Below are 57,199 nucleotides of genomic sequence, written 5' to 3' on the forward strand. Positions count from 1 at the left end.
CGAAACTGGGCAAGACCGACATGGGCTGGGAGATCTACCCGGACGGCCTGACCGAGCTGCTGCTCAAGCTCCACGACGAATACGAACTGCCGCCGATCTACATCACCGAGAACGGCATGGCCAATCCGGACACCGTCGTTGACGGCGAAGTGCCGGACGAAGCGCGCATCGACTTCGTGCAACGCCACCTGAAGGCGCTCAACGACGCCCGCCTGCAAGGCGTGAACGTGCAAGGCTACTTCCTTTGGAGTTTGCTGGATAACTTCGAATGGAACTCGGGCTACGCCAAGCGTTTCGGCATCGTCCATGTCGACTACGCGACGCAGAAGCGCACCTTGAAGCACAGCGCCCTGTGGTACCGCGATTACCTGGTGCAGCAGCGCGCACCGCAGGCCGCCCACGCCGCCTGATCACGTAGGGCGGATTAGGCGGAACGCCGTAATCGGCCATGTGAGAGCCGACGACGGCTCATGCATGGCCGATTACGCTGCGCTAATCCGCCCTACGTAATACAAGCATCCCAGACTGGCATTACCTATTGGCCGCAGAGCCAAGTGCTACACTCCACAGAGAACAACGAGGACGACATCATGCAGACCGCACCTTCCGCCACGCCGCAAGAGCACCAGAAGCCGGCGCCCGCCGCCCCCGGCGAGCAGCAATCGCTGTTCCGCGCCATGTTCGCGCGCGGCACGCCGATGCTCTGGGTCCCCACCGGCTACTTTTCGATGGCGCTGACGTACATGATGCTTACCAGCGTCACGTCCATCATGTTCAAGAACCTCGGCATGAGCAACGGCGAGGCGGCGCAATACGCCAGCTATCTGATCCTGGCCTACACCATCAAGCCGCTGTTCGCCCCCTTCGTTGAAATGTACCGCACCAAGAAGTTCTTCGTGCTGTGCGCGCAGCTGATCGTCGGCATCGGCTTCGGCGCCGTCGCGCTGTCAATGTCGCTGCCAAACTACCTGCACATCATGGTGTTCCTGTTCGGCATACTGTCGCTGGTCGGCGCCACCCAGGACATCGCCTCCGACGGCGTCTATGTCACCTCGCTCGACTCGAAGACGCAGTCGCTGTTCTGCGGCATCCAGAGCTTGAGCTGGAACGTCGGTCCCATCGTCGCCTCCGGCGGCATGGTGTACCTGAGCGGCTGGCTGCACACCAATTACTTCCACCACGAGGCCGGCGTGTTCGGGCCGGCGTGGATCGACTCGTGGCGCATCATCTTCTTCATCGCCGCCGCCATCACCGTGGTCACCGCGCTGTGGCACCTGCGCGTGATGCCGGACGGCGCCAAGGCCGAAAACGCGCCCAAGTCGGTGGGCGAGGCGGCCTTCATCCTGCGCGACTCCTTCGTCACCTTCTTCCAGAAGCGCGACGTCTGGCTGATGGTCGGCTTCGCTTTCGTGTTCCGCCTCAGTATCGGCCTGCTGGAAAAGATCGGTCCGTTCTTCATGGTCGATCCCGTTTCCAAGGGCGGCCTGGGCTTGTCCAACGAGATGCTGGGCCTGATCTACGGCACCTACGGCCTGATCGCCGTGCTGCTTGGTTCCTTGCTGGGCGGCATCTTTGTCGCTCGGCGCGGCCTGCCTGCCACCTTGTTCATTCTGTGCTGCGCGGTCAACATTCCCAATGTTACGTTCTTGCTGATGGGTATCTACCAGCCGGAAAACCTGTGGCTGATCAGCGCCGGCGTGGCGATCGAGAAGTTCTTCTTCGGCTTCGGCTCGGTCGGCTTCATGATCTACCTGATGCAGCAACTGGCGCCGGGCAAATACACGACCACCCACTACGCCTTCGGCACCGGCCTGATGGGCCTGTGCATGCTGGTCACCGGCGTCGTCAGCGGCCACCTGCAACAGGCGCTCGGTTATGTACATTACTTCTGGCTGGTGATGGCGGCGACGATTCCATCTTTCCTGGTGACGTGGTTCGCGCCGTTCCACAACAAGGAATAGTCCTCAGAATTCGCCCTGCGGCCGCCATGGCCCGCAGGGTGCCCACGCCCCTCCATCCCACGCCCCTCCATCCCGCGCCGCTTTTTTCTCGAGGCAAATTGGTATACCATATATAAGATACCAACCACCCAAGAGCGCCCCATGCATACGCGCAGGAGTCTTCTCACCCGTCTGGCGGCTGCGGTTCCGGCGCTGGCATTGCTCCGCTATGGCATCGCCGCCGACGACAACCCCGCCCGGTCCCCCGGCAAAGCGGGCGGTTCGAATGCGGTAGCCGGATGGAAGCAAACCGGGGCGGGGATCGAAGGTACGATCGGACAAACGCTATTGCGCATCGACTTCGTCACAGACCAGATCGTGCGCGTGACCGCAACCCGCAATCCCGGCTGGTCGAAGGCAACGAGCCTGATGCGCGTCGACACCGCCGCCAAACCGGGTCCGATCAAGACGCACGAAGACGCTGGCACACTCACCCTGCAATCGGCCCGCCTGTCGGTGAAACTCGATCAGGCCACCGGTGCCATTTCTTTCCGGCGGCCGGATGGCACGTTGCTGCTGGAGGAGTCCAGCGGGAACCCGAGGGCGTTCGAACCAGTGGAGGTGACCAAGTCCGTGCCCGACCCCGCCACGGTGAAGACCGTCAAAACGGTCGACGGCGAGCGCCAGGTGGTGGGCACCTATGTGCGCAAAAAGGACCGCGATGCCTGGAAAGTGACCGCGCGGTTCAGATTCGGCGACCACGAAGCGCTCTACGGGCTCGGTTTCGATGAAACCGACGACCTGAACCTGCGTGGCAAGAGCAAGCGCCTGTACCAGCACAACCTGCGCATCGTCGTGCCCTTCCTCGTTTCCACGCGGGGCTACGGCCTGCTGTTCGATACCTATAGCCTGCTCACCTTCGCCGATGGCAAGGATGGGGCATCGGTGGGCAGCGACGTCGCGGACGAGCTGGATTACTACTTCGTACTTGGCCCCTCCATGGACGGCGCGATCGCAGGGTATCGTCAACTGACGGGCGCCGCCGCCATGCTGCCCAAATGGGCCTTCGGCTACATGCAATCGAAGGAGCGCTATGTTACCCAGCAGGAATTGATCGCTACGGCCAAGCAGTTCCGCGACCGCAAGATCCCGATGGACGTCATGGTCCAGGACTGGAACTACTGGCTCGATGGCCGCTGGGGCAGCTTGGTGCCGGATGCGGCGCGCTATCCGGATATCGGGGCGATGACGAAGGCCGTCCACGACATGAACGCGAAGGTGATGATCTCGATCTGGCCGAATCCGAGCCCGCTCGACCCGCCCGGCCAGGCATTGAAGGAGCGCGGTTACACCCTCGCCGGCACCGAATACGTCGATTTCTTCCAGCGCAAGGCGGGCGATCTGTATTTCGATAATGTCTGGAAGTATCTCGGCCGCCACGGCATCGATGCCTGGTGGTGCGATTCGACCGAGCCGACCACGGCCGACTGGGGCGGCGCCAAGCGCAACAAGGATGCCGACGACGCCAACATCCGCGTCCTGGCCGATACCGTCGGCGCGCAGTTCATGAACGCCTACGCGCTGGTCGATTCGCAAAGTTTTTTCCGCAACTGGCGCAAAACCGTGCCGAACCAGCGGCTGGTGAACCTGACGCGGTCGGGGTATGCGGGAAGCCAGGCGGTGGGCGCCGTGGTGTGGACCGGCGATATTTCGGCGAAGTGGCCGGTGCTCGCGCAGCAGATGGCCGCGCTCCAGAACGGCAGCGCGTCGGGCACGCCCTATGTCACCTTCGACATCGGCGGTTTTTTTGTCGATCGCAAGGAGCAATGGTTCTGGGATGGCGACTACAAGGGCGGCGTGGCCGACCTGGGCTACCGCGAGCTGTACACGCGCTGGCTGCAACTGGGAGTGTTTCTTCCCATGTTCCGCAGCCACGGGACCGACACCCCGCGCGAGCCCTGGCAGTTCGGCGAGCCGGGCACGCCGTTCTACGATGCCATCCTGCGGTTTATTGAACTGCGGTACCGGTTGCTGCCGCATATCTATTCGCAGGCCGGACTTGTGCATCTGCGGGACGCCTCCTTCATCCGCCCCGTGGCGTTCGCCTTCCCGGACGACCGGCGCACCCACGACCTGAAGTCGCAAATGCTGTTCGGCGAGGGCATGATGGTCAGCCCCGTGCTCGAACCGATGTATTACGGCGTGGGGTCGGCGCCGCTGGCAGGGCGGGACAAAACGCGCGAGGTCTATTTGCCGAAGGGCACATGGATCGACTTCTGGACCGGGCGCCGGCTCACGGGCGGCAAGAGCGTCGTGGTCGATGCGCCGATCGAACGCATGCCGCTGCATGTGCGCGCCGGCAGCGTGATTCCCCTGGGACCGGCGATGCAATATTCATCGGAGGACACGGACCCGGTGATCGAGTTGCGAGTCTATCCCGGCGCGGACGGCGAGTACACCTATTACGAAGATGCCGGCGACGGCTGGGGGTATGAGCGTGGCGAGTACGCGCTCACGGCCATGCGCTGGGACGACGCGGCGCGAAGACTGACGTTGCTCCGGCGCCAGGGCCGCTATCCGGGAATGAAGGAAACACGCCGGTTCAAGGTCGTCGTCGTCGGCCGCGCGGATGGCCGCGGCGCCGCACCGGCAGGCAAGGCGGCGAAACTGGTCGTCTACGAGGGCCGGACGGTCGTCGTCGATGCCCTGACGCGCTAGCCGTGTTGGCAGCCCGGTTGCCGCCTGCGGCAGGCGCTCGCTTATGTACACTACTTCCGGCTGGTCATGGCGGCCACGATTCCATCTTTCCTGGTCACGTGGTGCGCGCCCTCCCATAACAAGGAGCAGGCTGTCCAAAAACTGAACCGCTTTTAAGTGTGCGCTGGCACGCGCACGATTGACTGAAGTCCTGCTTGTTGAACTTTGCGTCGGTATGATGACCCGCAAGGGATTTCATTAGTCAATCGTCAAAGGACTTGCGCATGGTTACGGAAACACTGCGGTTCAACGGCATCAAGCGGGAGCTGCTAGGGGACCCGTCGGAAACCGAGATCGATGACCTGCGCCGCGAGCTTGAGGAGCGCATCCGTCACTTTTTGCCCGACAGCGGCGGCGACCCGCTGACCGAAGCCATGCGTTCGGCGGCGCTGAGTACCGGCAAGCGCATGCGCCCTTTGTTGCTGATGCTGGTCGCGCGCGACCTCGGCTGCTCGTCGCCCGCGCTGCTCGACGCTGCCTGCGCGGTAGAACTGGTCCACGCGGCCTCCCTGATCCTTGACGACATGCCTTGCATGGACGACGCCCAGCTGCGGCGCGGCAAGCCCACCGTGCATATCCAGTTCGGCGAAAACGTCGCCATCCTGGCGTCGGTCGCCCTGCTCAGCCGCGCCTTCCATATTCTTTCCCAGACGCAAGATATCTCGCCATTGATCCGCACGCGGCTGGTGAGCGCGCTGGCCGAAACGGTCGGCGCGCAGGGACTGGTCCGGGGACAATTCGAGGATTTGCACGGCGGCCACAAACGCTCGGTCGACGACATCGCCACCACCAATGAACTCAAAACCGGCGTGCTGCTCGGCCTGTCCGTGGAGATGGCCGGCATCATCGCCCAGGCCGACGAACGGGTGCTGCAATCGCTGCGCTCCTTCGCCATGGCCGCAGGCCACGCGTTCCAGATCAAGGACGACCTGCTGGATGTCCCCGGCAACGACTGCGCGCTGACCGGCAAGGATGTCGGCAAGGACGCCGGCAAGGCGACCATCACCGCCACCCTCGGCATGGAAAAAACCCAGCGCCGCCTGGCCGCGCATCTGCGCGACGCCGACGACTACCTGACAGACGCCGTCGGCAGCAAGCAACGCACACGCCTTCTGGTCGGGAACCTGTTCCGCAAGGCCGGCCCGGTCGCCGATCTGCACGCGCCGTAGCGCGCGTCGAGAGGACATCGCATGGCCCATTTCGGCGTGGTCGCCCCGGCCTTCTACAGCCATTTCAACGCTTTGTCGGCGCTGGCGCTGGCGTTGATCGAGCGCGGACACCAGGTCACCTTCCTGCACCGGCCCGACGCCGCCGGCTGGATACCGGACGCCCGCATCGGCTTCCATGCGCTTGGCGCGGGGCGCTATCCGCCAGGCTCGCTGGCCGCCTCGCTGCGGCTCGCGGCCAATCCGGGCAGCCCTTTGGGACTGCGCAAGGTCATCGTCGATATGGCCGACACCACCGACATGCTGTGCCGCGAACTACCCGCCGCGATCGAAGCGCTGCGCATCGACGCCCTGCTCGGCGACCAGATGGAGGCGGCGGCCGGACTGGTGGCCGAGGCGCTGGAGCTGCCATTCGTATCGGTCGCGTGCGCGCTGCCGGTCAACCGCGAAGCGGGTGTCCCGCTGCCGGTGATGCCGTTCGCGTTCGGCACCGACGAGCGCTCGTTGAAGATGGTCGAAGGCAGCACCCGCGTCTACGACTGGCTCATGGCGCCGCACCGCAAGGTGATCGAGCGTCAAGCGCGCGCCCTGGGCATTCCGGCGCGCGGCATGCTGCACGAGTGCCTGTCGCCGCTGGCGCAGATCAGCCAGACGGTGGCGGCCTTCGACTTTCCGCGCCATCATTTGCCAGCGAATTTCCACCACGTCGGCCCTTTGCGGCATGTCGCCACCGGTATTCCGTCGCCGTCAGGCCCGCGCATCGATCCCATGCCGGCCATCGCCGATGAGCGCCCTTTCATCTTCGCCTCGCTGGGCACACTGCAAGGCCAGCGCTTTGCGCTGTTCAAGCGCATCGCGCGCGCGTGCCGGGATCTGAATGTCCAACTGCTGGTCGCCCATTGTGGAGGGCTGAACCCGCAACAGGCGCTGGCCGTCGAACGCGCCGGGCCCACGGGAGCGACGACTGTCTGCGCGTTCGCACCCCAGCAGGCGGTGCTGGCACGCGCGGACGCCGTGGTCTCCCACGCGGGGCTGAACACGGCGATGGACGCGGTCGCCGCACGCACGCCGATACTGGCGCTGCCGATCGCCTTCGACCAGCCGGGCGTGGCGGCGCGCATCTGCCATGCGGGCATCGGCCTGCGCGCGTCGCCGCGCCTCGCCGGCGCGGCCCAACTGGGCAGGCACTTGCGGCGGCTGCTCGATGAACCGGAATACGGGCGGCGGCTTGCCGCACTGTCGGACCAGCTGGTGCAAGCCGGCGGCACGCCACGCGCCGCCGACATCGTCGAAACGGCGCTGAACCTGAACCGGCACGATGACAGCGATGCCCGCCGGGTAGCGAGCGGCCTCGCATGAGTACCGCGCCGTACGACGTGATCCTGGCCGGCGGCGGCCTGGCCAACGCGCTGATCGCGTGGCGGCTGCGGACCGCGCGCCCATCGCTGCGCATCCTGCTGCTCGAGCAGGACGACCGGATAGGCGGCAACCATACCTGGTCGTTTCATGACAGCGACCTCGATGCGTCGCAACGGCAGTGGCTCGCGCCGCTGGTATCGGCGCGCTGGCCGGATTACGACGTCATCTTCCCCGAACACGCCAGGACGCTCGACGGCGGCTACACCAGCATCGCCTCGGACGATTTCGCGCGCGTCATCGAAGCCGCGTTGGATGGCGCGCTGCGGCTCGGTGCCCGGATAGAAGAGCTGACGCCAACCACGGTGCGCCTGGACGGCGGGGAGATGCTGCATGCGGGGGCCGTCATCGATGGCCGGGGTCCACGCTCGTCCGACCGGCTGGCGCTGGGCTACCAAACCTTCCTCGGACAGGAAGTACGCCTCGCCGCGCCGCACGGACTGACCTCACCCATCATCATGGACGCCAGCGTCGCGCAGCAAGGCGGCTACCGTTTCGTCTACGTGCTGCCTTTCGCGCCCGATCGCCTGCTGATCGAAGACACGCACTACGTCGACACCGGCGTGTGGGAGCCGGAACGGCTGAGCGCCAACATCTCCGCCTACGCCGCCTCACGCAACTGGCACATCGAAGAGGTCATCCGCGAGGAACACGGCTCGCTGCCGATCGTGCTGGCCGGCGACATCGATCGATTCTGGTCGGATCTGAACGGACAACCCACTTCCGGCCTGCGGGCGGGCCTGTTCCACCCGACGACCGGCTATTCGCTGCCCCACGCGGTGCGGCTGGCCGAAAAGATCGCCGCGCTCGACGACTTGCGCGCGCCCCCATTGTTCGACGCCATACGCGAGACCGCGCTGCACGAATGGCGCGGACAGCGCTTTTTCCGGCTGCTCAATCGCATGCTGTTCCTGGCCGGCGACGCCGACAGCCGCTGGCGCGTGATGCAGCGTTTTTACCATTTGCCGGCGCCGTTGATCGCGCGCTTTTACGCCGGCCGTCCGACCCTGGGCGACAAGGCCCGCCTGCTGTCGGGAAAACCGCCGGTGCCGGTCGGCCAGGCCATATCGGCCGCACGCAAAATCCATCCCCACCAAATCAGGAAAACCGAATGAACGAAACAAAACAGGCAGTGGTTGTCGGCGCCGGCTTTGGCGGCCTGGCGCTGGCCATCCGTCTGCAAGCGAGCGGGATTCAAACCACCTTGCTCGAAAAACGCGACAAGCCGGGCGGCCGCGCCTACGTCTACCAGGACCAGGGATTCACCTTCGACGCCGGGCCCACCGTCATCACAGATCCGTCGGCGATCGAGGAGCTGTTCACCGTCGCCGGCAAGCGACTGTCGGACTACGTGGAGATGCTGCCGGTGGCGCCGTTCTACCGCCTGTGCTGGGAGGACGGCAGCCACTTCGATTACGCCAACGACCAGGAGTCGCTGGACCGCCAGATCCACGCGCTCAACCCGGCCGACGTGCAGGGCTACCAGCGATTCCTGGCTTATTCCAAGGCGGTGTTCGACGAGGGCTACCTGAAGCTCGGAGCCGTGCCCTTCCTGTCGTTCCGCGACATGATCGCGGCCGGCCCGCAACTGGCGAAGCTGCAGGCATGGCGCAGCGTCTACAGCATCGTCTCGAAGTTCATTCAGAACGAACATCTGCGGCAGGCGTTTTCCTTCCACTCGCTGCTGGTCGGCGGCAATCCGTTCGCCACCTCGTCGATCTACACCCTGATCCACGCGCTGGAACGGCGCTGGGGCGTGTGGTTCCCGCGCGGCGGCACCGGCGCGCTGGTGAACGGCATGGTGCGCCTGTTCCAGGATATCGGCGGCCGCATCGAACTGAATGCGGACGTGGCGGCGATCGAAGCGAGCGGTGCGCGCGTCAACGGCGTGCGTCTGAAGGATGGCCGCCACTTCCCCGCGCAAGCGGTGGCGTCCAACGCGGACGTCGTCCATACCTACGCGGATTTGCTGTCGCAGCATCCGCGCGGCCCGTCGGAGGCCGGCGCGCTGCGCAAAAAACGCTTCAGCAACTCGCTGTTCGTGCTGTACTTCGGGCTCGATCACCATCACAGCCAGCTGCAGCACCACACGGTCTGTTTCGGGCCGCGCTACAAGGAACTGATCACCGAGATCTTCGGCGGCAAAGCGTTGGCCGACGACTTCTCGCTCTATTTGCACGCGCCGTGCATCACCGACCCATCGCTGGCGCCGCCCGGCTGCGGCAGCCACTACGTGCTGGCGCCGGTGCCGCACCTGGGCAAGGCGGATATCGACTGGACCGTCGAAGGCCCGCGCTACCGCGACCGCATCTTCGAGTACCTGGAGCGCCGCTACATGCCCGGCCTGCGCAAGCAACTGGTCACCAGCCGCATCTTCACGCCGCTCGACTTCCGCGACGAGCTCAATGCGCACGTCGGCTCGGCGTTTTCGCTTGAACCGATCCTGACGCAGAGCGCCTGGTTCCGCCCCCACAACCGCGATAGCGAGCTGGCGAATCTGTACCTGGTCGGCGCCGGCACCCATCCCGGCGCCGGCGTGCCCGGCGTGATCGGCTCCGCCAAGGCGACGGCCGGTTTGATGATCGAGGAGTTCGGGCGATGAGCGAGGCTTTGCTGGACCACGCGACCCAGACCATCAAGGTCGGATCGAAAAGCTTCGCCGCCGCCGCGAAGCTGTTTCCGGCCGACGTACGGCGCAGCGTGTTGATGCTGTACGCGTGGTGCCGCCACTGCGACGACGTGGTCGACGGCCAGGAGCTGGGCTTCGGCGCGGTGGAACTGGCGCCGGACGACGCCGCCGAAAAACTGGCGGAACTCGAAGACCGGACCCGGCGCGCCTACGCCGGCGAAAAGATGTCCGATCCCGCCTTCGCCGCCTTCCAGGAGGTGGCGCTGCGCCACAAGATCGAACCGCATTTCGCCTTCGACCACCTGGCCGGTTTCGCCATGGACGTCGAACAGGCGCGCTACGAGACCATCGACGACACGCTGCGCTACTGCTATCACGTGGCCGGCGTGGTCGGCCTGATGATGGCATCGATCATGGGCGCCAGCAAGGCGACGGTGCTGGACCGCGCCTGCGACCTGGGCCTGGCTTTTCAGCTGACCAATATCGCCCGCGACATCGTCGAGGATGCGCGCATGGGCCGCTGCTACGTGCCCGCCGCGTGGCTGCGCGAGGCGGGCATTCCGGTGGACGAAGTGGGGTTGCCGAAGCACCGCGCGGCCCTGGCCCGTGTGGCGACGCGGCTGGTCGATTACGCCGAGCCGTATTACGCCTCCGCCAACCAGGGCATCATCGCCCTGCCGCTGCGCTGCGCGTGGGCCATCGCCACCGCGCGTAATGTCTACCGGCAGATCGGCGTCAAAGTGAAAGCTCGTGGCGCGCACGCCTGGGATGAACGGGTGGGCACGTCGCGCGCGACCAAACTGTGGCTGCTGGCGAAGGGCGGCGCCAGCGCGCTTACTTCGCGTCTTCGGCGGATGTCGCCGCGTCCGCAGGGGTTGTGGCAGCGTCCCGACCACGTTGGCGCAGAGGACCATCGTGCAGCACGCGCAGTTGACGCTTGAGTTCATCGACCGGCGGCGCGTACAGGAATCCGAACGAGACCGCGCCCTCTTTGCCTTCGACGGCGTGGTGCATGCGGTGCGCCTGGTAGAGCCGCTTCAGATAGCCGCTGCGGGGCGTGTATTGAAACGGCCAACGGCGGTGAACCAGGCCGTCGTGCGCGACGAAGTACAGGAAACCGTAGGCGGTCATGCCGGCGCCTATCCATTCGAGGGGATGGTAGCCTTCGGTACCGAAGTAAATCAGCGCGATCGCCAATCCGGCGAAAACGACGGCGTACAGATCGTTCTTTTCGAACCATCCGGTGCGCGGTTCGTGGTGCGAGCGGTGCCATCCCCAACCGAAACCATGCATCACATATTTGTGCGCGACAATAGAAAATAATTCCATCAACACAATGGTGATCAGGACGATGAGCGTGTTCAATATCATGGGTCGGAACGATCCGTCAGGTGTAAGCGGCGCCGATGAAAACGGCGATGAAGACAGCCTACCATAGGCGCTATTTCCGCAGCGCCAGCAACTCGCCTTTGCCATTCAACGTAGCCAAGAAAAGGAAACCCATGCAATCACTGATCAAGCCATCGTTGCTCATCTCTACCATGCTGCTGGCCGCCACGGCATCGGCCGCGACAATCGAGGTGAAGGTATCGTCGGTCGTCGGCGGCAGAGGCAAGGTCAATGTCGCCGTGTGCGACAAGGAACGTTTTTTGAAGGATTGCCTCTACAGCGGCTCGGCGCCGGCGCAGGCCGGCGACACCGTCGTCACCATACAGAACGTGCCGAAGGGCACCTGGGCGGTGCTGGCCTATCAGGACGAGAACCAGAACGACAAACTGGACCGCAACCTGATCGGCATCCCCAGCGAAAACTACGGCTTCAGCCGCAACGCGCGCGGCAAGTTCGGGCCGCCGGACTTCAGCGACGCCGCCCTCGACGTGCGCGACGAGGCGATGGCCGTCACGATCAAGCTGCGCTAGCACACCAGCAACTCCAGGGTCAGTTCCTAATGCCGCTAAGTTAAGGAGATTTTTGTAGGGCGGATTAGGCGGAACGCTGTAATCCGCCATGAGCCGCCGACGGAGCTTGGCGGATTACGCTGCGCTAATCCGCCCTACGTGGTTCAGATAGGAGCTTAACTTAACGGCATTAGGACCTGACCCCGGATAAAAAAAAGCCCCTCGACTTGAAAGGCGAGGAGCCATAAGACCACAGACAACACTGGACTACATGAAACGCTTACATACAGCTCAAAGATGACTTGAAAACGATTTCAAAAATACTGAAATCGTTTTCCTTAATCTTGAAATCGATTTCATAATACCGAGTTACCAATCGGGATGTCAAACTAAAAATCACATTATCGTTGTTTTTCTTGATAGCTCGCCAAGCTGGGGCGGCTCGGACCGTCAGGCGCGCGCGGCGCCCAGTCTGGCGCTGGCCGCGATCACCAGCATCGCACCGCCCAAGCCGGCGAACGCCAGATTCAGACTGACCGCGTGCGCGACAAAGCCGATCACCGCCGGTCCGGCCAGAATGCCCGCATACCCGAGCGTGGTGATGGCGCCAATCGCCAGCCCGGCCGGCATCGCGCTCTGGTTGCCGGCGGCGGTGAACAGGATAGGCACCACGTTCGACGCGCCCAGCCCCACCAGCAAAAAGCCCACCAGCGCCAGCGGCGCGGACGGCGCCAGCACGGCGACGAAAAAGCCCGCCGCGCTGCACAAGCCGCCGAGCAGCAGCACGCGCTTGCCACCGAGCCGGCTCACCACACGGTCGCCGGTCAGTCGTCCCACCGTCATCGCCGCAGCGAACGCGGCGTAGCCCAAGCCAGCGCGGGTGGCGTCCATGCCCTGCTCCGACGTCAGCAACAAGGCGCTCCAGTCGAGGATCGCCCCCTCGGCCAGGAAGCACAGGAAGCACAACACGCCGATGAAGATCACCGCGCCGTGCGGCACGACGAACATCGACCCATGACCCTCACCCGCATCCGGCTCGCGCAGCAGATGCGGCGCGCCGGCCAGCAGCGACAGCGCCACCAGCAACGACACCGCGACGCTGGCGCCGACCGGGGTCATGCCCGCCCACAGCATCAGCGCCATCAAGCCGGCGCCGATAAAGCCGCCGACACTGAACAGCCCATGGAAGCCGGACATCAGCGCGCCGCCGCTTTCGCGTTCGACGATCACCGCCTGCACATTCATCGCCACATCGAGCGTGCCGAGCGCCGCGCCGAACGCGAACAGCGTGGCCCCCAGCAGCATCGGCGTGGGCGCCATCGCCAATCCTGGCAGCACCAGGCACACAAAGGCGCCCGACACCAGCACCACGACCCGGCAGCCGAAGCGTGACGCCAGCAAGCCGGTGACGGGCATCGCCATCAGCGAGCCGGCGCCCAGGCACAACAGCAGCAGGCCCAGGTCCGCCTCGCCCAGCGCCAAACGCGCCTTGGCGAACGGCACCAACGGCGCCCAGGCCGACATGGCCAGGCCGGCGGCAAGAAAGGCAAGACGAGTGGACAGGCGCTGTTTGGGGCCGACTGAATTCATGGGGGATTTTCCGGGGGTGGTAAAGACGATCTCAGCCTTTAAGTATACGGCAAGTCACAAGGCGAGGAACAAGGTGGTCACAAAATCCGCACGAAAACAGTGCATCAGTGCGAGCGCTCACATTGCTCCCGAGCCTGTTGGCGCATGATCGATCCCGTGTTGTTCAACAATCATAAGGAAAAATCATGCAGACTCAACCATTCACTCCTGGCGCGGTGGTCAGCCGCGACGGCGACGACGGCTACGCCTCCGGCGTCTCCTGGGGCGCCATCTTCGCCGGCGCGGCCGCCGCCGCCGCGCTCTCCTTCCTGCTGCTGATGCTCGGCATGGGCCTCGGCCTGTCGTCGGTCTCGCCGTACGAGTACAACGCGGCGCCGCTGGGCGTCGCCGCGATCGTATGGATCGCCTTCACGCAATTGGCGGCGTCGGGCATCGGCGGCTACGTGGCCGGCCGGCTGCGCGTCAAATGGGCCAGCATCCACGGCGACGAAGTGCACTTCCGCGACACCGCGCACGGCCTGCTGGCATGGGCGGTAGCGACCTTGATCACGGTGGCGGTGCTGGCCGGCGGCGCGCGCGCGGTCCTGAGCGGCAGCATCGACGCCGGCGCGGCCGCCGCACCGGCGCTGGCGACCGGCGCATCGGCGGTGGCCGACAACCCGCGCTCGAACGATTACTTCGCCGACATGCTGCTGCGTTCGCCGAACGGCCAGGGCGCTACGGCATCCGAGCGTGAGGAAATCACCCGCATCCTGGTCGCCGATCTGGCGGCCGGCAAGATCAGCGCCGACGACCGCAACTACATGGCCCAGCTGGTGGCCAAGCGCAGCGGCCTGTCGCAAGCGGAGGCGGAACAGCGTGTCGACGCGATTTACGCCCAGGCCAAGCAGGCGGCGGCCGAAGTGAAAGCCAAGGCCATGGCGGCGGCTGAAGCGGCACGCAAGGCGGCGGCCCGTTCGGCACTGTGGATGACCTTCGCGCTGCTGCTGGGCGCCTTCGTCGCCAGCCTGTGCGCCACCATCGGCGGCCGCAACCGCGATCACGCGCGTGTCGTCACGCGCACCGTCATCTAATCCAAGGAGAATACTATGCGCTCGATACTGCTACTGCTGCTCGGCATCCCACTGCCCATCATCATCCTGATCGCGATACTGACGTAATACGCGTTGATGTGATTTGACGGCAAGGCCGGCCCATCTGTGGCCGGCCTTGTTTCGTTTAAGATGACTTCAGACAACTTCTCTCTCGTTCAATAATTACTGCGTTCACGTAACGTGAACGAATAAATATGTTGAACAAAACGCCTTTATCGTTCATTATTGATGCATGTTCACGTTTCGTGAAAAGGTAAAAATTATGAACGATGCGGCACATTCCAGCTTTGGCCACACTGAGGCGGCAATTATTGGGGAAGCACTAGTCGGCCTATTCTCATCAACCGGCATCACCGGCGAGTTGATCCGCAAGGATGCAACGGACGACGATGACGTTGCGCTAAGCGTGGCCGGCACCCGGTTGCGCTATGCATGCGAAGTAAAACGAAATATCGACCGTTCGGCCATGCTGGACGACATCAAAGCGCGTTCACCTTCCAATCGCGATACGCTGCTTGTCTGCCCGGCACTCACCAACACCATGGCAACGCGCTGCCGCGAACTCGATCTACAATTCATCGATACCGCCGGAAACGCTTATCTCACGAACAGGGAAGGCATCCTGATCAACATCATCGGGCGAAAGCCGGACAAAGCCTTGGCAATTGATTCGGACATGAGCATCACCCCTGCCGCGCTACGCATGATGTTCGCTTTTCTGGCTCAACCGTCGATGCTCAACGCGTCGTATCGGGAGATATCATCTGCCGTTCAAGTGTCCACCGGAGCCATCGGCAAGGCGTTGGAGGCAATGGAAAGCCGTGGCTTCATCGGCACGACACCGCAGGGCACACGTATCGTCAATTCGGCCGAACTCATGTTGAGTGAGTGGGCCACCGGCTACGTCAGCCGACTCAAGCCGAAACTTAAAAAGTTCCGTTTCACGGCGGCCAACCAGACCGTCCTTATCCACACATGGGCGCCGGAACTTCGCCGCTCGGCGTGGAGCGGCGAAGTGGCTGCGGAAAAAATTACCAATCATTTGAATCCGTCCACCATCACCATCTACATGGACATCGAGAATGGCGGGGAGTTTCAGGACATGGTAAAGCGCCTCAGACTACGCGGCGACCCGAACGGACCGATCGAAGTCGTGCAAGCATTCTGGAACATGGACTTCTTCTTTGAGAACTTTCCAACTGTCCCACTGCATCTGATCTATGCCGACCTGCTGGGGACCAACGACTCCCGAAATCTGCTGGTTGCCAAGCAGATCTACAAACAGGTGATCGAACATGTACACCATTCAGGGAAATAGGCCTCTCAATCCGGTCACCTTTATCGTCCTCAAAACGTTGCACGAGATCGCGGCAAGAGAGGCGATCGGGACGGCATACCCGCTCGACCTTATTCCCTTCGGAAAAATCGCCAGCTCAAAAAACACAATTGCCTGGCCGCCCGATATGGCGACGGTCATGAACGTGGCCGGTTACACGGAGGCGCTGGAGCACGCGATACAAGTCGATGTTGGAGGCCGCTTGGTCGTGAACGTGGTGTCGATACCGGCGTTGGCCGCGCTGAAGATCCTGGCGTGGAACGACAGAGGCTTGGAAGACAACAAGGATGCGCAGGACTTCCTCTTCCTGCTCCGACACTACCATGACGCCGGGAACATTGATCGCGTCTACGATGACGCGTTGTCAGTGATGGAAAGCTGCGGCTACCAGATAGAGCTGGCGGGCGCGGCATTGCTCGGCTACGACACAGGGTTAATTCTGGAGCAGGATGCGCGGCAGGCTGTCCTGGCGGTGCTGGAATCCGCCGCCAAACGGGATCGTTTGGTGGTCCATATGGGCAGGGCGTTGAATATTGATTCGAGCGTTCCTGCTGGATTCGTCGATCAGTTTGAACGCGGACTGCGACTCGTCGTAAAGTAAGAAGCCGCTGGCGCACTTGATTGCTGGAGCGGGTGAAGGGAATCGAACCCTCGTCGTAAGCTTGGGAAGCTTCTGCTCTACCATTGAGCTACACCCGCGTGCAACGCATTCTACGCGGGATTACACAGGATTGACAACACCGAGTGGGAAACATCCCCGATGTCTGGCAGGATCAGGGCGTGTAGACTAGAACGGCATCAACATGCATCAATCCAAGCGGGGTTAACGATGAAATTAGGCCTCATCCCATCAACTCATAGCTTGCTTCAGAGCTTGCCACTTAAAGACGAGCCTTTAAGTGAGGTATGCAGCAGTAGCGACGTTATAGAGTTCGTCGAATACTACTCCGTTAGCTATGCAGAGGACGAACTAGAACTATTCACTGAATATGTGCACAGACTTGGTATCGTAGACATCGTGGGAAACGATTTTACCGGCCAAGTCGCGCAAAGCAGGTCCATACCCGGTTTAGGTGGCGCGCTTAAGCATGCCTTTGCATTTGACCGGATGCTTACGGTCATGACAGGATTTGACAACGTAAATGCCTTAGGTCTACCGTACTTACTCGAGGCCTGTATGGACCTAAACTCAGCCATAGAATTGCTAGTAAAGGGACGCCTCAAATTATCAGCTCAAGCGCTGAGAAGTTCACTTGAGGCTGCGGTGGCTCACGCCTACTTTTCAACCACCGGCCTTACCTATGACACTTTGGAAAATCTGCAACCAAAGCTTCCATCAATGAATGACAATAAACGTGGGATGTTGTCTCACCTAGCGAAATTCAAGGTTTTGAACCAACCCGAGGTACATAAAATAGCATCGGTATATAGAAGGCTAAGTGCCGCGGTCCATTCACAATTTCAATATTTGGATATGAAATTTGAAGATGATTCGTATGAAAACTCAGTTTTCCGTACGATAAAAGATATCGAAGAAGTCGCTATTCTCTGCTTAGTTGTGATCCTGAACATGCAGCGTATGTGGATACATGGTCCAGTGGATATCGCCCCCCTCTTCGCAGCAGGTGCCTATGAGGTTTCGTGAGGCCACGACGAAACATCAACCTCCATCTACCTCCGTATAACTCTTGACCGAATCGTACGCGTGCTGGGAGATCGTATTGAGGACCTGCCGATTTCCCTTATATTTCTCCGTCAAAAGTCGAAGCTGCCGCTTAACAGGCGCGCAGTACTTTTTTATTGCCCGCGTTATCTCCTTTTGCCGACTTTTGGGCAGCTCCCCATCCCACTCCCCCGCCATGTGCTCGCAAGTCTCTGCGTTTTCCACGAAGATCCGCACGTCTTTGGGCAGCGGGCCAGCCGCTGAAACACCCTGTACGGCGACTAACAAGAGCAACAAAATAGCCTGCTTAATCATGTGCCGCTCCTCGTCTAACGCCCGTTGATTGACCAGTGAGGCTTGTCCTTTGCCCCACCAACAAATTTCTTTACGCCGTAGCTCGCACCAATCGCTTTTAGCTGACTATTCATACCTGAGCGCGGAAGGGTTTTCACCTCGATTAGCTTACCGCTGCCATCCTTAACGCTGACAGTCCCCCTCCAAGAGATCGACATATCAATCGCCTGTCCCTCGTTGTGCAGAGAGCGCAGGGCTGGCGCTGTGTTCAGCGCATTCATGTCGAAGGCTTGTACCATTTGTTTGGCAGCTTCCAGCGAAGCAGCGGGCGTGGGATGGACCCAATTGATATCGACGCCGGCCATTGGCGGAACATCTTCAGGCTGAACGTACTTGTACTTGATCTGCCAGCACCAGTGCATCAAGTACGAACGCTTCAGTGGCCGATAGGTGGACGAGATTCGAACTTGGATGCCGGCCTTCGTCATCGCCTCGACAAACGCGTCAACGGCTTTGCGAAATGTGCAGGCCAAGTCCTTTGTGTCCTTACTACCTTTGAACCGTTGCGCCCACTGCGCGCCACTTGGTTCGGTATCGCTCTGATCGGTGCGGCGTGTCGCAACAGTGTGTAATACATGCGGTCTTATGATTGTGGTCGTCATCTCTGTGAGCCTCCAAGATTGAGGATTTTCAAGAGTACGTCTGACCGCAAAGCGCATCATTGATCTAGCACTAGGCGAGTGTCCGACCGGATACAATCAAGCAAACGAGGAGGCCGAATTTTTCACTACTCCGGCTTTTGCACCACATACCCCTTCGCCTCCAGCGCCGCGACAAACCCTTTCGGGTCCAGCAAGTCCTTCACCGGCAACGTCGCGAAGGTGGAAGCATTGGCCGCCAGCGATTTCTCGGCGGCCGCCACCCAGCTATCCTGTATCCTCTGCTGCACCGACTTCAACCCCGGCCGGCTCTGGATCAACGCCATGTTGAGCACCGCCGAATTGCAGGCGCCGTCGCGGTCGGCGTAGCTGATCTTCTGGATCGTCTCCAGATCGCCCTTGGCCCAGGCGTTGGCGCGCACGCGCATGGCGTCGATGTCGTCCTCCAGCCGCGCCATCGTGTTGGAAAAACAGGTGACGTCGTCCAGCGGCGACTTCTTGAACTCCCTGAGCATCTTGACCGGATCGTCGATCTCCAGCACGGCCTCGGTCGACGTCATCTTGATCTTGCTTTTCTTGACCAGCTTTTCGATCGTCTCGCGCAGCTCGCGTCCGCCCGAACCCAGGCCGGCCTGCTCCAAACCCTTGCGGAACAAGGTCTCGGCGGCGAAGATCGGCCGTTCCCGTTCGATGCCGTCGTCGTCGCCGATGTACTTTTTCTTCAGCACCAGCCAGCGCGCGTAGACCGGCTCCGGCAGCAAATCCTTGAGCTCGGCGCCATCCGGGTTCTTCTTGAAGCCTATCGCGAACGGCAACAAAGTCATCTGGCGCAGAAATCCCACGTCGGTCGTCGCGCCCGGCGGCCGCAGATATTCCTGCGACTGCGCCAGAATGGCTTCCACTTCCTTGGAGCGCCATTCCATTTTTTTCGGCAGCGGCGAGTAGGTGCCGAACACCCACAGCACGTGGTCGCCCTTCGACACCTTCCACAAGCCCGGACCGGGGCGCTGCCCCGCCACCAGGATGGTTTCCGCAATGACGTCTTCCGCAGGCGCCACAGCCTCGGCCTGCTCGGCCGGCGGTGGTGGCGGCTCGCTTTGCGACCAAGCCGGCACCGCGCTCAGCGCACACAGCGACAACACGACCAGACTACGGCCTAAGGTGAACCGTAACGAAGGGCTGTTCATGACTATCCTGATGTGGGGAAATTGTTATCGATTATATATATCGCATGCGGCCGGCGGTGCGCCGCCAAGGCACCGCAACGAAAGTATCGCGTGGCGCCCCAAGGGGCACAGCGGGACGCGCCGCGTTAAACATGCGCGTTATCCCGGCTAAACAATCGCCCAAAAACCTGTCCTGGTTGAAATGCTCCCGTGGCCCGGCTACATTGTGGGCTGACCGCTCAACCAACAGGAACGCCAATGCCACCTCTCGCCCTAGCGGCTATCAAACTGCTCGCCCTGTCGGCGATGCTGACGTTGCCGGGCGCAGCAGCGGCAACAACACCCGCAGCGGAAAGCTGCACGGTCAACGGCAAATCCTGGCCCCTGTGCGGCAACGACAACGGCCGCTGGTCGTTTGAGAACGGCCGGTACTGCGTGGCGCGCAATTTCTGTCCGGAGAACCGCACCAGCGCGCCCACCGTCGCCACCCGGGAGGCGCCCGTCGATGCGGACGCCAACGCCAAAACCCGCGCGACCTTCACCTGGCTGCGCGGCATCTGGGGCAAAAAGATGATCGCCGGCCAGACCGACCTGTCCTGGAACGATTCCATCGACATGGCCGAGCGCGTCCATGCCGACACCGGCAAATACCCGGCGCTGATGGGTTTTGACTTCATGGACTACGGCATGACCGCCCCGCATGCGGGCCAGCGCCAGACCGAGGAGGCGATCGCCTTCGCCAACAAGGGCGGCCTGGTCACCTTCCATTGGCACTGGCGCGATCCATCGCTGTTGAAGACCGCGCAGGTCGACAAGGCGGGTTTCTATGTGCGCGAGCCGGACACGAACAAGAACACCACATTCACCATCCCCGTCGCCAACGGCGCGCTGGACACCGCCAGCCCGGCCTACCGGCAGATCAACGACGGCATCGACCTGGTGGCGGTGCAACTCAAGCGCCTGTCGGACGCCAACGTGACGGTGCTGTGGCGCCCGCTGCACGAAGCCTCGGGCAACAACGGCGACGGCTGGTTCTGGTGGGGACGCGCGCGCGCCGACGGCGTACCGCAGGCCTACGCCAACATCCTGCTCTGGCGCCACATGTACGAGCGCCTGGTCAAGGTGCACGGCATCCACAATCTGATCTGGGTATGGAACGGCCAGGACCCGGCCTGGTATCCCGGCGACGACGTGGTCGACATCGCCAGCTTCGATATCTACGACGACACCGACAACAAGACCTACGGCTCGCAGATCACGAAGTACCGGCAAACCGCGCAAGTCTCGGCCGAGAAAAAACCCATCGCGCTGACCGAGAACAGCTACATCCCGGACCCGGACAAGATGCGGGCGGATGGCGCCTGGTGGCTGTGGTTCATGACCTGGAACGACGGCGCAGGCGCCGCCGGCGTGAGCTCGCCCAACAATTTCTGGACCGGCGAGCACTTCAACACCAACGCCCACAAGCGCAAGGTGTACAACCATCCGGACGTGATCACCCTGGACAAGCTGCCCCGGTTCTAAAGAGAGATAACTTCTCAAATCCTGCGGTGTGATGCAGAATGGCAGAGCTTATTGAACCTGCCGAGAGGAAATCCATGAAACCAGTTATAGCGTTGAGCATGGCGCTGGCCTGCGCCGGGTGCGCCGCCCAAGCCCAGGCTCCGGCCCCCTCCCAGACGGCCGCCGCCGATCCGATTTCCTCCCTGGTGGGCCAGTTAGACCTGGAAAAATACAAGGCCACCATCAAGAGCCTGACCCGCTTCGGCGACCGTCGCCAGGGAACGGAACGCAACCGCCAGGCGCTGGACTGGATCGAGGCGCAACTGAAGTCCTACGGCTGCGCCAACACTGAACGCCTGCAATACCAGTACACGCAAGCGGCGCCCGGCGATCCCGTGCCCAAGCGCGCGCCCGGCATTCCCAGCGGCGGCGCCGGCGGCCCGCCGGGCCAGGGCGGCAGCACCTTGTTCGGCAACCGCATCGCGACCGGCGTCAACAACGACCCGATGGCCCAGCCCGACGAAAAGCTGCGCGCGCTGAACTCGGAGCTCACGCCGGTCGGCACCTCGCAGCGCGAGAACGTCTACTGCACCAAAGTCGGCAGCAAGCACCCGGAAGAGATGTACATCGTCAGCGCGCATATGGACGGCATCGGCTTCGGCGAGGCGGCCAACGACGACGGCTCCGGCACCGCGCTGGTGATGGAACTGGCGCGCATCTTCAGCGCGCCGGGCGTCGAGACCGACCGCTCGATCCGCTTCATCCTGTTCAACAACGAGGAAAGCGGATTGAACGGCGCGACTGCCTACGTCAACCAGCGCAAGGATTTGCAGGGGATCGAATCGCCCAAGGGATCGGGCAAATACCCGGAGCCTAAATGGCTGGGCATGATCCAGCACGACATGATGCTGTTCGATCACGGCATGCCGTTCCAGCGGATCGACGGCTACGGCAAGCCGGTGGTCGACGAGCATGGCAAGCCGGTGTTCGTGGCGCCACCCGAGCAGCGCCTGGAGGCGGACGTCAATATCGAATACCAGGCGGTGTCCAAGCAGGCCGACGCCTCGGCCAAGCTGGCCTGGGCCTTCCGCGCCGCCAACGACAAGTACGCGACCAACTATCCGGCCGCCGTCGGCTTCCACATGACCAACACGGATTCGACCCCGTTCATGGATCTGGTGCCGTCGATTTCGCTGCGCGAGAACGAGCGCGGCCAGCAGATCGGCTCCGGCTGGGATCCGCACTGGCACCAGCCGACCGACCTGTACGCCAACTTCTCGGACAAGGACTTTCTGCTGGGCTTGAACGCGGCGCAGACCACCTTGGCCGGCGTGGGCCAATTGGCCGGGGTGCGGATCAAGAAGTAAACGTCAGGTCGCCAGCGCCGGGGCCACCGCTTCCAGCACGATCTCGCGCAGCCTTTGCGCCACCGGCTTGAGCTGCGCTTCCGATTGCAGCAGGCTCAAGCCGATGTGCGGCAAAGTCGGCAGCATGGCCGGATCGAGCAGGCGCAGGCCGGCCGGCATGCCGACCGACGTCCTGACCGTCACGCCCAAGCCAGCCGCGACGGCCGCCCACACACCCGACAGGCTGGTGCTGGTAAAGACGATGCGCCAGGCGATGCCGGCCCGGTCCAGCGCGTCGATCGCCGCCGAGCGCATCAGGCAAGGCGCGTCGAGCATCACCAGCGGCAGCGGCGTGCTGCGGTCGAACGCCGGCAGCTCGGCGTGTGCGCCCGCCAGCCAGCGCATCGGCAGCTGGCCCAGACGATGCGCGTACGGCCAGTCGCCGGTCCTGTCCCACGCCAGCGCCAGATCGAGCTGGCCCGCCCCCACCTGTTCGATCAATTGCGCGTTGCGCCCCACCCGCGCCTCGATGCTGACTTGCGCGTGGGCGCGGGCGAAGCGGCCCAACACCTCGGTCAGCAGATGCTCGCCGAAATCCTGCTGCATGCCGAGGCGCACGGTGCCCGCCAGATCGGCGCCGCGCAACGCCGTCACCGCTTCGTCGTTCAATTCCAGCAGGCGGCGCGCGTAGGCCAGCAAGGTCTCGCCCGCTGGCGTGGGCTCCATGCCGCGTCCGGCCTTGCGCAGCACCGGCGCCTCTAGCTGGTCCTCCAGTTTTTTCAACTGGGCGCTGACGGCGGAGGTGGACCGCCCCAACCTGTCTGCCGCCTTGGCGAAGCTGCCCAACTCCACGCCGGTGACGAAGGTGCGCAGCACATCGAGGTCGAACGTAATCTTCCGCATAACCATCCTGATTTATCGAACCATTAATCAAAATATTCCTGATTTTCAGTATTAATTTAGTCCTGTATCGTGAGGCTGTCAATCAAACAAACGGAGGACATCATGCCCATGAGCCGCATATCCCTGCTAAAAGGAAAATCGCCCGACTATTTGCGCGCGTTGAGCGACGGCCTGCACGCCGCCATGGTGGAGGCCTTCAACGTGCCGCCCACGGACCGCTTCCAGGTCATCCACCAGCACGAGCCGAACGAACTGATTTTCGACCGCGACTACGAAAGCGAAGGCGGCCCGCGCTCCGACGACTTTGTGCTGATCGCGATCACGGCCGGCAAGCCACGCGGCACCGAGGTCAAGCAGGCGTTCTATCGCCGGCTGGTGGAGCGCCTGGCCGAGGCGCCGGGGATCAACCCGAGGGATGTGATGGTGGTCATCACCACCACGCTCGGCGACGAGTGGTCGTTCAGTGGCGGCGCGCCGGCGGCGCCGCTGCTGCGGGGAGTTGGATCATGATCGCGATGCAGTACAGCTTTGTGCTGCCGGCCGACTACGACATGGCCATCGTGCGCGAACGGATCGCCACCAAGGGGCCGCTATTGGATGATTTGCCGGGACTGGTGTTCAAGGCCTACCTGTACGCGGACGGCGAGTCCCCCGAGAACCTGTACGCGCCGTTCTACCTGTGGCGCGATGAAGAGTCGATGCATGGTTTTCTTAACGGTCCGGGATTCGCCGGCGTGGCCCGGGCTTTCGGGTGGCCGTCGGTGCGAACCTGGACGCCGTGGCACGCCAATGTGGGCGCCGAGGTGCGCGCGGCGCGCCATGCCACGCGCGTCGCGGCGTCGATCGCGCCGCATAGCGACCTGGCGGCGTTGCGCGTCAACGAGCAGGAATATGCGCGCCAGGCGTTGGAGCGCGGCGCGCTGGCGGTGGTGATCGGCTTCGAACCGGTGACATGGAGCGCGGTGCGCCTGTGCCTGTGGCGCGACGCGCCGCCGGCGGACGGCGACGCGCTGCACTACCGCGTCGGCCACGTGTCGGCGCCGGGGCGGTAGCGGTCCGGGAGCAGCTTACTGTTTCATAGTGAACGGCGTGGCGTTGTCGCGCATCTGCCGGTTGGCGTCGGCGGCATCGGTCGCCGAGACCGGCGCGCTGCGCACGCCGGGAATACGGCTGCCGGTGACCACCGACTGGTCGCGCAGCTTGACCGGGCCGGCCTCGGCGGTGGCGACGGCCGGCGTTTCCTCGGCCCGGTCCGTCGCGGCGCATCCCGCCAGGCCGAACATCGTCATCATTGCTGCGGCTAAGACTATCTTGTTCATAAACTCTCCCGACTAGTGGTTTTTAACTTATGAAGTTGGCAACCAATAATAACAAGTAAACGTCCATCCCACATGCCTTTTTTTGAGGCTGCTATAAGCCGCAGCAGGCCTTGTATTTTTTCCCGCTACCGCAAGGGCAAGGCTCGTTGCGGCCAACCTTTTCATTGCCGATGCGTTGTTTGACGGTCGCCGGCAACGGGCTTGCTTCTTCCTTTGCGTTGTTGTTTTGGATTTGAGACAACGATATTGCCGATATAGCGTTAGTGACGAAATCGCGCATACGCGTTTCGCGGTTCGGACACGGCCGGCCCTGTTCGTCGAACAAGAGGCGCGTCAACGCGAAACTCTCAAGCTGTGCAGCGGAGAGCTTGCCGCGTGACGCCATGAGTCTGTTGATCAACGCCGGCGCCATCTGAAGCGCTTGATTGGACGTCGCCTCGTCGTGGTCGCCGACGGCATTCTCGAAAGCTTTCTGCACCAGGGCGAGCGCTTCGATCCATTTCCCCGGTTCTTCCCGCGACATATAAAGGTCGGCAAGGTCCAGGTGGGCCTGATTGACTCTCAGCATAGCGCGTTGGAGGAGCTCTTCTGCTTTAGATAATCCTCCGGGCAATGAGCCATTGCGAATGAGGACGCCAACCGCGCGCTGGGCGATGTGAAGGCCCGCATCACTTGCCCGTTGTAGCCAGGTGAGCGCCGCTGCTTCGTTCGCCGCCACCCCTTCGCCGTGATACAAAGCCTGGCCCGCCTGATATTGGCCGATGGGGTAGCCGGCTTCCGCAGCGCGCAATGTCAAATCGAACGCCGTTTTGGCGTTGGCCGCCACGCCCTGCCCTTCCCGATAGATCGTCGAAAGGAGAACCAATGCAAGCGGATGGTCTTCAGCGGCCGCGCGCTCCAGATAATCCCTGGCCCGATCATGGTCAATTGGTCCCTCATGCAGGCCCAACAGTGCCGAGCGACCGCACCATGCGAGGGCATCGATGTCGCCATCCTGGCAGGCCATCTCAATGAGATCGACGCCTCGGCCGATATTCTCTTGCCCGCGTTTTCCCTCTGACAACGCGAGCCCATATTGGTAGCGTGCCCGGGTGTAGCCCGCATCGCTGGCGTAGCGGAGCAGGTCAAGCGCCCGTTCCGTCATCGCGAAGTTGGACGCCGACTGCTTCAGCAGCAGCATCGCGGCCCGGTACTGGTCCGTGGGACGGCTTTCAAACAACGCCCGGTAGCACACCGCACTCAGTTCGTCCGGGCTTTCATCGACCATGAGGTAGTCGGGTACTTGAGCCCCATGATTTTTCTGACGAAAGACAACTTCAATCAGCGCCATCACGTCGACGAGCGCCTGCCTGGCCATGGCTTGCAGTTGTTCCTCACTCCGCAGACTTTCCTCCGGATGCGCTGCCCAATTCCCCCAACGCCGCAACTTATGCAGAAGTTCTTGAATGTCCGCGTTGATCAAATGCGACTTGACGAGCGCATTGATCTTTCCCTCCAGGCCCAACTTCCACTCGCTGTCGTACGGATAGAGCATGTCGCAGCATAGACTGGCAAGCGCGCGGGTCTGAATGAGCGCGTGTGCGGGGAATTGATGCTGGCTGCGTTTGGCGACGCCGTAGACCGATGCGATTCGGGTGGAGACCAGCTCGGCGAATTCGAGATCGTTCATGGTCGCAAGGTTAGGTGAGGTGCGGCGCCTGCAGCCGCTGGCGCGCCTGCGCCAACTGTTCGCCGTCCATGCGCGACGCAGCCGTTTTCAGATACCGCTCGGCGGCGCCGAAGCCGCCGCGTTCCGCCATCGCCAGCCATAACCACGCCTGCGTCACGTCGGCCCGCACGCCCTGCCCCACAAGATACATCAATCCAAGATTGAACTGCGCGCGCAAGTGCCCCTGCCCGGCCGCCTGCAAATACCAGTGGTGGGCCTGCGCATAATCCTGCGGCATGCCCTGGCCGTTGTCATAGCGCAGACCGAGCGCGAACTGCGCCAGCGTATGCCCCTGCGCCGCCGCCTTGGCATACCAGCCGTTGGCCTGCGCGCTATCGGGCTGCGGTCCCTCGTCGCTATCGAACAGCAGCGCGAGGTTGTACTGCGCGGCCGCGTAATCCTGTTCGGCCGCGCGCCGGTACCACAGCATCGCCTTGCGCAAATCCTTCGGCACGCCGCGACCCGTCTCGTAGCGCAGGCCCAGATCGAACTGCGCCCGCAGGTGGCCCTGGTCGGCCGCCTTGCGATACCAGAAAATCGCTTCCTGGTGATCCATCGGCACGCCGTGGCCGGCGTCGTACAGAAGGCCGAGATGGTATTGCGCGCCGGGATAGCCCTGCTCCGCCGCCTTGCGGTACCAGAGCTGCGCCTGGCCATAATCCTGCGGCACGCCCTGGCCGTGATCGTAGCGCAGCCCCAGATTGTTCTGCGCCCCCGCGTGACCCTGCTCGGCCGCCTTGCGGTACCAGTCCAGCGCCTTCTGCTCGTCGCGCGGCACGCCCTGGCCGTTGTCGTAGATCAGACCCAGATTGAACTGCGAGCTGGCGTGATCCTGCTCCGCTGCGCGGCGATACCACAGGATGGCCTTCTGGCTGTCCTGCGCGATGCCGTCGCCCTTGTCGAAGCGCAGCGCCAGATTGAACTGCGCCGGCGCGTAACCCTGGTCGGCCGCCTTGCGGTACCACGACATCGCCTGCCCCACATCCTGCGGCACGCCCTGGCCGTTGTCGTAGCGCAGACCGAGGTTGAACTGCGCGCGCGCGTAGCCCTGCTCCGCCGCCTTGCGGTACCAGGCGATCGCCTGCTTGAAGTCCTGCGGCACGCCCTTGCCGGTGTCGTACATCATGCCCAGATTGTTCTGCGCGCCGGCGTCGCCCTGCTCGGCGGCCTTGCTGAACCAGTACATGGCTTTCTGCGTGTCCGCTTCCAGCCCCTGGCCCTTGGCGTACAACCAGCCAAGGTTGTACTGGGCGGCGGCGTAGCCCTGCTCGGCGGCCAGCTTGTACCAGGCCGCCGCTTCCTCGTAATTCTGCTCGACGCCCTGGCCCTTCTGGAACATCACGCCCAGGTTGTACTGCGCGTGCTCCAGCCCCTGCATCGCGGCCTGGCGATACCAGACAACCGCCAGCTCAAAGCTTTGCGCCACGCCCTGGCCGTTGAAGTACATAAAGCCCAGGCTATGCTGGGCGTTGGCGATACCACGTTCGGCTTGCTGCTTGACACGCAGGAACTCGGCTGTGTAGGTGCCGCCTTTATTGGCATCGGGTCCGTCAGGCGTGTATTTCGTCATGCTGCTTCACTGATTGTTCAAGCCTGGATTGCGACCATGGCCGGTTGGGTGTCTGTAGTCGGCGTCTTCGCCGCGTTGGGTGTCGTCGCGGAGGAAGCCGACAAGCGGTTCTGGTCCATCAGCACGTCGATAAAACTGAGCAGAGAGATCGGGCGGTGGTAGAAATAGCCCTGCATCGTGGTGCAGCCGTTGGCCTGCAGGTAGCGCGCCTGCACGTCGGTCTCCACGCCTTCCGCCACCAGGTGCAGGCCAAGGCCGCGCGCGATCGAGATGATCGCCAGGATCACCGGGTAGTGGCCGTTCTCGTCGTGGATCTCCTTGACGAAGGACTGGTCGATCTTGATGGTGTGGATGGGGAAGCGGTGCAGATACGACAGCGACGAATAGCCGGTGCCGAAATCGTCGATCGCCACCGACACGCCCAGCTGGCAAAGCTTGTTCAACTGTTCGATCGCGTACTGCGGATTGCGGATGCAGATGTTCTCGGTGATCTCGACTTCGATCTGCGCCGGCGAGATGCCGTAGCGCGTCAGCGCGCCGCGCATCTTCTCGAAGAAGTCGCCCCGGTCCAGGTATTGCGGCGACAGGTTCAGCGACAGGCGTATCGCCTCGCCGCCGGCGGCGTTCCACTGCAGCAGATCGCGGCACAGGGCGCCCAGCATCCAGTCCGAGATCGGCAGCATCAAGCCGTTTTCCTCGGCGAACGGCAGGAACTCGCCGGCCGACAGCAGCCCGCGCTGCGGGTGGTTCCAGCGCATCAAGCCTTCGGCGCCGATGATGCGGCCGGTGGCGACGTCGAGCTGCGGCTGGTAGTACATTTCCAGTTCGTTGAGCTCCAGCGCCTTGCGCAGGCTTTGTTCCAGCGCGATCTTCTGGTGCGACACGTCGAGCATCGAGTCGTGATAGAAGCTGTGGCCATTCTTGCCAAGCGCCTTGACCTGGTACATGGCGATGTCCGCGTGGCGCAGCAGCTCGTCGATGGTCTCGCCGTCGTTCGGATAGATGGCGATGCCGATCGAGGCGGAGATGTGCACCTGGTGGCCATCGAGGTCGAACGGCTCGTGCAGGCTTTCGAGGAACTTGTCGGCGATGGCCTTGGCATCCTGGCGGTCGCGCAGCTCGGGCAGCACGATGGTGAATTCGTCGCCGCCCTGGCGCGCCAGGGTGTCGCCCCGGCGCAGGCATTCCTTGAGCCGCTGCGACACCTGCTGCAGCAGTTCGTCGCCCTTGACGTGGCCCAGCGTATCGTTGACCAGCTTGAAGCGGTCAAGGTCGATGAACATCACCGCCAGCTCGGTCAGTTTGCGCTTGGCCTGGATCACGGCCAGGCCGAGACGGTCCTTGAACAGCATGCGGTTCGGCAGGTCGGTCAGGATATCGTGGTAGGCCTGGTAGGAGATCACTTCCTCGGCGCGCTTGCGGTCCGTGATGTCGCGGGCGACGCCGTAGGTGCCGAAGAATTCGTGCTTCTTGACGCTGTGGTCGGGGACGTGCATGCCGATGGCGTTGAGCGAAATCGTCATCAAGGTGTTGTTGAAGGTGCGCTCGATGCCGCCGCCGGTGTTGCACTTGAGGCGCAGCTCGACGTTGCGCGAGGCCCGTTCGTCGACGCGGCGTTCGTTGAAGGCGTAGCGGGCGCGCTCCTGGTCCTCGTCGTGCACCAGGATCGAATAGTGCTTGCCGATCAGCTCTTCGCGGGTGAAGCCGAGCAGCTGCTGCACGCGGTCGTTGATGAAGGTGAATTTGCCTTCGTGGTTCAGCGTGTAGATGATGTCCGGCGAGCTGTCGACCAGGTAGCGGTACATCTTCTCCGAGTTTTCCAGCTTGGAGGCGATGCGCTCGTTGTCGACGGCCAGGCGGCGCTTTTGCAGCGCGTTCTCCACGGTCTTGAGCAGCTCTTCGCGGCTGTAAGGCTTGCGCAGGTAATCGTAGGCGCCGCGTTTGAGCGCGCCGATGGCGGCGTCGATGCCGACCTCCCCGCTCATGACGATGACGTCGCCGTCGATGCCCTTGGCGTTGATGAAGTCCATGATCTCGTGACCGCTCATGTCGGGCAGGCGCAGGTCGAGCAGAATCAGATCGAATTTCAGTTTGGTCAGCTGGGCCAGCGCCTCGCTGCCGCAAGTCGCGGTCACCAGATGGTAGTCGCGGTCGCGCAGCAGTTCGTACAACGACGACAGCAGGCGCGGTTCGTCGTCCACCAGCAGGATGCGGGGCCAATTATCGGCGGCGTGGGCGACGGGGGTTGGGTCGTCCGAACTCGTTTCTGGGGCGGCGTGGCCGGCGGGAGTCAGGTTCATAATGGCCTTAAACTGAATCCATCAACCGCGTTTGCACGCCGCCGACGGGACTGGAACTGCTACGCGCGGGCAGCAAAATTTCGAAAGTGGTTCCCGCCTTGCCGGAACGGCAAGTGATCAGGCCCTGCATCTTCTTCACCAGGCCGTGGACGATCGACAGGCCCAAGCCATGGTGCGGGCCTTCCTTGGTGCTGCGCACCTGGGAGAACAGATTGGCCAGCACGTCGGCCGACAGCCCCGGGCCGGTGTCGCCGATGACCAGCTCCAGATACAGCTTGCGCTCGCGGTTCACGTGGCCGCGGTTGGCGATTTCGATCTTGCCGCCGTCGGGCATGGCCTCGACCGCGTTCTTGATCAGGTTGACCAGGATCTGCTTGAGCAGGTCGGCGTCGCCCTCGATGTCGGCCGGCTCCTCCTGCATGCGCACCACGATCTGCACCGACGCCGGCACGAAGTCGGTGGCGCGGAACAGGCGCAGCACGTCGTCGACCACGCGCGCGACATCGGTGGCGCGCGTGGTCTCGGTCGGCTGCAGATCGGCCAGGCCGTTGATCAATTGTCCGACGCGGTCGATCTCCTCGTTCAGGATCGACATCTCGCCGACCACGGGCTCGCGCCTGGCCAGCTTGCTGTCGAGGACCGACAGATAGTTCTTGATGATCGACAGCGGATTGTTCACCTCGTGCACCACGCGGCGCGACGCTTCACGGTACTCCTCGGCGACATGGGCGATCTGGCGCTTGGCGTGACCGCGCTCGCTGATCGCCGTCTCCAGCGCGGCGGCGGCCTGGGTGCCGAACGACTGCAGGAAGCGCGCGCGCTTCTGGTAGCTGGCCATCTGCCAGGCCGGCGCGCCGCCGATCAGCACACCGAGGCAGCGCTGGTTGGCCACCAGCGGCAGGCAGACCATGCTCTCGCTGCCGAGGATGCGGAACAACTGGTCCTCGGCCACGCTCAATGGTGGTTGTAGTTGGCCGTCGCGGCTGATGATGGCCAGCTTGCGTTCCAGCGCGCACGCCGCCACCACACCGCCTTTGTTGAGCGGGATGATGAATTCGGAAAAACGCAGTTGCTGGTCGCCGGTGGCGGTGCCGTGCAGCGCGTGGCCGGTCGGGTTCTCCAGCAGCACCAGCGCGTTCTCGAAGTCGAACAGGATGCGCGCCGAACGCGTCATCGATTCGAGCAGGCCGGCCTCGCCGTTCTGGCGCGCGAAGGACTGGCCCATCTCGGACACCAGCACCATGTTGCGCACTTCCTCGGACAGGCGCTGCTGCACCGGATCGACCACCGGCGGCGCGTAGGCGGCCGGCACCGGCACGTCGTCGACGCCGGTCAGGTCGATGCCCAGGTAATCGGCCGACTTTTCCACCTGGCGCGCGGCGTTGTTGACGATCTGCTCCAGCACCTCGCCATCGAGCCCGCACAAATAGGCGCCGCTCTCGATCGCCTCCTGCTGGTCGTCGTGGCAGCACAACAGGTGCGCCAGGCGCACGATACGGATCAAGGGATGCGAAGACTCCAGGCGCGCCAGCGGCTCGTGGTGATACAGCACGCTGTCGGCCAGGAAGGAGTCCAGGTGCCAGCGCTCGATCAGCCAGGCGCCCGCCTCCGAGTGCGTGATCTGCAAGGTGCGCTGTTCGACGGCGCACAGGTCCTCGTCGTCGCGCGCCATGAAGTTGAAGCCGTATTCCTTGGGCGCGGTCGCCAGCAGCGCCAGGCGGCCGACGTTGTGCAGCAGGCCGGCCAGATAGGCCTCCTCGACGTGCGGGTACTCCATCTTGCGGGCGATGTCGCGCGCGATGACGGCGGTCGTCAGCGAGCCTTTCCAGAAACCGCGCAAGTCGGTGCTGCCGGAATGGGGGAAGCTGTTAAAGGTCTGGAACACCGATTCGCTGATCACCAGGGTCTTAATCATGTCGGTGCCGAGCGACACCAGCGACTGCTCCAGGCCGACCGTACGGGCGTTGCGGTGGAAGGCCGAGCTGTTGGCGACGGTGAGGATCTTGCTGGTCATCGCCGCATCCTTGGCGATCAATGCGGCGAGCTCCGGCATGCCGGCGTCATCCGCCTGCAAGTGCTCGATCAACTTAATGAGTATCTGCGGCATGGCCGGCAGACGGGCAATCAGCAATCGATTGCGAATGTCATGGTCAGGTTGATGCATCGTATCCAGCTTTGCCGCCAGTGGTCGTCGAATAAGGGAGGTACTCAACGGCTCAGTACCGCAAAAAGTTATTTTTCCATCAGTGTTTCAGGCAGGTTTTAGGCTTGAAATTACGTTTGGAAAAGTTATATTAGCATAAAGTATCATGATAACTTGGCAGCTATCAAGCAGATATCTATCTTTCATTCTAAACTATTTACATTTCCATACGTAAACAAGTGTTAACCTGGATGGCGTAGAAGCATGCGCCGGTAATGGCGCGACGTCAACCATAAAAGGAGAGCAGAGGCACTAAAGGCCAGCTGTCCTGCGGCTAACCACAGCACGGAATGTGCTAAAAACGGCGCGATCACGCCCGCCACAAGCGCGCCCAGCATGGTGAGCGCGAACGATTGGCACGAGGCCACGGTGCCCCGGATGTGCGGGAACAGGTCCATCGCCAGCAGGGTGGCGGCGGGCGCCACGACCGACATGCCGAAGTTGTAGAAAAGCAGAGGCGCGACCGACCAGGGCAGCGCTGGCGGGAACAGCAGATGGTACAAAACGTTCAGCACCGGGGCCGCGATCAGGAAACAGAAGCCGATGCCGATCTGTCGCGAAAATGTCATTTTCCCGGCCATGCGGTTGGCCGCCAGCGCGCCCAGGAAGATCCCGGACACCGCCGGGATGAACAGCCAGCCGAATTGCGACGGTCCCAGTCCGAGGTGCTGGGGCAGGAATTCCGGCGCCGCCGCGATGTACACGAACAGGCCCGCGAAGTTGAGCGCCACCACGCCGGACTTCATGAGGAACAGCGGCGAGCGCAGGATGTCGCCGTAGTTGCGCGCCAGGTAGCGCGGGTTGAACGGCTGGCGCTTGTGCGGCGGCAGCGTCTCCGGCAGGCGGCGGTAGCAGTAGATGAACAGCAGGATCGTGTAGGCCAGCAGCGACAGGAAGATCGCGCGCCAGTCGAACAAGGTGACGATCCAGCCGCCGAGGATGGGCGCGATGGCCGGCGCGATCGAGAAGATCATCGTCACCAGCGACAGCAGGCGGGCGGCGGCGGCGTCATCGTACAGGTCGCGGATGATGGCGCGCCCCACCACCACGCCGGCGCCGGCCGACACGCCCTGCATGATGCGGAACACCCACAGGTAATGCACCGTGTGCGCGGAGGCGCAGCCCAAGGTGCCGATGGCGAACATCACCAGCGATACCAGCACCACGTTGCGGCGTCCGAAGGCGTCCGCCAGGGCGCCGTGCCACAACACCATCGCGGCGAAGGCCAGCATGTAGAACGTCAGGCTTTGCTGCACTTCGAGCGGAGTGGCGTTCAGCGAGGCCTGGATGTTGGGGAAGGCCGGCAGGTAGGCGTCGATCGAGAATGGCCCGAGCATCGACATCGCCGCCAGCATGGTCGCCAGCCCCGCCGCGCTGAGCACTTTCATGTGCGACGGCGGCGGCGGGGGGATGTCCTCGACAGGATCGGGCGGGAGATTGGCGGGAGGTGTCGGGAACATCGGCGGGGCCTTTTTTAGACTTCTTTGGGCTTGGCCGCTTCGCGGCGGTTGAAGCCCGCCACCATATCGAAGCGGAACAGACGGCATTCGAGCGCGCCGTTAAAGAACGGCGTCTTGCGCGATTCCTTCAGGCGCAGCATCTTCGGCAGCCCCAGGTCGGCGGTGAACAGGAACACCGTCCAGCCGGCGAAGCGCTGCTTGAGCGTGGTGCTCAGCGCGGAATAGAAGCCGCTGGCCAGTTCGTCCTCCGGCAGCGAGCTGTCGCCGCGCACGCCGATACGCTCGCCGTACGGAGGATTGGTCAGCAGGATGCCCGGCTGCTCGGTCGGCGCCTTCACTTCCTGCGCCTCGATCTGCTTGAGCGGCACGTCGAACATGATGCCGGCGCACTTCAGGTTATGGCGGGTCATCGCCACCATGTCGCCCGAGATGTCGGAGCCAAAGATGGTCGGCGATTCCGGCAGCGGATTGGCCTTGATCGAATTCTTCATCTCGTTCCACGGCGCCGGATCGAAGTCGTTGAACGCTTCGAAGGCGAAACGGCGGCGCGCGCCCGGCGGGATGCCCTGCACCATTTGCGCCGCTTCGCACAGGATGGTGCCGGAGCCGCACATCGGGTCGAACAGCGGCATGCCAGGCTTCCAGCCCGACACGCGCAGCAGGCCGGCGGCCAGGTTCTCGCGCAGCGGCGCGTCGCCGGTTTCCTCGCGCCAGCCGCGCTTGAACAGCGCCTCGCCCGAGGTGTCCAGGTAGATGATGAACTGGCGCGCGTCGAGGAAGCCGACGATGCGCATGTCCGGTTCCTTGGTGTTGACCGACGGACGCTTGTCGAACTGGTCGCGGAAACGGTCGCAGATCGCGTCCTTGATCTTCAGCGTGGTGAACTCCAGGCTTTTCAGCGGGGATTTGACGGCGGTGACGTCGACACGGATCGTGTGGTCGTAGGTGAACCAGTCTTCCCACTGCTGCGCCAGCACCAGGTCGTAGATGTCGTTCTCGTTCTGGTAGCCGGTGACGGCCATGCGCATCAGCACGCGCGAGGCGATCCGCGAGTGCAGGTTGATGCGGTAGGAGTCCAGCAGGTCGCCGGAGCAGTGCACGCCGCCGGGAACCTGGTTGTGCACCTTCATGGTGGTGCTCAGGAGGGCGATTTCGCCCAGTTCTTCGGCCAGTGCCGCTTCCATGCCGCGCGGGCATGGGCAAAAATAGGATGCCATAGGTGTACCTTTTGTCCGTTGAAAAACCAAAAACCGTTACTTCGTTTGCTACGGTGCTGCTTTACTTCTGCATTGCGCGTTCCAGGAAGTCCAGGCGGTCCTGGCCCCAGAAGCTTTCCCCATCGAGCACATACCACGGCGAGCCGAATACATTGGCGGCGGTGGCGTCCTCGGTGTTGCGGTCGTACTCGGCCTGCACGCTGGCCGTCTCCGACGATTTGATCAGCGAGCGGCCATCGAGGTCGCAGCCGCCGGCGATCTGCGCCAGGGTGTCCTCGTCGCCGATGTTCTTCTCTTCGGCCCACAGGCCGCGCATGATGGCGCCGGCCAGTTCCAGCGCGACGTCGACGCCGTGGGTCAGGCGCGCGGCGATCACCATGCGGTTGGCCAGGTCGGGCGACACCGGGAAAAACTTCGGCTGCACGTTCATCGGCACGCCGAGGAACTCCGACCAGCGGGTCAGTTCGACCAGCCGGTAGGCCTGGCGCTGCGGCGCGCGCTTGGCCAGCGGCAGGCCGCCGGAGACGCCGAACACCTTGCCCAGGTCGAAAGGACGCACCTCGACTTGCACCGCGTGCTGGCGCGCCATCGCGATAAAGCGCTCATGTCCCAGATAGGTCCACGGCGAGTGAATGGCGAAAAAATACTGACAGACTTTGCTCATGATGCTCCGATCAGAACGGTTTGACGACAACCAGGATCACGATGGCCAACAACATGAACACCGGTACTTCATTAAAGACGCGGAACCACTTGTGGCTGCGCGTGCTGACGCCCTTCTCGAACTTCTTCAGGAGCGAACCGCAGGCATGGTGATAGCCGACCACCAGCGCCACCAGCAGCAGCTTGGCGTGCATCCAACCCGGCATTTTCGCGCCGTACTGCATGTAGACCAAAATCGCGCCGAACACCACGGCGAACACCGACAACCACATCGAAAACCGGTACAACTTGCGCGCCATGAGCGTCAGGCGCTCGGTGGTGGCGGCGTTGGTTTCCATCGCCAGGTTGACGAAGATGCGCGGCAGGTAGAACACGCCGGCCATCCAGCAGATGACGAAGAAAATGTGCAGCGCCTTTATCCAGAGCATAGCTATCCTTTATTGACGAACTTCACCGTGACCGAATACCACGTATTTCAACGACGTTAAACCTTCCAGCCCGACCGGGCCGCGCGCGTGCAGCTTGTCGTTCGAGATGCCGATTTCGGCGCCCAGGCCATATTCGAAGCCGTCGGCGAAGCGCGTCGAGGCGTTGATCATCACCGACGCCGAATCGACCTCGCGCAGGAAGCGCATGGCGTCGCTGTGGTCCTCGGTGATGATGGATTCCGTGTGCTTGGACGAGTACCGGTTGATGTGCTCCATCGCCTCGTCGATGCCGTCGACGATCTTCACCGACAGGATCGCGGCCAGGTACTCGGTCGACCAGTCCTCCTCGGTGGCGGCCGCCAGATGCGGGTAGCCGGCCGCCGACAGGATCGCCAGCGCTTCGGCATCGGCGCGCAACTCGACTTCCTTGGTGGCGTACAGTGAGGCCAGTTGCGGCAGCACCGTCGGCGCGATCGCGCGCGCCACCAGCAGTGTTTCCATCGTGTTGCAGGTGCCGTAGCGGTGGCACTTGGCGTTGAAGCCGATGTCCACCGCCTTTTTCAGATCCGCCTTGGCGTCGATGTAGACGTGGCAGATGCCGTCCAGGTGTTTGATCATCGGCACGGTCGCCTCTTCCATCAGGCGCGCGATCAGGCCCTTGCCGCCGCGCGGCACGATCACGTCCACATACTCCGGCATGGTGATCAGCGCACCCACGGCGGCGCGGTCGGTGGTATCGACCACTTGCACGCCGTCTTCGGGCAGGCCGGCGCCGGCCAGGCCTTCCTTGACCAGTTTTGCCAGGGCGCGGTTGCAATGGATCGCTTCCGAGCCGCCGCGCAGGATGGTGGCGTTGCCGCTCTTGATGCACAGCCCCGCCGCGTCGACGGTAACATTGGGACGCGATTCGTAGATGATGCCGATCACGCCCAGCGGCACGCGCATCTGGCCGACCTGGATGCCCGACGGGCGGAATTTCAAACCGGAGATCTCGCCGATGGGATCGGACAGCGCGACGATCTGGCGCAGTCCCTCGACCATTGTGGCGATGGCTTTGTCCGACAGCGCCAGGCGGTCCAGCATCGCCGGGGCCAGGCCGTTGGCGGCCGCCGCGTCCATGTCGAGCTGATTGGCAGCGCGCAGCTGGTCGGCGTCGCGTTCGATGGCGTCGGCGATCAGGGTCAGCGCGCGGTTGCGCGTGGCGCTGTCGGCACGGGCAATCGCGCGCGATGCCTTGCGCGCCTGCTGGCCCAGTTGTTCCATGTAGTGCTTGATATCCATGTTCATCCCACGATGTTCACTGCGTTCTTAAACTTTAGCCGCGCGCCACTTTCAACGCCAACTGCAGCATGGCGTCCCAGGCGTCGCCGTTGTACGCCTTGGCGCGCAGGCCCTTGATCATCTTGTCCACCTGCGCCGCTTCCTTCATCGCCGCCTCCAGCGTCGGCAGCGAGATGCGCCGCAGCGCCGGGTCCATCATGCGCTCTTTCGGCCCCCAGATGCGGTATTCCTTGAGCAGCGCGCCGAGCGGCCTGCCCTGCGCCATGCCCGACTTCAGTTTCAATAGCGTGCGGATCTCCTCGGACACCGCCCACAGCACCAACGGCAGCGCCTCGCCCTCGCCTTTCAGGCCTTCGAGCATGCGCACCAGCCGCGCCGGATCGCCCGACAGCATCGCCTCACTGAGCTTGAACACGTCGTAGCGCGCCACGTTGAGCACCGCGTCGTGCACCTGCTCGTAGGTCAGCTTGCCCGGCTCGTGCAGCAAGGCCAGTTTCTGGATCTCCTGGTGCGCCGCCAGCAGGTTGCCCTCGACGCGGTCGGCGATGAAGTCGACGCTTTGCCGGTCCGCGCTTTGCCCTTGCGCGGCCAGGCGCTGGCCTATCCAGTTGGGCAACTGCGCCCGTTCGATCTGCGCGATGTCGATATACACCGCCGCCTGCTGCAGCGCCGCCACCCAGGCCGCCTTCTGCGTCTGCCAATCCAGCTTGGGCAGGGTGATCAGTGTCAGGTTGTCCGGACTCAGATCCTTCACATAGTTCTGCAGCGCCGCGCCGCCGTCCTTGCCGGGTTTTCCGGTCGGGATGCGCAGCTCGATGAGCTTCTTATCGCCGAACAGCGACAGCGCCTGGTTGGCCGCCAGCAGCTCGCCCCACTTGAAGCTGCGCTCGACGGTCAGCACGTCGCGCTCCGAATAGCCCTGCGCGCGCGCGGCGCGGCGGATCTTGTCGGCAGCCTCCAGCGCCAGCAGATGCTCGTCGCTGGTGATGACGTACAACTGGGACAACGACTTCGTCAAATGGCCGTCCAGCGCTTCCAACCGCAATTGCATAAACGCGCCCTTACAGGATCGGCACGGCAGGTGCCGATTGGGTCGGCGCCGGACTCGGAGTAGAAGCGGGAACCGACATGCGCGTCAATTTGATGGCGGCGATACGGCGCATCATCTGCTGTACCAGGTCGGTCTGCATGTCCTTGTACAGCAAGGCCTCTTCCTGCTCCTTGGCCAGCAACTGGGTTTCGTTGAAGTCGATCGGGCGGCTCAGCGAGATCGCCGTCGGCGGCAGCAGCACGGCGCCCTGCTTATCCAGCACGCGGAACACGATGCTGTACTGAAGCAGGTACTGGCGCACGCGGCCATTGCTGTTCAGCGACAGGATGGTCTTGCTCTTGGTGTGCTCCGGATTGGAAATCACCTCGACGATGCCGTCGGCTTCTTGCGCCGTCTTGACGACGGTGGTGCTGCCGTTGGCGTTGATGTTGCGCTTCAAATCGACCGCCAGCGGCGACGACTCGGGCAGTCCCACATACATTGTCGGGAACGGCAGTGTGTAATGGCCGCCGTCGCCGCGCAGGTGGAAGCCGCACGCCGACACCGTCAGCGACAACGCCAGCACGAGGGAGCAAACGCGCGCGTGGGAGCGCGCGCGCTGGAACAACCGGGACCTGCTTGCCATGTTAGTCATCCGAAATCCGCCCGTTAATCCGTTAAACAACGATGTTGACCAATTTGCCCGGCACGACGATGATCTTCTTCGGCGTGCCCTCGATGAATTTCTGTACCGCTTCGCTGGCCAGCGCCGCCGCCTCGATGGTGGCCTTGTCGGCGCCCTTGGCGACGACCACGCTGCCGCGCAGCTTGCCGTTCACCTGGATCATCATCTCGATTTCTGCCTGCTCCAGCGCGGCCGGGTCGACCTGCGGCCACTGCGCGTTGAGGATGTCGCCGTGCGCCTTGGCGTAGCCCAGTTCCTCCCACAGCACGTGGGTGATGTGGGGGGCGACAGGGTTCAGCAAACGCAGGAAGATCGAGAAGCCCTCGGCCACCAGCGCGTTCGATTCGGCGCTGTCGTCCAGCTTTGCCGATTCGATCGTGTTGAGCATCTTCATGCATGCCGAAACGACGGTGTTGTACTGGATGCGCTTGAGGTCATAGTCGGCCTGCTGCAGGATCTTGTGCAGTTCGCGGCGCAGGGTTTTCTGCGGCTCGGTGGCGACAGGTGCTGCGGGACCGTTCAACGCCGCTTCAATGCGCGACGCCTGTGCGTAGCCGAACGCCCACACGCGGCGCAGGAAGCGGTTGGCGCCTTCGACGCCGCTGCCCGACCATTCCAGCGTTTGTTCCGGCGGCGAGGCGAACATCGTGAACAGGCGCGCGGTGTCGGCGCCGTACTGGCCGATCTGCGCGGCCGGGTCGATGCCGTTGTTCTTCGACTTAGACATCTTCTCGGTGCCGCCGATCTGCACCGGCTGGCCGTCGTCCTTCGACACGGCGCCTTGCGGACGGCCCTTGTCGTCCAGGGTCACTTCGACGTCGGCCGGATTGAACCAGGTCTTCTTGCCCGCTTCGTCCTCGCGGAAGTAGGTTTCGTTCAGCACCATGCCCTGCGTGAGCAGGTTGGTGAACGGCTCGTCGAACTTGACGATGCCGAAGTCGCGCATCACCTTGGTCCAGAAGCGCGCGTACAACAGGTGCAGCACGGCGTGCTCGATGCCGCCGATGTACTGGTCCATCGGCATCCAGTAATCGTTGCGCTCATCGACCATGGATTCGTTGGCGCCCGGCGACGTATAGCGCATGTAGTACCACGACGAGTCGACGAAGGTGTCCATCGTATCGGTCTCGCGGCGCGCAGGCTTGCCGCACTGCGGGCAGTCGCATTTGAGGAAGGCTTCGTATTTGTTCAGCGGATTGCCGCTGCCGTCCGGCACGCAGTCTTCCGGCAGCACCACCGGCAGGTCTTTTTCCGGCACCGGCACCGAGCCGCAATCGGCGCAGTTGATCATCGGGATAGGCGTGCCCCAGTAGCGCTGGCGCGAGATACCCCAGTCGCGCAGGCGGAAGGTGATCTTCTTCTCGCCCAGGCCCTTGGCGGCCATGTCGGCGGCCACCGCCTCGACCGCGTCGGCGTAGGACAAGCCGTCGTACTTGCCCGAGTTGGTCACGATGGAGACGGTCTTGTCGCCGTACCACTCCTGCCAGGCCTCGGTCGAGAATTCCTGGCCTTCGGCCTGAATCACCTGCTTGATCGGCAGGTTGTACTTTTTGGCGAAGGCGAAATCGCGCTCGTCGTGCGCCGGCACGCCCATGACGGCGCCGTCGCCGTAGGTGATCAACACGTAGTTGCCGACCCAGACCTCGACCTGCTCGCCGGTCAGCGGATGGGTGACGAACAGGCCGGTCGGCATGCCCTTCTTCTCCATCGTCGCCATGTCGGCCTCGATCACGGAACCCAGTTTGCACTCGGCGTTGAAGGCCGCCAGTTCAGGATTGGTCTGCGCGGCGTGGATTGCCAGCGGATGCTCGGCCGCCACGGCGCAGAAGGTCACGCCCATGATGGTGTCCGGGCGGGTGGTGAAGACATACATTTTGCCGTCGCCGATCAGGGCGCCCGAGGCGTCCTTGATCTCGTGCGGGAAGGCGAAGCGAACGCCGGTCGACTTGCCGATCCAGTTGGCCTGCATGGTGCGCACGCGCTCCGGCCAGCCCGGCAGCTTGTTGTCGACGTGTTCCAGCAGCTCGTCGGCGTAGTCGGTGATGCGGGCGTAGTACATCGGGATCTCGCGCTTTTCGATCAGCGCGCCCGAACGCCAGCCGCGGCCGTCGATGACCTGCTCGTTGGCCAGCACGGTCTGGTCGATCGGGTCCCAGTTCACGGTGCCGGTCTTTTTGTAGATGATGCCTTTTTCGAGCATCTTCAGGAACATCCACTGGTTCCACTTGTAGTATTCCGGTTTGCAGGCGGTCATTTCGCGCGACCAGTCGATCGCTAGGCCCATGGACTCCATCTGCTCGCGCATGTGGGCGATGTTCGAATAGGTCCACTGCGCCGGCGGCACGTTATTGGCCATCGCCGCGTTTTCCGCCGGCATGCCGAACGCGTCCCAGCCCATCGGCATCAGCACGTTGTAGCCGTTCATGCGCAGGTAGCGGTACATCACGTCGTTGATCGTATAGTTGCGGACGTGGCCCATGTGCAGCTTGCCCGATGGGTAAGGCAGCATCGAACAGGCGTAGTACTTCCCTTTCGGGAAACGCGGGTCGTGCTCGACGGCTTTATAGGCGTCGATGGCCTTCCAGTGGGATTGCGCGGCTGATTCTACGTCGGCGGGACTATATTTATCTTGCATGATGGTGTGCGGCCAAAAAGGAATATGAACCGGACATTATACTGGCTCAACCGCCTCCAGCGCACGAGAGTGGCCCCTTGGCCCCGTCCGGACGGTAAGATAACCGCATGCTTTACCGCGAATACCCTCCCCACCCGGCTTTAAGCGCCCATGTCGACTGCATGTGGACCGCGCGCGTGCCCTCCGTCGCGCCCGGGCGCGCGCATACGCACCGGGTGCTGCCCGACAACTGCATCGACATCCTGTGGCAGGACGGCGGCCGGCCGGCTTTCGCCGTTGGCATGATGAGCAGCGCCATTCTGGTGGCGAGCGCCGGGCCGGTGGGCACGGTGGCGGTGCGCTTCAAGCCGGGGGCCGCCGGGGCGTTTCTGGCGACGCCGCTGCACGCGCTGACCGATCAGCGGGCCGATATCGACCTGCTGTGGGTGCGCAGCGATGCCGACCGGCTGGCCGACGCGCTGTGGACCAAAGAGTTGACCGACCGCGAACGCATTGCATTAATTGAAACGCAGTTATTGCGGCGGCTGCGCCAGGCCGATTCGGCCGCCTCCACCGGCGAGGCGCTGATTCTGCGCGCGGTCAGCGCCATCGACACCAGCGGTGGCGGTGTGCGGATCGACGATCTGGCGGCGCGCTTGGGCGTCTCGCGCCAGCACCTGGGCGCGCAGTTCCGCACGCGGGTCGGGCTGTCGCCCAAGCTGTACGCGCGCATTTGCCGCTTCCGCCGGGCCACGGCGGCACTCAAGGCGGCGCCGTCGCCGGATTGGGCGCGGCTGGCGCTCGATTGCGGCTACTTCGACCAGTCGCACCTGATCCACGATTTCCAGGAATTCGCCGGCAGCGCGCCGGAACGCTTTTTAAGCACCGCCTAGGCTCCAGCTTCCATTTTTACAATCGCCGGCGCCGCATCTATGCCAAGATGGTGTTTTCGACATCGTTACGGAGACTATCATCATGATCAAGGGACTGCGCACGCTGGTTTATCCGGTGGCCGACCTGGCCGCCGCCAAGGAGTGGTACGCGAAGGTGTTCGATACCGCGCCCTACTTCGACCAGCCTTTTTATGTCGGCTTCAGCGTCGGTGGCTTTGAACTGGGATTGATCCCGAGCGATAAGTTCACCGCCGCCAAGGCCGGCAGCATGGTGTACTGGGGCGTCGACGACATCCAGGCGGAAGCCGACCGCATCGTGGCGCTGGGCGCCACCGTCGAAGGCGCCATCGAGGACGTCGGCGAGAACATCAAAACGGTCGAGTTGGCGGACCCGTTCGGCAATTTGCTGTGCCTGATTTACAACCCGCATTTCGACGTCAAAGAAGTACGCTAAGGCCAGCGCGCTATGAATCGCCACAGCTCCACGTAGGGCGGATTAGGCGGAACGCCGTAATCGGCCATGTGTGAGCCGCCGACGAAGCACGCATTGGCCGATTACGCTACGCTAATCCGCCCTACGTGTTTCAGTGGTTTGATGATTCCGTGGTTTCGGCTTTGGGGCCAGTTTGTGGCACACTATGCCCCTTCGAAAAGAAAGAGGTAGTCCATGTCCCGCCGTAACGCCAATATGATCAAGTCGCCCGAACAAATCGTTATGGCGCGCGTCGCCGCCCAGCTGGCGGCCGACGTGCTGACGATGATCGGCCCGCACATCAAGGCCGGCGTGACGACAGCCTACCTCGACCAGCTGTGCAACGACTACATCGTCAACGTGCAGAAGGTCATCCCCGCCAACGTCGGCTACGGCGGCTTCCCGGCCACCGTCTGCAGCTCGATCAACCACGTGGTCTGCCACGGCATCCCCTCGCCGGAGGAAGTGCTGAAGGACGGCGACATCATCAACATCGACGTCGCCGTCATCAAGGATGGCTGGCACGGCGACACCAGCCGCATGTACTACGTCGGCGAGCCGTCGAAGGCGGCGCGCAAGCTGGTCGAGACGACGTACGCGGCGATGTGGGCCGGCATCCGCGCCGTCAAGCCGCGCGCGACCCTGGGCGACGTCGGTTTCGCGATCCAGACGGTGGCCGAGAAGGCCGGCTTCAGCGTGGTGCTCGATTATTGCGGCCACGGTATCGGCCAGGTCTACCACGAGGAGCCGCAGGTGACCCATTACGGCCGTCCGGGCCAGGGTGTGGTGCTCAAGCCGGGCATGCTGTTTACGATCGAGCCGATGATCAACGCCGGCCGCGCGGCCACGAAGGAACTGGACGACGGCTGGACCGTCGAGACGCGCGACAAATCGCTGTCGGCGCAGTGGGAGCATATGGTGTTGGTGACCGAGACCGGGTTCGAGGTGTTGACCCTGGCGCCCGGCGAGACCGGCGCCAAGGCGCAGATCCCGATTGTCGGTTGAGTTTTAACCCCGGGCCACACCGGGGTCGGACCCGTTGGGTCCGACCCCATACCCGCGACTGCGGCGCCGTTCGCGCCTGGCGGTGCGGGTTTTATTTCAGCGTCAGCTTCAAGGCCGGCTTCTCGCCGTAATCCTCATACCGCTCGTTGATGCCGGCCACGCAGTACGTCACCTCTTCCAGGATATCCGGCGCGGCGGTTTTCAGCGCCGCGGCGTCCTTGATGACGATCTCCAGCACCTCGTTGGGCTTGAGGCGGAATTTGCTCATGCCGTCGTCGTCGCGCAGATAGCTCAGGCAATCGACCCACGCGTCCATCGTCGCGCCATACGTGTCGGGAAAGCCCATCGCCGCCTTGCAGGCCGCGTGGAAGCTGCCCATGTCGGTGATCGCCGCGCCGTTCAATTCTGCGGTTGCCATTATTTTTGCTCTTTCTTCGGGTCGGTGACAAAACCCAGTTTCGTTAATCCATTGGTCTGCGCCGCCGCCATCACCTGCGCCACCACTTCATAGCGGGTGTCCTTGTCGGCGCGCAGTTGCAGCTCCGGCTGCGGGTCCTGCTTGGCCGCTTCGACCAGGCGCGCCTCCAGCGCCTCCCGTTCGAGCGGCTCGTTGTTCCAGAAAATCTTGCCCTTGCCGTCGATGGCCAGGGTGACAGTGGCCGCCTCGGCCTGCTGCTGGCTGGTGGGCGCCTGCGCCTTCGGCAGGTCGAGCTTAACCGCGCTGGTGAACATCGGCGCGCCCAGGATGAAAATCACCAGCAGCACCAGCATCACGTCAACCATCGGCGTAACGTTGATGTCGGCCATCGGGCCCGGCTGGCGGTGGTGGTTGAATGCGCCAAAGCTCATGCTTGCTCCCGAGTCAGATTGAGAGTGGGTACTTACTTGCGCGACTATTTGCCGGCGCGCGCGCCGGTCGTCAGATAGGCGTGCAGGTCGTGCGCGAACGCGTCCAGTTCCGCCAGGGTCAGGCGGTTGACGCGGTTGAAGGCGTTAAACGCCAGCACCGCCGGAATCGCCACCGTCAGGCCGATGGCGGTCATGACGAGCGCCTCGCCGACCGGGCCGGCCACTTTGTCGATTTGCACGGTGCCGCTGGCCGAGACATTGGCCAGCGCGTGGTAAATGCCCCAGACGGTGCCCAGCAGGCCGACGAACGGCGCGGTCGCGCCGATCGACGCCAGCACGGTCAGGCCGCCTTCGAGACGGTTGGTCGAACGCTGGATCGCCACCCGCAGCACGCGCGTGACTTGCGCGGCGCGGTCCATCTCGCCGCCCAGCGACTGGCGCTCGGCCACTTTGATGTGCGCGGCGCCCTGTTGCGCCAGCGGCAGGTAGATTTTTTCCGGGTCCGCCAGTTCCAGCGCGGCCACGCCGTCCCCCATCGTCGGCGCTTCCCAGAAGGCCTGCACGGCCGGGGAGCTGCGGCGCACGCGCCAGGCCGCGAAGGCCTTCGACAGGATGAAGAACCAGCTCACCAGCGACATCGCCAGCAGCACGAACGCCACCGCGTGGCTGATGCCGTCGCCCTGCTCCCAGTAATGGGCCAGGGTGAACTGGTTGGCGACGGCGGGCGTCATCCGTTCAGCGACAGCACGTCATACATGTCGAACAAACCGGTCGGCTTGTCGGCCAGGAAGCGGCAGGCGCGCAGCGCGCCGTGCGCGTAGGTCGCGCGGCTGCTCGATTTGTGGCTGATTTCGATGCGCTCACCGATGCCGGCGAACAGCACGGTGTGGTCGCCGACGATGTCGCCGCCACGGATGGTGGCAAAGCCGATCGACGATGGATCGCGCTCGCCGGTCACGCCTTCGCGCGCGTAGACGGCGCACTCTTTCAAGTCGCGGCCCAGGGCGTCGGCGATCACTTCGCCCATCTTGAGGGCGGTGCCGGACGGCGCGTCGACCTTGAAGCGGTGGTGCGCCTCGATCACTTCGATGTCGTAGCCGGTCGACAGCGCCTTGGCGGCCTGCTCGAGCAGCTTCATCGTGACGTTGACGCCGACGCTGAAATTGGGCGAGAACACGATCGCGGTTTTCTTGGCCGCTTCGGCGATGGCGGCCTTGCCGGCGTCGTCGAAACCGGTGGTGCCGATGACCAGTTTGATGCCGTGCTCGGCGCAATAAGCCAAGTGCTCGAGCGTGCCTTCGGGACGGGTGAAGTCGATCAGGTACTGGGCGCCTGCCAGGCCTTGCGACAGGTCCGACTGCACCAGCACCCCGCCCGGCTTGCCGAGGAAGGCGGCGGCGTCGCTGCCGACGCCGGCCGAACCGGCGCGGTCCAGGGCGCCGGCCAGGCGCGCGTCCGGCGCGGCCTCGACGGCTTCGATCAGGATGCGGCCCATGCGGCCACTCGCGCCGGCGATGGCGATATTCATTGCGGTCATGCGTGCTTCCTTATCTGTTCTGGTTACCCACCGTCACGCCAACCGGCGCGGGCGCGGCGTTGTCGCTGCCCGAGTTGGTGGGCGGCGGCACGCTCGACGCAGGCTTGTTGTCGGGGGCGTCCGGATTTTTCTTGATCTTCGGCGCCGGGCCGGCGATGCGGGCGATGTATTCTTTTTCGGTCGGCAGGTTGCCGCCTTCCCAGCGCGCGACCTTGCCGTCGTTGTCGAAGAAGACGATGACGCGGCTGGTGGTGACTTCGCCGTTGCCCTTGGCCATGCGGAACGCGTAGTCCCAGCGGTTGGCGTGGAACGGGTCGGTCAGCAGCGCGGTGCCGAAGATGAAGCGGACCTGGTCGCGCGTCATGCCGACTTTCAATTGCGCCAACATTTCCTCAGATACAAAGTTGCCTTGCTGGATATCAGGACGGTATGGCGAGAAGAACCACATAAACTTTTGCAGCGGGGTGATGGTGGTCGTTTGCGCGCCCTTGCTGGCGTCCAGGGTGGTCCCGGTTTCCTTGACCTGGTTCGATTTCTCGCCCAGGGTGGTGTTGGAAGCACAGCCGCCGGCGGCCAGCGCGACGCAGACGGCGCCTGCGAGCAACGGAGCACGGCGGGTAAAACGGTGCGACAAAGACTGCAATAAAGCCGGGGTGACGCGCATAAGTGTCCTCAATCTGGTCAAGCGGAAATGCCGAAAAACGCTATATCATAAAGCACATGGTGCGAGATGGGGCCGCGCGGGCACGCGAAGTGACAGCATTATCCTGTAAAACCGGGGATATGTCCTTGTTTTGCAAGGCGCAAGTGTAAATGTTTGCAAACGCCGTCCGGCCCGCGATGCCGCAATAAGCGGCAGCAATAAGTGGAGGCAATGAGTGCGGTGGGTCGCGGAGTGCGTTAAACTGTGGGCTAGCTATCGCCAACCAGAATAAGAGTGTCCAACATGGGTAACAATCCAACCGATCTGAAGGCCAGCGGCCTCAAAGCCACCCTGCCTCGCCTTAAAATCCTGGACATCTTCCAGAACAGCGACGTCCGCCACCTGACGGCCGAGGATGTCTACAAGATCCTGCTGGCCGACAATATGGACGTCGGCCTGGCCACCGTCTACCGCGTGCTGACCCAGTTCGAGCAAGCCGGCCTGCTGAACCGCAACCACTTTGAAACCGGCAAGGCCATCTTCGAGCTCAACGAAGGTTCCCACCACGACCACCTGGTGTGTCTGGATTGCGGCCGGGTCGAGGAGTTCTTCGACGAAGAGATCGAAACGCGCCAGCAGATGGTCGCCAAGGAGCGCGGCTTCAAGATCGCCGAGCACGCGCTGGCGATCTACGGCAATTGCATCAAGACGGCTTGCCCGCACCGGCCTTGAATGTATGCGCCCCGGCGGCGCATACACTCAACCCGGTACGGCGGGGTCGTACCCCGTACGGGGTACGACCCCAAGCTGCACGCCGTGCGGGTTAAAACTAATTGTGGCTCAACGCATTCGATAGAAGTTTGGCCGTGATATCGACGATCGGTATCACGCGCTCGTAGGCCATGCGGGTCGGGCCGATCACCCCCAGGGTGCCGACGATCTTGCCGTTGGCCATGTACGGCGCGGTCACCACGCTCATCTCGTCCATCGGCACCAGGCTCGATTCGCCGCCGATATAAATCTGCACGCCGCTGGCCTTGCTCGACACGTCGAGCAGCTGCATCAAGCCCGTCTTTTGCTCGAACATGTCGAACATCTGCCGCAGCGACGTCATGTTCGACGACAAATCGCTCACCGACAGCAGGTTGCGCTCGCCGGCGATGACCATGTCGTCCGAGTTGTCCGCCATCGCCTCGCTGCCCGCCTCCACTGCCGCCTGCATGAGCCTGCCCATGTCGTCGCGCAACTGGCGCACCTCGGTCTGCAAGCGCGTGTGCACCTCGTCGAAGGCCAGGCCGCCGTAGTTCTGGTTGATGTAGTTGGCCGACTGGATCAGCTGCGTGGGGCTGTAGTCGACATCGGTCAGCAGCAGGCGGTTTTGCACGTCGCCGGTGGGGCCGACGATCACCAGCAGGATGCGCTTCTCCCCCAGCCGCAGGAATTCGATCTGCTGGAACACCGATTCGCGGCGCGGGCTGAGCACCACGCCGGCGAACTGCGACAGCGACGACAGCATCTGCGCCGCGTTGGAAATCATTTTCTGCGGCTGCGGCGCCTGCAGGCGCATGCGGCCCTCGACCGATTGCTCGTCCAGATGTTGCACCGTCAGCAAGGTGTCGACAAAGATGCGGTAGCCGCGCGGCGTCGGCACCCGGCCGGCCGAAGTGTGCGGGCTGGCGACGTAACCGAGCTCCTCGAGGTCGGCCATGATGTTGCGGATCGTCGCCGGCGACAGGTCCAGGCCGGAGATCTTGGAGAGCGCGCGCGAGCCGACCGGCTGGCCGTCCGCGATATAGCGTTCCACCAGGGCTTTGAGCAGGGTTTGAGCGCGTGTGTCGAGTTGCATACTGTATATCTTATTTGCCGAGAGTTGCCGTATTTGCCTATTATGCACGCTCCGCGCCGGCCGGGGGCTGTCGTGTGACATCAATCAGCCAGTTGTTGCCTCACCCATGCCAGCAGCTCGTGGAAATCGGCGCAAATGGCGTCTGGCGCGATGCCGGCGTCGAGGTGGGCGGTGCTGCCGGTGCGGTTCATCCACACGGCGCGCATGCCCACGGCCTGCGCGCCGCGCACGTCCAGGCGCAGGTCGTCGCCGACGTAGACCGCGTCGCCCGGCGCCACACCCATCGCCTCGCAGGCGGCCAGGAAGATGGACGGATCGGGCTTGGCGACGCCGAAGCGGGCCGAGGCCAGCGCTACCTCGAAATGGTGGTGCAGTCCGATGACTTCAAGGTCGGCGTTGCCGTTGGTGATCACGCCCAGCCGCAGCATGCCGCCCAGCTCGGCGAGCACGGGCGCGACGTCGTCGAACAGGGTGACGGCGTTGCGCAGCACGTTGAAGTGTTGCATCGCGCCGTCGATGTGGGCCGCGTCCTCGCCGGTCTCGGCGAACACCGCCTCGAGCGCGACGCGGCGCAGCCGGTACAGGTCGGCCGTCAGCTCCGGCTGTTTTTCCAGCAGCGCCAGGCGCAGCGCGCGCAGCGCCTCGACCGAATACTTGCTGGTGACGGCCGGCGCGCGCTCGGCCAGCCAGGCGTGCCAGCCGGTTTCGGCCGCCGCGATGACCGGGCCGATCGGCCACAGGGTGTCGTCCAGATCGAACAGCAGAGCTTGTGGTGGGCGTGGTGTCATGGGGCGGAAAAAATAAGTGGACTCCGGGCTATTGTCGCACCGATCGGGCGCCGTCGCCGTGCGCGTCCTCGCGCGTCCCTAACAAGCTGTTACATCCATTGGGGGGACTGGTGTTACCAAATGCACTAAAATACGGGGCAAATCCGTGTAAGATGCTGCACCCGTGCGTGCTGCCGGCCCTATTCGTTTTGGAGAAGATTTTATGAAAAGTGTGTATCCGCGTGCGGGCCTGGCCCTGCTGTGTGCCGTTATTCTGAGCGCCTGCGGCGGCGGCAATGACGGTAACCTGCAACTGGCGGGCCAGATCAGCGGCCTGAGCAAGCCCGGCCTGGTCCTGATCAACAAGAACACCGGCGAGAAACTGCCCGTCGCCATCGGCGCGACCACTTTCCTTTTCACCCGCTACCTGGCGACCGATGAGAATTTCAACGTCGACATCGACACGCAGCCGACCGGCGCCAAATGCACCGCCTCGGAAAACATCAACCGGGCCAACGTCTTCACGTCCGTTCGTGTGCAGATCAGCTGCCAGGTCAACCCCTGGGTGCTCGGCGGCGTGGTCAAGGGCCTGGCCGACGACGGCGTGGCCGGCAACACCGACGGCGTCACCCTGGCCAACGGACCGGACACCGTGTATGTCCCGCCACCGACCGTCGCCGGCGGCGACGTGCTGTTCTCCTTTGCCAGCTTCGTCGGCGATGGTTCGCCGTTCGGCGTGACCGTGCTGGCGCAGCCGGCCAGCCGGACCTGCACGGTCGCGGCCCCCAGCACCGGCCTGATGCCTGCTGGCAACTACGATAAGTTGGTCATCACTTGCGTCGCAAAATAAACGCGCCGCGCGCGTCTGCTAAATCTTTGGAGAATTACATGAAATTATCGTATCTGGGCGCCATCCTGGCGGTGAGCGCGGCGGCGGCCCTGGTGGCCGGTTGCGGCGGCAAGGCGCAATACACCGTGCAGGGCCCGATCAGCGGACTGGCCACCCCCGGCCTGCAACTGAGCAATGGCGGCGAGACCATTTCCATCCCGGCCGGCGCGACCAGCTTCGCGTTCCCGCGTCAGATCGGCTATGGCACGAGCTACAACGTCACGTTCGCGCAACAGCCGGAACATATGGTGTGCGGCTTCAATCAAACGCCCAACACCGGCTCGGCCGGCCAAACGGTGGCGATTTCGGTGTCGATCGCCTGCGTGCGCAGGACATATACGGTGGGCGGCCAGTTCACCGGCCTGTTCCAGGTCCCCGCAGCCGGCACCACCGCCGCCGCCGCGCGCACCGTGACCCTGTTGAACGGCTCGGCCGGCGGCGCCGTGACCCTGAGCAGCCCGGTAGACGGCAGCGGCGCCGGCGATTTCGCGTTCACCACCGCCGTGGCGGACGGCCAAGCGTATGGCGTGACCATCCACCCCGACCCGACCTTGAGCTCGACCGACATCACCTGCACGGTGAAGAACGGCGTGGGCGTCATGGGGGAAGCCGCCGTGACCAATCTGCTGGTCGAGTGCAAACCGAAACAATAGTGGAGGGGGAGACGACAGATATTCACATACCTGATGTTTGATATGTGAAAAATAAAGTGGCGTGATATACCGCGACGCAGCATACTGTACTTGTCTCCTCCACTTCTTGCAAAGGAATTGGATTTAGCCCGCTTTAACCAGCGGGCTTTTTTTTGCCTGTCGTTTTATAAAAAACCAGCGGGGTCAGGTCCGACATTCGGACACGGACTCAACCTTACCGCTTGGTCTAAGGACGAGGTCGTGTCCGAATGTCGGACCTGACCCCGGGGTGGGGGGTTATTTGAGGAGGTTGGCGAGGGCGACATACTGGGCCAGCCCGACCGTTTCCGGACGGTGCGTCGGGTCGATGCCCGCTTCGACGATCTGCGCTTCGGTGAACATGCCGGCGAGGCAGTTGCGGATCACCTTGCGCCGCTGCGAGAACGCCTTCAATACCACCGCTTCGAGGGTCGGGCCGTCGCACGGCAGTTGCTCGGCCACCGGGATCATGCGCACGATCGCCGATTCGACCTTCGGCGGCGGATCGAACGCTTCCGGCGGCACCACGAACAGCAAGGTCATGTCATAGCGCCATTGCAGCATCACCGACAGGCGGCCGTAGGTCTTGCTGCCCGGCTCGGCCACCATGCGCTCGACCACCTCTTTTTGCAGCATGAAGTGCTGGTCCTTGACCAGCGGCGCGAACGTGGCCAGGTGGAACAGCAACGGGCTGGAGATGTTGTACGGCAGGTTGCCGACGATGCGCAGTTTCTCCCCTTCCGGCACCGGGATCGTGCTGTAGTCGAACTTTAGCGCGTCGCCAGCGTGGATGGTCAGCTTGGCCGGGTTGTAGGTCTTTTCCAGGCGGGCGACCAGGTCGCGGTCGAGCTCGACCACGTGCATCATCTTGAGCGTGCGCATCAGCTGCTCGGTCATGGCGCCCAAACCGGGACCGATCTCGACCATGGCGTCGTCCGGCGCTGGCGCGATCGCCTCGGTAATGCTCGACAGGACGTATTTGTCGTGCAGGAAGTTCTGGCCAAAGCGTTTGCGGGCTACGTGTTTCATGGTTGTTCTTTTGTCGAGTGAATTTTAAAGGCCGGCGACGGCGTCGGCCATCGCCAGCGCGGTGGCGATGGCCGCCTCCATGCTGCCGCAGTCGGCCAGGCCGAGGCCTTGCGCCGCCAGGTCGAGCGCCGTGCCGTGGTCGACCGAGGTGCGGATCAGCGGCAGGCCGAGCGTGATGTTGACGCCCTGCCCGAACGTGGCGTACTTAAGTACCGGCAAGCCCTGGTCGTGGTACATGGCCAGCACGCAGTCGGCGTCCTTCAGGTATTTGGGCTGGAACAGGGTGTCGGCCGGATACGGGCCGCGCGCGTCGATGCCGCGCGCCTGCGCCGCCGCGATCGCCGGCGCGATGACGTCGATGTCCTCGCGCCCCAGGTAGCCGCCCTCGCCCGCGTGCGGGTTCAGGCCGCACAGCAGGATGCGCGGCGCGGCGATGCCGAACTTGGTTTTCAGATCGTCGTCGATGATGTCGAGGATCCGCGCCAGGCCGTCCTGCGTGAGCGCGGCGGCGACGTCTTTGAGCGCCAGGTGGGTGGTGGCCAGCGCCACCCGCAGCGGCGGCGGCATCGTTCCACCGGCCGGGGCCGGCGGCTGGCCGGCCAGCATCATCACCACTTGCGCGGTGCCGGTCTGGTCGGCGAAGTATTCGGTGTGGCCGGAGAATTTGACGCCGGCGTCGTTGATGGTGCTCTTTTGCAGCGGCGCGGTGACCACCGCCTCGAACCAGCCGGCGCGCACGCCTTCGATGGCGGCGTCCAGCGTGGCCAGCACGGCGCGGCCGTTGTTCTTGTCGAGTTTGCCCGGCACCACGTGGGCGTCGAGCGGCACGTCGATCACGCTGATGCGCCCGGGGCCGAAGTGCGGCAGGCCGCCGTTGCGCACCGCCTGCAGGGACAGCGCCGACAGCCGGATGCCGGGGTCGATGTCGGCGGCGATCATCGAAAGAAACGCGGCGTCGCCCAGCAGCACGCAGTCGACCTCGTGCCGGCGCGCCCAGGCGGCGCGGATCGAGATTTCCGGGCCGATGCCTGCCGGCTCGCCGACGGTGACGGCGACGACCGGCCGTCCCTGGCGCCGGCGCGCGGGAAACATGGGAGCAGCCTCTGTGCGCCCGGTGGATGAAGTGGCGCCCATGTGTGCTCCCTTGATGGCCGGATTACTGTTTCGCGGCCGCCGCGGCAGCGGCGCCCTCTTCGGTGCGGAACTCGACGTAGGCGCGGTCGCGCACTTCGCGCTGCCAGCTCTCGGCCGCCTCTTCCATCTTGCGTTCGCGGATGGCCTGGCGCGCGTTGTTGCGCTCGCGCTCCTTGGAGACGTCGTCGCTCTTGCGCTCGAGCACCTCGATCAGGTGCACGCCGAAGCTGGTCTCGACCGGCTGCGACACTTCACCGATTTTCAGGTTGTTCATCGCCGCTTCGAACTCGGGCATCGTATCGCCCGGGTACAGCCAGCCGAGGTCGCCGCCCTTGGCGGCCGAGCCGTCGTTCGACACCAGGCGCGCCAGGTCTTCGAACTTGGCGGCGTTGTTGTCGAGGCGTTCCTTCAGTTCGGCCAGCTTGCGCTTGGCGTCGGCCGCGCTCATCGTCGGCGTGACCTTGATCAGGATGTGGCGCGCGTGGGTCTGCTGCACGGACTGGGCGGCCTGCGCCTCGGCCACGCTGCGGCGGTCCACCGCCTTCAGGATGTGGAAGGCGCCGGTGCTTTTGATGATCGGCGTAACCTGGCCCGGTTTGAGCTTGACCAGCGCCTCGGCGAACACCGGCGGCAGCCGCTCGGGCTGGCGCCAGCCGACCACGCCGCCCTGCAGCGCATCGCTGGCGTCCGAGTAGGTGGCGGCCATCTTGGCGAAGTCGGCGCCGGTGCGCAGCTGGCGCATCACTTCCTCGGCGCGCGCGCGGCGCTGGGCGATCACCTCGGCCGTGGCGTTGTCCGGGATGCGCACCATGATTTGCGAAATATTGATCTCGGTCTGCTCGGCGGCGGCGGCCTTCTCGGCGGCGATGAAGCTGTCGACCTCGGCGTCGGAGATCTGGATCTTGGCGTCAACCTCGTGCTCGCGCAGGCGCTGCATGATGATCTCTTCGCGGATCTCCTCGCGGAACGAGGCGAACGGCGTGCCGTCCTTTTCCATCTGGTTGCGCAAGTCCTGCACGCTGAGCTTTTGCGCCTCGGCGATGCGGCCGATGGCGCGGTCGAGCTGGGTGTCGTCGACGCGCACGCCCATCTCCTTGGCCATCTGCAACTGCGCGCGCTCGACGATCATACGCTCGAGCAGCTGGCGCTGGAAGTCGGCCGGGGCCGGCATTTGCACATTCTGCGCCTTCATGCGGGCGGTGACGGTCTTGATGCGGTTGGCCAGCTCGCGCTGGGTGATGACGTCGTCGTTGACGACAACGACGATGGAGTCGATGGCGACGTTGCTCGACGAGCCGGGCGGAATGAAACCCTTGCCGTCGGCTTTCGCTTCCGGCTTGGCGGCGGCCGCACCGGTGGCGGCGGCGGTGGCCGCGCTGGCGGCGGGGGCCGGGGCGGTGACGGCGGCGGCCGGCGCCGGTTTTTTCGAGAACAGGCTGCAACCGCCCAGGGCGGTGGTGCACAACAGGACGGCGAGTAGCTTCATTTGGTACATACTGGCATTACGCATGGTAGAACGCTCATGAGTCAGGTGTAAAAAAAATCAAAAGGCGCGCGCCCCGAACAGGGGAACGACGGCGCGCGCCCGGATGCCTTGCTTAGCGGCCGTAGCCCTCGTTCAAACGCTGATACCCCGGAATACTGTTTTTCATCGCCTCGATCGGGCTGCCCACGCCCAGGTGCGACAGGCCGTTGAGCTCGAGCTGGAAGAAGATCGGCGTCGACGCCGTCGTCGAAGTGGTCACGAAGCGCTGTCCGCCCACGCGGAACACCCAGCAGTCGGCCTTGTACTCGAGCCCGATCAGGCTCTCGAGGATCTTGCTGTCCTGCATCGAGTAGCTGACCCGGCCGACACCGTACCAGCGCTTGAAGATCGGCCACTGGGTGGAGAGCTCGATGTTCTTGAAATTGTCGCGCAGGTAGCGGTAGCCGACGTTGAACACTTTTTTCGGCGCCGGGATCCACTGCGCCGTGTAGCTTTGCGACACCACCTGGCTCTGGCTCGGATTGTACTGCACGGCGCTGTCGAAGCCCCAGTGTTCGGAGATGCGGCCGTTGGCGGCGAGCAGGATGTCGGAGCGGGCCTGGCTCACCGGCGTGCTCGAGGCCAGCTGCACGCGCTGGTCCTCGAAATAGAAGCGCTGGCCGAACGCAAGGCGCAGCTGCTCGGCGCCGGAAGCGTCGAGGAAGCGCGACACCAGCGCGGCGGTCAATTGGTTGGCGTCGCCGATGCGGTCGGACCCGACGAAGCGGTTCTCGCTGAAGATCTGGCTGAAGTTGAACGTGGCCGCGTCGGTGTCGAAGGTCGGCAACTGGCTCTGGTCGCGGTACGGCGTCTTGACATAGAACAGGCGCGGCTCGAGCGTTTGCGTCATCTCCTTGTTCTGGAACTTGACGTCGCGCTCGAACACCAGGCCGGAGTCGAGCGAGACGGTCGGCACCGCGCGCGACAGGTTGCGCGACGACTGCGCGCCGAAGCTGTCGAGCGAGTAGCTGGCCAGGTTGACCATGACCTTGGGCGTGATGAAGTAGCTGGGGCCGACGATCGGATAGCTCAGCTGCGGAATGCCCACCAGGCGCGTGCCGTTGATCAGGGTCGGGTGGCTAAAGCGGGTCAGCTCGCTGTCGAAGGCCCAATCGAAGCCGCCGGCGACGTCGTACTGGGCGGCGTGGAAGTTGATCGCCGGCAGCCGGTCGTACGGGCGCGTGACGAACAGCGACGCGTCGGTCACCGAGGCCGGGTCCTGCAGCACCTGGTATTTCTGCACGCGCGCGGTCAGGGTCCAGATGTCGCCGTGGTAGTCGGTGCGCAACTCGCGCAGCAGCTGGCGCTCGGTCGAGCTCGAGACGGTCTTGGAGAAGTCGTTCGGGTAGTTGTTGTCCGACGACGCGCGCAGGTTCCACGAGAACGCCCAGTCCTCGGTGATGTCCTGCTTGTGGTTGGAGCGCACGGTCCAGCGGTCGGTCGAGCCGCCCGGCTTCTCCGGCACGTATTTCTTGTCGTGCGGCAGGTACTCGGCGTAGGTGTCGCCCTGGTACAGGCCGCCCTCGGTCTCGCCCATGTAGCGCCCGTGCGCGCCGAGCTGGAAGCCGCGCCGCGTGATAATCTTCGGGAACAGCGTCAGGTCGCGGTTGGGGGCGATGTTGAAGTAATACGGCACCACCAGCTCGGGGCCGGTGCGCGAACCGACACCGGGCGTCGGCGAGAGCCAGCCGGAGCGGCGCGCGCCCGACAGCGAGAACGACAGCGCCGGCGTGCCCAGGATCGGCACGTCCTTGAAATAGACCACCGTGTGGCTGGCGGTGCCGACGTCGCGCCCGGAGTCCAGGTTAAGCGTGCTCGAACGCAGGTACCAGTCCGGATCGGTGCCCTCGCAGGTGCTGTAGGTGCCGTTGACGACCTGGGCCTCGTCCTCGTTGATGAAGTTGATGCGCTCGGCGTTGCCCTGGGCGTTGTTGGCCTGCATCCGGTAGGTGGGGCTGAGCATATAGCCCTTGCCGCTGTCCATGTTGAGCTTGAGCTCGGTGCCGGTGTAGTAGTCGCCGTAGCGCCAGATCTTGACGGCGCCCTTGGCCTCGACCTCGTTCTCGACCTGGCGGTAGCAGGCGTAGTCGGACTGGACCTT

General features: G+C 63.6%; 52 protein-coding genes, 1 tRNA gene and 2 pseudogenes (2 of these 55 running past the window's edge). 23 read left to right on the top strand and 32 right to left on the bottom strand.

Features of this window, described 5'->3' with window-relative positions:
* The 8 genes from NHH88_31095 to NHH88_31130 form a co-directional block, all read left to right on the top strand.
* Positions 1-410 carry the 3' end of a GH1 family beta-glucosidase gene (locus NHH88_31095; GenBank protein ID USX14036.1) on the top strand. It extends 931 nt beyond the left edge of the window, so 410 of the gene's 1,341 nt are visible here — the last part of the coding sequence; the start codon falls outside the window, past its left edge; it ends in the stop codon at positions 408-410.
* Positions 411-677: 267 nt separating this feature from the next.
* Positions 678-1,961, top strand: coding sequence for an MFS transporter (locus NHH88_31100; protein USX17488.1), 1,284 nt, complete (start codon positions 678-680; stop codon positions 1,959-1,961).
* 198 nt (positions 1,962-2,159) lie between these two features.
* Complete coding sequence (locus tag NHH88_31105) at positions 2,160-4,658, top strand: glycoside hydrolase family 31 protein (GenBank protein ID USX14037.1); 2,499 nt, start codon at positions 2,160-2,162, stop codon at positions 4,656-4,658.
* A 263-nt stretch (positions 4,659-4,921) separates the two neighbouring features.
* On the top strand, positions 4,922-5,866 hold the full coding sequence (locus NHH88_31110; protein USX14038.1) for a polyprenyl synthetase family protein: 945 nt from the start codon (positions 4,922-4,924) through the stop codon (positions 5,864-5,866).
* A gap of 21 nt (positions 5,867-5,887) precedes the next feature.
* On the top strand, positions 5,888-7,222 hold the full coding sequence (locus NHH88_31115) for a glycosyltransferase (protein ID USX14039.1): 1,335 nt from the start codon (positions 5,888-5,890) through the stop codon (positions 7,220-7,222).
* Positions 7,219-8,394 (top strand): lycopene beta-cyclase CrtY, encoded by a 1,176-nt coding sequence (crtY, locus tag NHH88_31120; GenBank protein USX14040.1) that lies wholly within the window; start codon positions 7,219-7,221, stop codon positions 8,392-8,394. The genes NHH88_31115 and crtY overlap by 4 nt, the downstream gene beginning before the upstream one ends.
* Complete coding sequence (locus NHH88_31125; GenBank protein ID USX14041.1) at positions 8,391-9,881, top strand: phytoene desaturase; 1,491 nt, start codon at positions 8,391-8,393, stop codon at positions 9,879-9,881. The genes crtY and NHH88_31125 overlap by 4 nt, the downstream gene beginning before the upstream one ends.
* Positions 9,878-10,849, top strand: coding sequence for a phytoene/squalene synthase family protein (locus NHH88_31130; protein USX14042.1), 972 nt, complete (start codon positions 9,878-9,880; stop codon positions 10,847-10,849). The genes NHH88_31125 and NHH88_31130 overlap by 4 nt, the downstream gene beginning before the upstream one ends.
* Here NHH88_31130 and NHH88_31135 read toward each other — a convergent pair.
* Positions 10,743-11,279, bottom strand: a complete 537-nt coding sequence (locus NHH88_31135; protein USX14043.1) for a sterol desaturase family protein — start codon at positions 11,277-11,279, stop codon at positions 10,743-10,745. The genes NHH88_31130 and NHH88_31135 overlap by 107 nt on opposite strands.
* A 131-nt stretch (positions 11,280-11,410) precedes the next feature.
* Here NHH88_31135 and NHH88_31140 point away from each other — a divergent pair, with 131 nt between their 5' ends.
* Positions 11,411-11,827: a DUF2141 domain-containing protein gene (locus tag NHH88_31140; protein ID USX14044.1), complete on the top strand. Its 417-nt coding sequence runs from the start codon at positions 11,411-11,413 to the stop codon at positions 11,825-11,827.
* Positions 11,828-12,256: 429 nt separating this feature from the next.
* Here the strand turns inward: NHH88_31140 and NHH88_31145 are convergent, their stop codons facing one another.
* Positions 12,257-13,396 (bottom strand): MFS transporter, encoded by a 1,140-nt coding sequence (locus NHH88_31145; GenBank protein USX14045.1) that lies wholly within the window; start codon positions 13,394-13,396, stop codon positions 12,257-12,259.
* Positions 13,397-13,581: 185 nt separating this feature from the next.
* Here NHH88_31145 and NHH88_31150 point away from each other — a divergent pair, with 185 nt between their 5' ends.
* From NHH88_31150 to NHH88_31160, 3 genes are all read left to right on the top strand, one after another.
* Complete coding sequence (locus tag NHH88_31150) at positions 13,582-14,469, top strand: hypothetical protein (protein USX14046.1); 888 nt, start codon at positions 13,582-13,584, stop codon at positions 14,467-14,469.
* Positions 14,470-14,752: 283 nt separating this feature from the next.
* A complete protein-coding gene (locus NHH88_31155; protein ID USX14047.1) occupies positions 14,753-15,808 on the top strand; it encodes a type IV toxin-antitoxin system AbiEi family antitoxin in 1,056 nt (351 codons plus the stop codon).
* Positions 15,786-16,427: a nucleotidyl transferase AbiEii/AbiGii toxin family protein gene (locus NHH88_31160; protein ID USX14048.1), complete on the top strand. Its 642-nt coding sequence runs from the start codon at positions 15,786-15,788 to the stop codon at positions 16,425-16,427. Before NHH88_31155 ends, NHH88_31160 begins: the two co-directional genes overlap by 23 nt.
* A gap of 24 nt (positions 16,428-16,451) precedes the next feature.
* Here the strand turns inward: NHH88_31160 and NHH88_31165 are convergent.
* Positions 16,452-16,525, bottom strand: a tRNA-Gly gene (locus NHH88_31165).
* A gap of 130 nt (positions 16,526-16,655) precedes the next feature.
* On the opposite strand from NHH88_31165, the gene NHH88_31170 reads away from it, so the two are divergent.
* Positions 16,656-17,471, top strand: a complete 816-nt coding sequence (locus NHH88_31170) for a hypothetical protein (protein USX14049.1) — start codon at positions 16,656-16,658, stop codon at positions 17,469-17,471.
* Positions 17,472-17,486: 15 nt separating this feature from the next.
* Here the strand turns inward: NHH88_31170 and NHH88_31175 are convergent, their stop codons facing one another.
* From NHH88_31175 to NHH88_31185, 3 genes are all read right to left on the bottom strand, one after another.
* Positions 17,487-17,804, bottom strand: coding sequence for a hypothetical protein (locus NHH88_31175; GenBank protein ID USX14050.1), 318 nt, complete (start codon positions 17,802-17,804; stop codon positions 17,487-17,489).
* 14 nt (positions 17,805-17,818) lie between these two features.
* Complete coding sequence (locus tag NHH88_31180) at positions 17,819-18,445, bottom strand: D-alanyl-D-alanine carboxypeptidase family protein (GenBank protein ID USX14051.1); 627 nt, start codon at positions 18,443-18,445, stop codon at positions 17,819-17,821.
* A 125-nt stretch (positions 18,446-18,570) separates the two neighbouring features.
* Positions 18,571-19,629 (bottom strand): TraB/GumN family protein, encoded by a 1,059-nt coding sequence (locus tag NHH88_31185; protein ID USX14052.1) that lies wholly within the window; start codon positions 19,627-19,629, stop codon positions 18,571-18,573.
* 237 nt (positions 19,630-19,866) lie between these two features.
* On the opposite strand from NHH88_31185, the gene NHH88_31190 reads away from it, so the two are divergent.
* Complete coding sequence (locus NHH88_31190) at positions 19,867-21,132, top strand: glycoside hydrolase family 26 protein (GenBank protein USX14053.1); 1,266 nt, start codon at positions 19,867-19,869, stop codon at positions 21,130-21,132.
* Positions 21,133-21,206: 74 nt separating this feature from the next.
* A complete protein-coding gene (locus NHH88_31195) occupies positions 21,207-22,478 on the top strand; it encodes a M28 family metallopeptidase (protein ID USX14054.1) in 1,272 nt (423 codons plus the stop codon).
* A gap of 3 nt (positions 22,479-22,481) precedes the next feature.
* On the opposite strand, the gene NHH88_31200 is transcribed toward NHH88_31195, so the two are convergent.
* Complete coding sequence (locus NHH88_31200; protein USX14055.1) at positions 22,482-23,360, bottom strand: LysR substrate-binding domain-containing protein; 879 nt, start codon at positions 23,358-23,360, stop codon at positions 22,482-22,484.
* A gap of 102 nt (positions 23,361-23,462) precedes the next feature.
* On the opposite strand from NHH88_31200, the gene NHH88_31205 reads away from it, so the two are divergent.
* Positions 23,463-23,870: a tautomerase family protein gene (locus NHH88_31205; protein USX14056.1), complete on the top strand. Its 408-nt coding sequence runs from the start codon at positions 23,463-23,465 to the stop codon at positions 23,868-23,870.
* Complete coding sequence (locus NHH88_31210; GenBank protein USX14057.1) at positions 23,867-24,412, top strand: DUF4865 family protein; 546 nt, start codon at positions 23,867-23,869, stop codon at positions 24,410-24,412. The genes NHH88_31205 and NHH88_31210 overlap by 4 nt, the downstream gene beginning before the upstream one ends.
* Before the next feature lie 15 nt (positions 24,413-24,427).
* Here the strand turns inward: NHH88_31210 and NHH88_31215 are convergent, their stop codons facing one another.
* The 14 genes and pseudogenes from NHH88_31215 to leuS form a co-directional block, all read right to left on the bottom strand.
* Positions 24,428-24,679: a hypothetical protein gene (locus NHH88_31215; protein USX14058.1), complete on the bottom strand. Its 252-nt coding sequence runs from the start codon at positions 24,677-24,679 to the stop codon at positions 24,428-24,430.
* Between the two features lie 91 nt (positions 24,680-24,770).
* Positions 24,771-24,863 (bottom strand): annotated as a pseudogene (locus NHH88_31220) (SEC-C metal-binding domain-containing protein).
* Positions 24,864-25,386: 523 nt separating this feature from the next.
* A pseudogene (locus NHH88_31225) lies at positions 25,387-26,213 on the bottom strand (DUF4145 domain-containing protein).
* A 145-nt stretch (positions 26,214-26,358) separates the two neighbouring features.
* A complete protein-coding gene (locus NHH88_31230) occupies positions 26,359-27,957 on the bottom strand; it encodes an SEL1-like repeat protein (protein USX14059.1) in 1,599 nt (532 codons plus the stop codon).
* A gap of 17 nt (positions 27,958-27,974) precedes the next feature.
* The gene (locus NHH88_31235) at positions 27,975-30,257 is read right to left on the bottom strand and encodes an EAL domain-containing protein (protein ID USX14060.1); all 2,283 of its coding nucleotides are present in this window, start codon (positions 30,255-30,257) and stop codon (positions 27,975-27,977) included.
* Positions 30,258-30,264: 7 nt separating this feature from the next.
* On the bottom strand, positions 30,265-32,421 hold the full coding sequence (locus tag NHH88_31240; GenBank protein ID USX14061.1) for an HDOD domain-containing protein: 2,157 nt from the start codon (positions 32,419-32,421) through the stop codon (positions 30,265-30,267).
* Between the two features lie 221 nt (positions 32,422-32,642).
* Positions 32,643-33,920, bottom strand: a complete 1,278-nt coding sequence (locus NHH88_31245; protein ID USX14062.1) for a multidrug effflux MFS transporter — start codon at positions 33,918-33,920, stop codon at positions 32,643-32,645.
* Positions 33,921-33,934: 14 nt separating this feature from the next.
* Positions 33,935-35,104, bottom strand: coding sequence for a class I SAM-dependent RNA methyltransferase (locus NHH88_31250; GenBank protein USX17489.1), 1,170 nt, complete (start codon positions 35,102-35,104; stop codon positions 33,935-33,937).
* Positions 35,105-35,198: 94 nt separating this feature from the next.
* Positions 35,199-35,801 carry a 2-hydroxychromene-2-carboxylate isomerase gene (locus NHH88_31255; GenBank protein USX14063.1) on the bottom strand — a complete coding sequence of 201 codons (603 nt, stop codon included), beginning with the start codon at positions 35,799-35,801 and terminating at the stop codon, positions 35,199-35,201.
* A gap of 10 nt (positions 35,802-35,811) precedes the next feature.
* Complete coding sequence (locus tag NHH88_31260; GenBank protein ID USX14064.1) at positions 35,812-36,228, bottom strand: CopD family protein; 417 nt, start codon at positions 36,226-36,228, stop codon at positions 35,812-35,814.
* A gap of 9 nt (positions 36,229-36,237) precedes the next feature.
* Positions 36,238-37,509: a glutamate-5-semialdehyde dehydrogenase gene (locus NHH88_31265; GenBank protein ID USX14065.1), complete on the bottom strand. Its 1,272-nt coding sequence runs from the start codon at positions 37,507-37,509 to the stop codon at positions 36,238-36,240.
* A 34-nt stretch (positions 37,510-37,543) separates the two neighbouring features.
* Positions 37,544-38,560, bottom strand: a complete 1,017-nt coding sequence (holA, locus tag NHH88_31270) for a DNA polymerase III subunit delta (GenBank protein USX14066.1) — start codon at positions 38,558-38,560, stop codon at positions 37,544-37,546.
* A gap of 10 nt (positions 38,561-38,570) precedes the next feature.
* A complete protein-coding gene (gene lptE / locus NHH88_31275; protein ID USX14067.1) occupies positions 38,571-39,185 on the bottom strand; it encodes an LPS assembly lipoprotein LptE in 615 nt (204 codons plus the stop codon).
* A 31-nt stretch (positions 39,186-39,216) separates the two neighbouring features.
* Positions 39,217-41,859 carry a leucine--tRNA ligase gene (gene leuS / locus NHH88_31280; GenBank protein ID USX14068.1) on the bottom strand — a complete coding sequence of 881 codons (2,643 nt, stop codon included), beginning with the start codon at positions 41,857-41,859 and terminating at the stop codon, positions 39,217-39,219.
* A 107-nt stretch (positions 41,860-41,966) separates the two neighbouring features.
* Between leuS and NHH88_31285 the strand changes: the two genes are divergently transcribed.
* From NHH88_31285 to map, 3 genes are all read left to right on the top strand, one after another.
* Positions 41,967-42,731, top strand: coding sequence for a helix-turn-helix domain-containing protein (locus tag NHH88_31285; protein ID USX14069.1), 765 nt, complete (start codon positions 41,967-41,969; stop codon positions 42,729-42,731).
* Positions 42,732-42,813: 82 nt separating this feature from the next.
* Complete coding sequence (locus tag NHH88_31290) at positions 42,814-43,185, top strand: VOC family protein (protein USX14070.1); 372 nt, start codon at positions 42,814-42,816, stop codon at positions 43,183-43,185.
* 213 nt (positions 43,186-43,398) lie between these two features.
* Complete coding sequence (gene map, locus NHH88_31295) at positions 43,399-44,208, top strand: type I methionyl aminopeptidase (GenBank protein ID USX14071.1); 810 nt, start codon at positions 43,399-43,401, stop codon at positions 44,206-44,208.
* Positions 44,209-44,299: 91 nt separating this feature from the next.
* Here map and NHH88_31300 read toward each other — a convergent pair whose 3' ends face one another.
* Genes NHH88_31300 through NHH88_31320 form a run of 5 tightly spaced genes read right to left on the bottom strand, consistent with a single transcriptional unit; the run spans position 44,300 to position 47,258 of the window.
* Entirely contained in the window at positions 44,300-44,626 is a 327-nt protein-coding gene (locus NHH88_31300; GenBank protein ID USX14072.1) for a barstar family protein, read from the bottom strand.
* The gene (locus NHH88_31305) at positions 44,626-45,057 is read right to left on the bottom strand and encodes a biopolymer transporter ExbD (protein ID USX14073.1); all 432 of its coding nucleotides are present in this window, start codon (positions 45,055-45,057) and stop codon (positions 44,626-44,628) included. Before NHH88_31305 ends, NHH88_31300 begins: the two co-directional genes overlap by 1 nt.
* 44 nt (positions 45,058-45,101) lie before the next feature.
* Complete coding sequence (locus NHH88_31310) at positions 45,102-45,788, bottom strand: MotA/TolQ/ExbB proton channel family protein (GenBank protein USX14074.1); 687 nt, start codon at positions 45,786-45,788, stop codon at positions 45,102-45,104.
* Positions 45,785-46,594, bottom strand: a complete 810-nt coding sequence (dapB, locus tag NHH88_31315; GenBank protein USX14075.1) for a 4-hydroxy-tetrahydrodipicolinate reductase — start codon at positions 46,592-46,594, stop codon at positions 45,785-45,787. The genes NHH88_31310 and dapB overlap by 4 nt, the downstream gene beginning before the upstream one ends.
* A 10-nt stretch (positions 46,595-46,604) precedes the next feature.
* A complete protein-coding gene (locus NHH88_31320; protein ID USX14076.1) occupies positions 46,605-47,258 on the bottom strand; it encodes an outer membrane protein assembly factor BamE in 654 nt (217 codons plus the stop codon).
* A gap of 282 nt (positions 47,259-47,540) precedes the next feature.
* Between NHH88_31320 and fur the strand changes: the two genes are divergently transcribed.
* Positions 47,541-47,969, top strand: coding sequence for a ferric iron uptake transcriptional regulator (fur, locus tag NHH88_31325; GenBank protein USX14077.1), 429 nt, complete (start codon positions 47,541-47,543; stop codon positions 47,967-47,969).
* A 97-nt stretch (positions 47,970-48,066) separates the two neighbouring features.
* On the opposite strand, the gene hrcA is transcribed toward fur, so the two are convergent.
* The gene (hrcA, locus tag NHH88_31330) at positions 48,067-49,083 is read right to left on the bottom strand and encodes a heat-inducible transcriptional repressor HrcA (protein ID USX14078.1); all 1,017 of its coding nucleotides are present in this window, start codon (positions 49,081-49,083) and stop codon (positions 48,067-48,069) included.
* An 80-nt stretch (positions 49,084-49,163) separates the two neighbouring features.
* The gene (locus NHH88_31335; GenBank protein USX14079.1) at positions 49,164-49,871 is read right to left on the bottom strand and encodes an HAD family hydrolase; all 708 of its coding nucleotides are present in this window, start codon (positions 49,869-49,871) and stop codon (positions 49,164-49,166) included.
* 202 nt (positions 49,872-50,073) lie between these two features.
* Here NHH88_31335 and NHH88_31340 point away from each other — a divergent pair, with 202 nt between their 5' ends.
* Both NHH88_31340 and NHH88_31345 read left to right on the top strand, forming a co-directional pair.
* Entirely contained in the window at positions 50,074-50,700 is a 627-nt protein-coding gene (locus NHH88_31340; GenBank protein USX14080.1) for a hypothetical protein, read from the top strand.
* Between the two features lie 38 nt (positions 50,701-50,738).
* Positions 50,739-51,392, top strand: coding sequence for a hypothetical protein (locus NHH88_31345; GenBank protein ID USX14081.1), 654 nt, complete (start codon positions 50,739-50,741; stop codon positions 51,390-51,392).
* Positions 51,393-51,668: 276 nt separating this feature from the next.
* Here the strand turns inward: NHH88_31345 and rsmA are convergent, their stop codons facing one another.
* The 4 genes from rsmA to NHH88_31365 all read right to left on the bottom strand — a co-directional run.
* A complete protein-coding gene (rsmA, locus tag NHH88_31350) occupies positions 51,669-52,439 on the bottom strand; it encodes a 16S rRNA (adenine(1518)-N(6)/adenine(1519)-N(6))-dimethyltransferase RsmA (protein ID USX14082.1) in 771 nt (256 codons plus the stop codon).
* Between the two features lie 24 nt (positions 52,440-52,463).
* Positions 52,464-53,531, bottom strand: a complete 1,068-nt coding sequence (pdxA, locus tag NHH88_31355; GenBank protein ID USX14083.1) for a 4-hydroxythreonine-4-phosphate dehydrogenase PdxA — start codon at positions 53,529-53,531, stop codon at positions 52,464-52,466.
* Between the two features lie 64 nt (positions 53,532-53,595).
* The gene (locus NHH88_31360) at positions 53,596-55,059 is read right to left on the bottom strand and encodes a peptidylprolyl isomerase (protein ID USX14084.1); all 1,464 of its coding nucleotides are present in this window, start codon (positions 55,057-55,059) and stop codon (positions 53,596-53,598) included.
* Positions 55,060-55,171: 112 nt separating this feature from the next.
* Positions 55,172-57,199, bottom strand: the 3' portion of a protein-coding gene (locus NHH88_31365; protein ID USX14085.1) for an LPS-assembly protein LptD. 237 nt of this gene lie beyond the right edge of the window; only the last 2,028 of its 2,265 coding nucleotides appear in the window; the start codon falls outside the window, past its right edge — the gene reads right to left on this strand; its stop codon occupies positions 55,172-55,174.

It is taken from the genome of Oxalobacteraceae bacterium OTU3CAMAD1, from assembly GCA_024123915.1.
GTDB lineage: Bacteria > Pseudomonadota > Gammaproteobacteria > Burkholderiales > Burkholderiaceae_D > Rugamonas.

Coding starts and splice junctions, on each gene's coding strand:
- NHH88_31100 (USX17488.1), top strand. CDS start 678: ATGTTCGCGCGCGGCACGCCGATGCTCTGGGTCCCCACCGGCTACTTT.
- NHH88_31110 (USX14038.1), top strand. CDS start 4,922: ATGGTTACGGAAACACTGCGGTTCAACGGCATCAAGCGGGAGCTGCTA.
- NHH88_31115 (USX14039.1), top strand. CDS start 5,888: ATGGCCCATTTCGGCGTGGTCGCCCCGGCCTTCTACAGCCATTTCAAC.
- crtY (USX14040.1), top strand. CDS start 7,219: ATGAGTACCGCGCCGTACGACGTGATCCTGGCCGGCGGCGGCCTGGCC.
- NHH88_31125 (USX14041.1), top strand. CDS start 8,391: ATGAACGAAACAAAACAGGCAGTGGTTGTCGGCGCCGGCTTTGGCGGC.
- NHH88_31130 (USX14042.1), top strand. CDS start 9,878: ATGAGCGAGGCTTTGCTGGACCACGCGACCCAGACCATCAAGGTCGGA.
- NHH88_31135 (USX14043.1), bottom strand. CDS start 11,279: ATGATATTGAACACGCTCATCGTCCTGATCACCATTGTGTTGATGGAA.
- NHH88_31140 (USX14044.1), top strand. CDS start 11,411: ATGCAATCACTGATCAAGCCATCGTTGCTCATCTCTACCATGCTGCTG.
- NHH88_31145 (USX14045.1), bottom strand. CDS start 13,396: ATGAATTCAGTCGGCCCCAAACAGCGCCTGTCCACTCGTCTTGCCTTT.
- NHH88_31150 (USX14046.1), top strand. CDS start 13,582: ATGCAGACTCAACCATTCACTCCTGGCGCGGTGGTCAGCCGCGACGGC.
- NHH88_31155 (USX14047.1), top strand. CDS start 14,753: ATGAACGATGCGGCACATTCCAGCTTTGGCCACACTGAGGCGGCAATT.
- NHH88_31160 (USX14048.1), top strand. CDS start 15,786: ATGTACACCATTCAGGGAAATAGGCCTCTCAATCCGGTCACCTTTATC.
- NHH88_31170 (USX14049.1), top strand. CDS start 16,656: ATGAAATTAGGCCTCATCCCATCAACTCATAGCTTGCTTCAGAGCTTG.
- NHH88_31175 (USX14050.1), bottom strand. CDS start 17,804: ATGATTAAGCAGGCTATTTTGTTGCTCTTGTTAGTCGCCGTACAGGGT.
- NHH88_31180 (USX14051.1), bottom strand. CDS start 18,445: ATGACGACCACAATCATAAGACCGCATGTATTACACACTGTTGCGACA.
- NHH88_31185 (USX14052.1), bottom strand. CDS start 19,629: ATGAACAGCCCTTCGTTACGGTTCACCTTAGGCCGTAGTCTGGTCGTG.
- NHH88_31190 (USX14053.1), top strand. CDS start 19,867: ATGCCACCTCTCGCCCTAGCGGCTATCAAACTGCTCGCCCTGTCGGCG.
- NHH88_31195 (USX14054.1), top strand. CDS start 21,207: ATGAAACCAGTTATAGCGTTGAGCATGGCGCTGGCCTGCGCCGGGTGC.
- NHH88_31200 (USX14055.1), bottom strand. CDS start 23,360: ATGCGGAAGATTACGTTCGACCTCGATGTGCTGCGCACCTTCGTCACC.
- NHH88_31205 (USX14056.1), top strand. CDS start 23,463: ATGCCCATGAGCCGCATATCCCTGCTAAAAGGAAAATCGCCCGACTAT.
- NHH88_31210 (USX14057.1), top strand. CDS start 23,867: ATGATCGCGATGCAGTACAGCTTTGTGCTGCCGGCCGACTACGACATG.
- NHH88_31215 (USX14058.1), bottom strand. CDS start 24,679: ATGAACAAGATAGTCTTAGCCGCAGCAATGATGACGATGTTCGGCCTG.
- NHH88_31230 (USX14059.1), bottom strand. CDS start 27,957: ATGACGAAATACACGCCTGACGGACCCGATGCCAATAAAGGCGGCACC.
- NHH88_31235 (USX14060.1), bottom strand. CDS start 30,257: ATGAACCTGACTCCCGCCGGCCACGCCGCCCCAGAAACGAGTTCGGAC.
- NHH88_31240 (USX14061.1), bottom strand. CDS start 32,421: ATGCATCAACCTGACCATGACATTCGCAATCGATTGCTGATTGCCCGT.
- NHH88_31245 (USX14062.1), bottom strand. CDS start 33,920: ATGTTCCCGACACCTCCCGCCAATCTCCCGCCCGATCCTGTCGAGGAC.
- NHH88_31250 (USX17489.1), bottom strand. CDS start 35,104: ATGGAAGCGGCACTGGCCGAAGAACTGGGCGAAATCGCCCTCCTGAGC.
- NHH88_31255 (USX14063.1), bottom strand. CDS start 35,801: ATGAGCAAAGTCTGTCAGTATTTTTTCGCCATTCACTCGCCGTGGACC.
- NHH88_31260 (USX14064.1), bottom strand. CDS start 36,228: ATGCTCTGGATAAAGGCGCTGCACATTTTCTTCGTCATCTGCTGGATG.
- NHH88_31265 (USX14065.1), bottom strand. CDS start 37,509: ATGGATATCAAGCACTACATGGAACAACTGGGCCAGCAGGCGCGCAAG.
- holA (USX14066.1), bottom strand. CDS start 38,560: ATGCAATTGCGGTTGGAAGCGCTGGACGGCCATTTGACGAAGTCGTTG.
- lptE (USX14067.1), bottom strand. CDS start 39,185: ATGGCAAGCAGGTCCCGGTTGTTCCAGCGCGCGCGCTCCCACGCGCGC.
- leuS (USX14068.1), bottom strand. CDS start 41,859: ATGCAAGATAAATATAGTCCCGCCGACGTAGAATCAGCCGCGCAATCC.
- NHH88_31285 (USX14069.1), top strand. CDS start 41,967: ATGCTTTACCGCGAATACCCTCCCCACCCGGCTTTAAGCGCCCATGTC.
- NHH88_31290 (USX14070.1), top strand. CDS start 42,814: ATGATCAAGGGACTGCGCACGCTGGTTTATCCGGTGGCCGACCTGGCC.
- map (USX14071.1), top strand. CDS start 43,399: ATGTCCCGCCGTAACGCCAATATGATCAAGTCGCCCGAACAAATCGTT.
- NHH88_31300 (USX14072.1), bottom strand. CDS start 44,626: ATGGCAACCGCAGAATTGAACGGCGCGGCGATCACCGACATGGGCAGC.
- NHH88_31305 (USX14073.1), bottom strand. CDS start 45,057: ATGAGCTTTGGCGCATTCAACCACCACCGCCAGCCGGGCCCGATGGCC.
- NHH88_31310 (USX14074.1), bottom strand. CDS start 45,788: ATGACGCCCGCCGTCGCCAACCAGTTCACCCTGGCCCATTACTGGGAG.
- dapB (USX14075.1), bottom strand. CDS start 46,594: ATGACCGCAATGAATATCGCCATCGCCGGCGCGAGTGGCCGCATGGGC.
- NHH88_31320 (USX14076.1), bottom strand. CDS start 47,258: ATGCGCGTCACCCCGGCTTTATTGCAGTCTTTGTCGCACCGTTTTACC.
- fur (USX14077.1), top strand. CDS start 47,541: ATGGGTAACAATCCAACCGATCTGAAGGCCAGCGGCCTCAAAGCCACC.
- hrcA (USX14078.1), bottom strand. CDS start 49,083: ATGCAACTCGACACACGCGCTCAAACCCTGCTCAAAGCCCTGGTGGAA.
- NHH88_31335 (USX14079.1), bottom strand. CDS start 49,871: ATGACACCACGCCCACCACAAGCTCTGCTGTTCGATCTGGACGACACC.
- NHH88_31340 (USX14080.1), top strand. CDS start 50,074: ATGAAAAGTGTGTATCCGCGTGCGGGCCTGGCCCTGCTGTGTGCCGTT.
- NHH88_31345 (USX14081.1), top strand. CDS start 50,739: ATGAAATTATCGTATCTGGGCGCCATCCTGGCGGTGAGCGCGGCGGCG.
- rsmA (USX14082.1), bottom strand. CDS start 52,439: ATGAAACACGTAGCCCGCAAACGCTTTGGCCAGAACTTCCTGCACGAC.
- pdxA (USX14083.1), bottom strand. CDS start 53,531: ATGTTTCCCGCGCGCCGGCGCCAGGGACGGCCGGTCGTCGCCGTCACC.
- NHH88_31360 (USX14084.1), bottom strand. CDS start 55,059: ATGAAGCTACTCGCCGTCCTGTTGTGCACCACCGCCCTGGGCGGTTGC.